General features: G+C 71.4%; 52 protein-coding genes and 1 pseudogene (2 of these 53 only partly in view). 32 read left to right on the top strand and 21 right to left on the bottom strand.

Annotated features, from left to right (window positions below; all coding sequences use genetic code 11):
• The 6 genes from ACIA47_RS06720 to ACIA47_RS06695 form a co-directional block, all read left to right on the top strand.
• A protein-coding gene (locus tag ACIA47_RS06720) for a ribose-phosphate diphosphokinase (RefSeq protein ID WP_091394633.1) crosses the window boundary here: on the top strand, nucleotides 1–521 show its 3' portion. The gene continues 460 nt to the left of window position 1, outside the view; the window shows 521 of its 981 coding nt (coding positions 461–981); the start codon falls outside the window, past its left edge; it ends in the stop codon at nucleotides 519–521.
• Nucleotides 522–854: 333 nt separating this feature from the next.
• Nucleotides 855–1550, top strand: a complete 696-nt coding sequence (locus ACIA47_RS06715; RefSeq protein ID WP_112581637.1) for a 50S ribosomal protein L25/general stress protein Ctc — start codon at nucleotides 855–857, stop codon at nucleotides 1548–1550.
• A 94-nt stretch (nucleotides 1551–1644) separates the two neighbouring features.
• Nucleotides 1645–2235 (top strand): aminoacyl-tRNA hydrolase, encoded by a 591-nt coding sequence (gene pth / locus ACIA47_RS06710; RefSeq protein ID WP_396706034.1) that lies wholly within the window; start codon nucleotides 1645–1647, stop codon nucleotides 2233–2235.
• A gap of 132 nt (nucleotides 2236–2367) precedes the next feature.
• The gene (locus ACIA47_RS06705) at nucleotides 2368–3198 is read left to right on the top strand and encodes a 3'(2'),5'-bisphosphate nucleotidase CysQ (protein ID WP_091394622.1); all 831 of its coding nucleotides are present in this window, start codon (nucleotides 2368–2370) and stop codon (nucleotides 3196–3198) included.
• Nucleotides 3199–3273: 75 nt separating this feature from the next.
• On the top strand, nucleotides 3274–4185 hold the full coding sequence (gene cysD / locus ACIA47_RS06700; RefSeq protein WP_091394617.1) for a sulfate adenylyltransferase subunit CysD: 912 nt from the start codon (nucleotides 3274–3276) through the stop codon (nucleotides 4183–4185).
• Nucleotides 4185–5480: a sulfate adenylyltransferase subunit 1 gene (locus ACIA47_RS06695; protein ID WP_396706031.1), complete on the top strand. Its 1296-nt coding sequence runs from the start codon at nucleotides 4185–4187 to the stop codon at nucleotides 5478–5480. The genes cysD and ACIA47_RS06695 overlap by 1 nt, the downstream gene beginning before the upstream one ends.
• A 157-nt stretch (nucleotides 5481–5637) precedes the next feature.
• Here ACIA47_RS06695 and galK read toward each other — a convergent pair whose 3' ends face one another.
• Nucleotides 5638–6807, bottom strand: a complete 1170-nt coding sequence (gene galK, locus ACIA47_RS06690; protein WP_396706029.1) for a galactokinase — start codon at nucleotides 6805–6807, stop codon at nucleotides 5638–5640.
• A complete protein-coding gene (gene galE, locus ACIA47_RS06685) occupies nucleotides 6804–7733 on the bottom strand; it encodes a UDP-glucose 4-epimerase GalE (protein WP_396706403.1) in 930 nt (309 codons plus the stop codon). Before galE ends, galK begins: the two co-directional genes overlap by 4 nt.
• A 249-nt stretch (nucleotides 7734–7982) precedes the next feature.
• On the opposite strand from galE, the pseudogene ACIA47_RS06680 reads away from it, so the two are divergent.
• From ACIA47_RS06680 to ACIA47_RS06655, 6 genes and pseudogenes are all read left to right on the top strand, one after another.
• A pseudogene (locus ACIA47_RS06680) lies at nucleotides 7983–8960 on the top strand (hemolysin family protein); the annotation flags it as partial.
• A gap of 249 nt (nucleotides 8961–9209) precedes the next feature.
• The gene (gene trpS, locus ACIA47_RS06675) at nucleotides 9210–10235 is read left to right on the top strand and encodes a tryptophan--tRNA ligase (protein ID WP_112581632.1); all 1026 of its coding nucleotides are present in this window, start codon (nucleotides 9210–9212) and stop codon (nucleotides 10233–10235) included.
• 67 nt (nucleotides 10236–10302) lie between these two features.
• Complete coding sequence (locus ACIA47_RS06670; RefSeq protein WP_203119480.1) at nucleotides 10303–10860, top strand: 2'-5' RNA ligase family protein; 558 nt, start codon at nucleotides 10303–10305, stop codon at nucleotides 10858–10860.
• A gap of 79 nt (nucleotides 10861–10939) precedes the next feature.
• A complete protein-coding gene (locus tag ACIA47_RS06665; protein WP_396706027.1) occupies nucleotides 10940–11866 on the top strand; it encodes a YihY/virulence factor BrkB family protein in 927 nt (308 codons plus the stop codon).
• Nucleotides 11866–12252 carry a GntR family transcriptional regulator gene (locus ACIA47_RS06660; RefSeq protein ID WP_203119411.1) on the top strand — a complete coding sequence of 129 codons (387 nt, stop codon included), beginning with the start codon at nucleotides 11866–11868 and terminating at the stop codon, nucleotides 12250–12252. The genes ACIA47_RS06665 and ACIA47_RS06660 overlap by 1 nt, the downstream gene beginning before the upstream one ends.
• 81 nt (nucleotides 12253–12333) lie before the next feature.
• Entirely contained in the window at nucleotides 12334–12771 is a 438-nt protein-coding gene (locus ACIA47_RS06655) for a hypothetical protein (protein WP_091394593.1), read from the top strand.
• 4 nt (nucleotides 12772–12775) lie between these two features.
• Here ACIA47_RS06655 and ACIA47_RS06650 read toward each other — a convergent pair whose 3' ends face one another.
• The 3 genes from ACIA47_RS06650 to ACIA47_RS06640 all read right to left on the bottom strand — a co-directional run bounded on the left by ACIA47_RS06650 (nucleotide 12776) and on the right by ACIA47_RS06640 (nucleotide 16065).
• A complete protein-coding gene (locus tag ACIA47_RS06650) occupies nucleotides 12776–13147 on the bottom strand; it encodes a VOC family protein (protein ID WP_203119409.1) in 372 nt (123 codons plus the stop codon).
• 204 nt (nucleotides 13148–13351) lie between these two features.
• Nucleotides 13352–14986, bottom strand: a complete 1635-nt coding sequence (locus tag ACIA47_RS06645) for a glycoside hydrolase family 13 protein (protein ID WP_396706025.1) — start codon at nucleotides 14984–14986, stop codon at nucleotides 13352–13354.
• 32 nt (nucleotides 14987–15018) lie between these two features.
• Nucleotides 15019–16065: a LacI family DNA-binding transcriptional regulator gene (locus ACIA47_RS06640; protein WP_112581627.1), complete on the bottom strand. Its 1047-nt coding sequence runs from the start codon at nucleotides 16063–16065 to the stop codon at nucleotides 15019–15021.
• A 199-nt stretch (nucleotides 16066–16264) separates the two neighbouring features.
• Between ACIA47_RS06640 and ACIA47_RS06635 the strand changes: the two genes are divergently transcribed.
• The 11 genes from ACIA47_RS06635 (at nucleotide 16265) to ACIA47_RS06585 (ending at nucleotide 29339) form a co-directional block, all read left to right on the top strand.
• Nucleotides 16265–17515 (top strand): maltose ABC transporter substrate-binding protein, encoded by a 1251-nt coding sequence (locus tag ACIA47_RS06635; protein ID WP_203119403.1) that lies wholly within the window; start codon nucleotides 16265–16267, stop codon nucleotides 17513–17515.
• Nucleotides 17515–19155, top strand: a complete 1641-nt coding sequence (locus tag ACIA47_RS06630) for an ABC transporter permease subunit (protein WP_396706021.1) — start codon at nucleotides 17515–17517, stop codon at nucleotides 19153–19155. Before ACIA47_RS06635 ends, ACIA47_RS06630 begins: the two co-directional genes overlap by 1 nt.
• Nucleotides 19152–20081: a sugar ABC transporter permease gene (locus tag ACIA47_RS06625; RefSeq protein WP_396706019.1), complete on the top strand. Its 930-nt coding sequence runs from the start codon at nucleotides 19152–19154 to the stop codon at nucleotides 20079–20081. Before ACIA47_RS06630 ends, ACIA47_RS06625 begins: the two co-directional genes overlap by 4 nt.
• An 87-nt stretch (nucleotides 20082–20168) precedes the next feature.
• Complete coding sequence (locus ACIA47_RS06620; RefSeq protein WP_091397247.1) at nucleotides 20169–20510, top strand: hypothetical protein; 342 nt, start codon at nucleotides 20169–20171, stop codon at nucleotides 20508–20510.
• Nucleotides 20511–20787: 277 nt separating this feature from the next.
• Entirely contained in the window at nucleotides 20788–21855 is a 1068-nt protein-coding gene (locus tag ACIA47_RS06615) for a BMP family ABC transporter substrate-binding protein (protein WP_203119478.1), read from the top strand.
• A gap of 189 nt (nucleotides 21856–22044) precedes the next feature.
• A complete protein-coding gene (locus ACIA47_RS06610) occupies nucleotides 22045–23679 on the top strand; it encodes an ABC transporter ATP-binding protein (protein ID WP_396706400.1) in 1635 nt (544 codons plus the stop codon).
• Nucleotides 23676–25049, top strand: coding sequence for an ABC transporter permease (locus ACIA47_RS06605; protein ID WP_203119399.1), 1374 nt, complete (start codon nucleotides 23676–23678; stop codon nucleotides 25047–25049). Before ACIA47_RS06610 ends, ACIA47_RS06605 begins: the two co-directional genes overlap by 4 nt.
• A 3-nt stretch (nucleotides 25050–25052) precedes the next feature.
• Nucleotides 25053–26333 carry an ABC transporter permease gene (locus ACIA47_RS06600; protein WP_091394568.1) on the top strand — a complete coding sequence of 427 codons (1281 nt, stop codon included), beginning with the start codon at nucleotides 25053–25055 and terminating at the stop codon, nucleotides 26331–26333.
• An 86-nt stretch (nucleotides 26334–26419) separates the two neighbouring features.
• Nucleotides 26420–27124, top strand: a complete 705-nt coding sequence (locus ACIA47_RS06595) for a cytidine deaminase (protein WP_145787426.1) — start codon at nucleotides 26420–26422, stop codon at nucleotides 27122–27124.
• Between the two features lie 143 nt (nucleotides 27125–27267).
• Nucleotides 27268–28548 (top strand): thymidine phosphorylase, encoded by a 1281-nt coding sequence (locus ACIA47_RS06590; RefSeq protein WP_396706398.1) that lies wholly within the window; start codon nucleotides 27268–27270, stop codon nucleotides 28546–28548.
• 110 nt (nucleotides 28549–28658) lie between these two features.
• Nucleotides 28659–29339, top strand: a complete 681-nt coding sequence (locus ACIA47_RS06585) for a DUF4272 domain-containing protein (RefSeq protein WP_203119397.1) — start codon at nucleotides 28659–28661, stop codon at nucleotides 29337–29339.
• Between the two features lie 2 nt (nucleotides 29340–29341).
• On the opposite strand, the gene ACIA47_RS06580 is transcribed toward ACIA47_RS06585, so the two are convergent.
• Entirely contained in the window at nucleotides 29342–30214 is an 873-nt protein-coding gene (locus ACIA47_RS06580; protein WP_396706015.1) for a putative RNA methyltransferase, read from the bottom strand.
• A gap of 1 nt (nucleotide 30215) precedes the next feature.
• On the bottom strand, nucleotides 30216–30704 hold the full coding sequence (locus ACIA47_RS06575; RefSeq protein WP_396706013.1) for a MarR family winged helix-turn-helix transcriptional regulator: 489 nt from the start codon (nucleotides 30702–30704) through the stop codon (nucleotides 30216–30218).
• Between the two features lie 152 nt (nucleotides 30705–30856).
• On the opposite strand from ACIA47_RS06575, the gene ACIA47_RS06570 reads away from it, so the two are divergent.
• Nucleotides 30857–31270, top strand: coding sequence for a PPOX class F420-dependent oxidoreductase (locus ACIA47_RS06570; protein ID WP_203120429.1), 414 nt, complete (start codon nucleotides 30857–30859; stop codon nucleotides 31268–31270).
• A 52-nt stretch (nucleotides 31271–31322) separates the two neighbouring features.
• On the top strand, nucleotides 31323–32396 hold the full coding sequence (locus ACIA47_RS06565) for an adenosine deaminase (protein WP_396706011.1): 1074 nt from the start codon (nucleotides 31323–31325) through the stop codon (nucleotides 32394–32396).
• A gap of 2 nt (nucleotides 32397–32398) precedes the next feature.
• Here ACIA47_RS06565 and ACIA47_RS06560 read toward each other — a convergent pair whose 3' ends face one another.
• Entirely contained in the window at nucleotides 32399–32917 is a 519-nt protein-coding gene (locus tag ACIA47_RS06560; protein WP_396706396.1) for an ATP-binding protein, read from the bottom strand.
• A 277-nt stretch (nucleotides 32918–33194) separates the two neighbouring features.
• Between ACIA47_RS06560 and ACIA47_RS06555 the strand changes: the two genes are divergently transcribed.
• The 4 genes from ACIA47_RS06555 to ACIA47_RS06540 all read left to right on the top strand — a co-directional run bounded on the left by ACIA47_RS06555 (nucleotide 33195) and on the right by ACIA47_RS06540 (nucleotide 38302).
• Nucleotides 33195–36830 (top strand): nitrate- and nitrite sensing domain-containing protein, encoded by a 3636-nt coding sequence (locus ACIA47_RS06555; protein ID WP_396706009.1) that lies wholly within the window; start codon nucleotides 33195–33197, stop codon nucleotides 36828–36830.
• On the top strand, nucleotides 36827–37231 hold the full coding sequence (locus tag ACIA47_RS06550) for a roadblock/LC7 domain-containing protein (protein ID WP_030329023.1): 405 nt from the start codon (nucleotides 36827–36829) through the stop codon (nucleotides 37229–37231). Before ACIA47_RS06555 ends, ACIA47_RS06550 begins: the two co-directional genes overlap by 4 nt.
• Before the next feature lie 98 nt (nucleotides 37232–37329).
• Nucleotides 37330–37707, top strand: coding sequence for a DUF742 domain-containing protein (locus ACIA47_RS06545; RefSeq protein ID WP_203120437.1), 378 nt, complete (start codon nucleotides 37330–37332; stop codon nucleotides 37705–37707).
• A 1-nt stretch (nucleotide 37708) separates the two neighbouring features.
• Nucleotides 37709–38302: an ATP/GTP-binding protein gene (locus ACIA47_RS06540; RefSeq protein ID WP_238680483.1), complete on the top strand. Its 594-nt coding sequence runs from the start codon at nucleotides 37709–37711 to the stop codon at nucleotides 38300–38302.
• A 268-nt stretch (nucleotides 38303–38570) separates the two neighbouring features.
• Here the strand turns inward: ACIA47_RS06540 and ACIA47_RS06535 are convergent, their stop codons facing one another.
• Nucleotides 38571–41015, bottom strand: coding sequence for a transposase (locus tag ACIA47_RS06535; protein ID WP_396706394.1), 2445 nt, complete (start codon nucleotides 41013–41015; stop codon nucleotides 38571–38573).
• Nucleotides 41016–41053: 38 nt separating this feature from the next.
• Nucleotides 41054–42004, bottom strand: a complete 951-nt coding sequence (locus tag ACIA47_RS06530; RefSeq protein WP_396706007.1) for a DNA primase — start codon at nucleotides 42002–42004, stop codon at nucleotides 41054–41056.
• Between the two features lie 160 nt (nucleotides 42005–42164).
• Between ACIA47_RS06530 and ACIA47_RS06525 the strand changes: the two genes are divergently transcribed.
• Nucleotides 42165–42503 carry a helix-turn-helix transcriptional regulator gene (locus tag ACIA47_RS06525; protein ID WP_203120427.1) on the top strand — a complete coding sequence of 113 codons (339 nt, stop codon included), beginning with the start codon at nucleotides 42165–42167 and terminating at the stop codon, nucleotides 42501–42503.
• 21 nt (nucleotides 42504–42524) lie between these two features.
• Here the strand turns inward: ACIA47_RS06525 and ACIA47_RS06520 are convergent, their stop codons facing one another.
• From ACIA47_RS06520 to deoC, 10 genes are all read right to left on the bottom strand, one after another.
• Nucleotides 42525–43199 carry a permease prefix domain 1-containing protein gene (locus ACIA47_RS06520; protein ID WP_396706004.1) on the bottom strand — a complete coding sequence of 225 codons (675 nt, stop codon included), beginning with the start codon at nucleotides 43197–43199 and terminating at the stop codon, nucleotides 42525–42527.
• Nucleotides 43200–43267: 68 nt separating this feature from the next.
• Nucleotides 43268–45058: a thiol reductant ABC exporter subunit CydC gene (cydC, locus tag ACIA47_RS06515; protein ID WP_396706002.1), complete on the bottom strand. Its 1791-nt coding sequence runs from the start codon at nucleotides 45056–45058 to the stop codon at nucleotides 43268–43270.
• Nucleotides 45055–46731: a thiol reductant ABC exporter subunit CydD gene (cydD, locus tag ACIA47_RS06510; RefSeq protein WP_396706000.1), complete on the bottom strand. Its 1677-nt coding sequence runs from the start codon at nucleotides 46729–46731 to the stop codon at nucleotides 45055–45057. Before cydD ends, cydC begins: the two co-directional genes overlap by 4 nt.
• Entirely contained in the window at nucleotides 46728–47735 is a 1008-nt protein-coding gene (locus tag ACIA47_RS06505; protein ID WP_396705998.1) for a cytochrome d ubiquinol oxidase subunit II, read from the bottom strand. Before ACIA47_RS06505 ends, cydD begins: the two co-directional genes overlap by 4 nt.
• Nucleotides 47736–47745: 10 nt before the next feature.
• Entirely contained in the window at nucleotides 47746–48999 is a 1254-nt protein-coding gene (locus tag ACIA47_RS06500) for a cytochrome ubiquinol oxidase subunit I (RefSeq protein ID WP_203120423.1), read from the bottom strand.
• Between the two features lie 168 nt (nucleotides 49000–49167).
• Nucleotides 49168–50073: a M56 family metallopeptidase gene (locus tag ACIA47_RS06495; RefSeq protein WP_112588227.1), complete on the bottom strand. Its 906-nt coding sequence runs from the start codon at nucleotides 50071–50073 to the stop codon at nucleotides 49168–49170.
• Between the two features lie 10 nt (nucleotides 50074–50083).
• Complete coding sequence (locus ACIA47_RS06490) at nucleotides 50084–50557, bottom strand: BlaI/MecI/CopY family transcriptional regulator (RefSeq protein ID WP_112601951.1); 474 nt, start codon at nucleotides 50555–50557, stop codon at nucleotides 50084–50086.
• Nucleotides 50558–50773: 216 nt separating this feature from the next.
• Nucleotides 50774–51598 (bottom strand): aldehyde dehydrogenase family protein, encoded by an 825-nt coding sequence (locus ACIA47_RS06485; protein WP_396705994.1) that lies wholly within the window; start codon nucleotides 51596–51598, stop codon nucleotides 50774–50776.
• Nucleotides 51591–53021 (bottom strand): aldehyde dehydrogenase family protein, encoded by a 1431-nt coding sequence (locus ACIA47_RS06480; RefSeq protein ID WP_396705992.1) that lies wholly within the window; start codon nucleotides 53019–53021, stop codon nucleotides 51591–51593. The genes ACIA47_RS06485 and ACIA47_RS06480 overlap by 8 nt, the downstream gene beginning before the upstream one ends.
• A gap of 6 nt (nucleotides 53022–53027) precedes the next feature.
• Nucleotides 53028–53987, bottom strand: a complete 960-nt coding sequence (deoC, locus tag ACIA47_RS06475; protein WP_396705990.1) for a deoxyribose-phosphate aldolase — start codon at nucleotides 53985–53987, stop codon at nucleotides 53028–53030.
• Between the two features lie 133 nt (nucleotides 53988–54120).
• Here deoC and upp point away from each other — a divergent pair, with 133 nt between their 5' ends.
• Together upp and ACIA47_RS06465 are read left to right on the top strand one after the other, a co-directional pair.
• On the top strand, nucleotides 54121–54753 hold the full coding sequence (gene upp / locus ACIA47_RS06470; RefSeq protein ID WP_124862038.1) for a uracil phosphoribosyltransferase: 633 nt from the start codon (nucleotides 54121–54123) through the stop codon (nucleotides 54751–54753).
• 72 nt (nucleotides 54754–54825) lie between these two features.
• Nucleotides 54826–55503 (top strand): GPP34 family phosphoprotein, encoded by a 678-nt coding sequence (locus tag ACIA47_RS06465; RefSeq protein ID WP_203122331.1) that lies wholly within the window; start codon nucleotides 54826–54828, stop codon nucleotides 55501–55503.
• Between the two features lie 140 nt (nucleotides 55504–55643).
• Here the strand turns inward: ACIA47_RS06465 and ACIA47_RS06460 are convergent, their stop codons facing one another.
• Nucleotides 55644–56927: the 3' portion of a phospho-sugar mutase gene (locus ACIA47_RS06460; protein ID WP_396705987.1), read on the bottom strand. Its footprint extends 381 nt past the window's final position; the window shows 1284 of its 1665 coding nt (coding positions 382–1665); its start codon lies beyond the right edge, outside the window; the stop codon is at nucleotides 55644–55646.

Below are 56927 nucleotides of genomic sequence, written 5' to 3'. Positions count from 1 at the left end.
TCGCGATGGACATCCTGGCCGAGTACGTCGAGCACAAGTACGCCGGCCGGCCGATGACCGTGGTGGCACCGGATTCGGGCCGGGTGCGGGTGGCCGAGCGGTGGACCGACCGGCTGGGCGGCTGCCCGCTGGCGTTCATCCACAAGACCCGTGACCCGATGAAGCCGAACCAGGTCGTGGCGAACCGGGTGGTCGGTGAGGTGGAGGGCCGGGTCTGCCTGATCGTCGACGACATGATCGACACCGGGGGCACCATCGCCAAGGCCGCGGACATCCTCAAGGAGTCGGGCGCGGCGGAGATCGTGGTCGCGTCCACCCACGCGCTGCTGTCCGACCCGGCCACCGAGCGGCTGAAGAACAGCTCGATCAGCGAGATCGTGGTGACGAACACGCTGCCGCTCCCGCCGGAGAAGCAGCTGGACAAGCTCACCGTGCTGTCGATCGCGCCGCTGTTGGCGCGGGCGATCCGGGAGGTCTTCGACGACGGCTCGGTGACCACCCTCTTCGGTGGCCTGAGCTGAGGCTGAGCCCCGTTTCCGCCACTCGACAGGCTGGCGGGGGCGGGGCTGGCAAACTGGTGGCAACGGGGCCGGCACGCTGGTGGGACCACCACCGACGCGCCGGTCTTGAGCCGTGATCGGGGACTGCCGGAAACCCTGGAAACAGCTCGGGTAGACTGGTGCGGTTGCCACGGCGAGGGTGCCCGGCGGGCCGCTGAAAAGCGCCGCACGGAGGCACCGTCATCGACGCGGTGCTCCGGGCAGTCGTTCATGACGCATGAGCCCCAGCGAGCCCCTCGCCCCAGCACCGTTAGACGACAAGCCGCCGCAGCGAAAAGCATCAGGAGTTTCCCCGTGTCCGAGGTAAAGATCAGCGCCGAGCCCCGTACCGAGTTCGGCAAGGGTGGTGCCCGCCGTACCCGCCGGGCCGGCAAGGTGCCCGCCGTGCTGTACGGCCACGGCGAGAAGCCCAAGCACATCGCGCTGCCGTCGCGGGAGTTCGCCGCCGCGATCCGCAAGGGCGGTGCCAACCAGCTTTTCGCGATCGACATCGCCGACGGCACCCAGGTGCTGGCGCTGCCGAAGGCGATCCAGCGTGACCCGATCCGCGACACCTTCGAGCACGTCGACCTGATCCTGGTCCGCCGGGGCGAGAAGGTCACCGTCGAGGTCCCGGTCCAGCTGACCGGCGAGGCTGCCCGGGACACCCTGATCGTGCACGACCACGACACCCTCTCGGTGACCGCGGACGCCACCAAGGTTCCGGACCACCTCGAGGCGTCGATCGAGGGCCTGGAGGCGGGCACCCTGGTGACCGCCGGCGATGTCGAGCTGCCGACCGGCGTCGAGCTGGCCGTCGACTCGGAGCTGACCGTCGCGTCGGTGACCGCCGCCCCGACCGCCGAGCAGCTCGAGGCGACGCTGCCGGAGGTCGAGGCTGCCACCGACGAGGCCGAGGCCGAGGTCGGCGAGACCACCGAGGGCTCCGAGGGCGCGGACGCCGCCCCGGCCGAGGGCGCCGAGACGACCGAGGCGCGCACCGAGGCCTGATCGGTTCGTACTGTGCGACAGGCGTCCCCGGATGATCGGGGGCGCCTGTCGGCATATCGGGAGTCGCTGCGTTGGGCGTCGGAAGGGACGGGTCGTGACGGACGAGGCGGGGCCGTGGCTGGTGGTCGGCCTGGGAAACCCGGGTCGGGAGTACGCCGGCAACCGGCACAACGTCGGGTTCATGGTGGCCGAGCTGCTGGCCGGGCGGGTGGGTGCGCGTTTCGGCCGGCACAAGCGGGCGGTGGCCGAGGTGGCCGAGGCGCGGCTGGGGTTCGGTGGGCCGAAGCTGGTGCTGGTCAAGCCACTGACGTACATGAACCTCTCCGGCGGGCCGGTCGCGGCGTTGGCACAGTTCTACAAGGTGCCGACCGCGCAGGTGATCGCGGTGCATGACGAGTTGGACATCGGCTTCGGCCAGGTGCGGGTCAAGTTCGGCGGCGGCGAGGGCGGGCACAACGGCCTGCGCTCGATGTCGAAGTCGTTGGGGACCAAGGACTACGCCCGGGTGCGGTTCGGCGTTGGCCGACCGCCGGGGCGGCAGGATCCGGCGGATTATGTGCTGTCGGATTTTGGCGCCGCCGAGCGCAAGGAGCTGGATTTCCTGGTGGACCGGGCCGCCGACATGGTGGAGTCGGTGATCACCAAGGGCGTGGAGCCGACCCAGAACCTCTACCACGGCGGCTGAGCCGGGCGGGGCGTACCCGAATCGGAAACGGCGGGCCGGTAGTCTGCGCCTTTCGGCGTGCCGCGACCGGCGACGCGAGTCGCGGCGGATCGGCCCGTGCGGGCAGCGCGGCGAGGCGACGGGAGCGGACAGATGAGCAGTCCTCCGATGATCGATGGCGCGTTCGCCCGATGGTTGGCGTCCCGAGCCGGGCAGGCGCTGCTCGACCTGCGCACAGAGATGGGTTTCGCCGACGCCGGCGCGCTGAAGTCGGCCGGGGACAAGGTGTCGCACGACCTGATCCGCACGGAGTTGGCGAAGTGGCGCCCTGGTGACGCGGTGCTCTCCGAGGAGGACGAGGGGTCGCGGTTGGCCTGGGCCGCGGAGGTGAACACCGGAGCGGTGTCGCGGCTGAACGCGGACCGGGTGTGGATCGTCGACCCGTTGGACGGCACCCGCGAGTTCTCCGAGGAGGGCCGCTCGGACTGGGCGGTGCACGTCGCGCTCTGGGCGCGCAACGCGCCGAGCCCGCACGGGCTGGTCGCCGGGGCGGTGGGTTTGCCGGCGCAGCACCGGGTGCTGGGCACCGACTACCCGCCGGCGTACCCGCCGATGACCGTGGAGGCGGCGACGGCCGGCGAGCGGAAGATCCGCCTGGCCGCGAGCCGGAGCCGGCCGCCGGTCTTCCTGACCGATCTGGCCGAGGACGTCGGGGCGCACCTGGTGCCGATGGGCTCGGCCGGAGCGAAAATCGCCGCGGTGGTCACCGGCGAGGTGGACGCGTACATCCACGCAGGTGGGCAGTACGAGTGGGACTCGGCGGCCCCGATCGCTGTGGCGACGGCCACCGGACTGCACGCTTCCCGGATCGACGGTTCTGCGCTGAAATACAACGAGGCGGATCCGCGGCTGCCCGACCTCCTGGTCTGCCGCAAGGATCTCGCCACCCGGTTGCTTGCAGCGCTGCAGAAACATTCCGGGTAGCCTGAGCGAACTTTCTTGACATGCCCGACCGGAAAGGTCTGGAAATCGGATGAGCGAGCGAATCGAGCCGGTGTCATGACCACCCCCGCGGCGTACCAGGTCTCCCACCTGGACGCCTTGGAAGCGGAGAGCATCTTCGTGATGCGCGAGGTGGTCGCCGAGATGGAACGCCCGGTGATGCTCTTCTCCGGTGGCAAGGACTCGATCGTCATGCTGCGGCTCGCGCAGAAGGCGTTCGCCCCGGCCAACGTCCCCTTCCCGGTCATGCACGTCGACACCGGGCACAACTTCCCCGAGGTCCTGGAATACCGCGACCAACGGGTCGCCGAGCTGGGGTTGCAACTCGTGGTGGCGAGCGTGCCGGAGGCCCTGGCCAGCGGCATGGTCCGGGAGTCCGGTGACGGCATGCGCAACCGGATCCAGACACCGGTGCTGCTGGACGCGGTGGAGAAGCACCGCTTCGACGCGCTGTTCGGTGGCGCCCGCCGGGACGAGGAGAAGGCGCGGGCGAAGGAGCGGGTGTTCAGCTTCCGCGACGAGTTCGGTCAGTGGGACCCGAAGAACCAGCGGCCGGAGCTGTGGTCGCTGTACAACGGCCGGCACCACCCGGGTGAGTCGATCCGGGTCTTCCCGCTGTCCAACTGGACCGAGCTGGACGTCTGGCACTACATCGCCCGGGAGCGCATCCCGCTGCCGTCGATCTACTACGCGCACGAGCGCGAGGTGATCGAGCGGGACGGCATGTTCTACGCCGTCAACGAGTTCTTCCGCCCCCGCGCGGGTGAGGAGCGGTTCAAGGCGCAGGTGCGCTACCGCACCGTCGGCGACGCCTCCTGCACCGCCGCGGTCCGTTCCGACGCGGACACGGTGGAGAAGGTCATCGAGGAGGTGGCGGCCACCCGGATCACCGAGCGCGGCGCCACCCGTGGTGACGACCGGGTCAGTGAGGCCGCCATGGAGGACCGCAAGCGGGAGGGCTACTTCTGATGAGCACCGAGATGGTGGCCCCGGCCCCCGAGGCGCGGGCGATGGACCTGCTGCGGTTCGCCACCGCCGGCAGTGTGGACGACGGGAAGTCGACCCTGATCGGCCGGCTGCTCTACGACACCAAGTCGCTCTTCACCGACCAGTTGGCCGCCGTGGAGGCGGTCAGCGCGGCCCGCGGTGACGAATACACCAACCTGGCCCTGCTCACCGACGGTCTGCGTGCCGAGCGGGAGCAGGGCATCACCATCGACGTGGCGTACCGGTACTTCGCCACCCCCCGGCGCAAGTTCATCATCGCCGACACGCCAGGCCACATCCAGTACACCCGCAACATGGTCACCGGGGCATCGACCGCCGACCTGGCGTTGATCCTGGTCGACGCGCGCAAGGGCCTCGTCGAGCAGTCCCGCCGGCACGCGTTCCTCTGCTCCCTGCTGCGGGTGCCGCACCTGGTCCTCTGTGTCAACAAGATGGACCTGGTCGACTGGTCGCAGGAGGTCTACGAGCGGATCGCCGACGAGTTCACCGCGTTCGCGGCGAAGCTCGACGTACCGGACCTGACAGTGGTGCCGGTCTCCGCTTTGCGCGGCGACAACATCGTCACCCGGTCGGACAACATGCCCTGGTACGAGGGCCCGTCGCTGCTGCACCACCTGGAGCGGGTGCACATCGCCAGCGACCGCAACCTGGTCGACGTCCGGTTCCCGGTCCAGTACGTGATCCGTCCGCAGTCCACCACTGTCACCGACTACCGCGGCTACGCCGGCCAGGTCGCCTCCGGCGTGCTGAAGCCGGGTGACGAGGTGATGGTGCTGCCCTCCGGCTTCACCAGCCGGATCGCCGCCGTGGAGACCGCCGACGGGCCGGTTCCGGAGGCGTTCCCGCCGATGTCGGTGACGGTACGACTGGCCGACGAGATCGACATCTCCCGCGGTGACCTGATCTGCCGGCCGAACAACGCGCCGGCGGTGGCCCAGGACATCGAGGCGATGGTCTGCTGGATGGACGAGACTGCTCCGCTACGGGTCGGCGGCCGGTACGCGATCAAGCACACCACCCGGTCGGCTCGGGCCATCGTGCGCGGGCTGCACTACCGGCTGGACATCAACTCGCTGCACCGCGACGAGTCCGCCGACGAACTGCGGCTCAACGAGATCGGCCGGGTGCGACTGCGCACCACTGTGCCGCTGCTGGCCGACGAGTACCGCCGTAATCGCACCACCGGCGGCTTCGTCATCATCGACGAGGCGACCAACCGAACGGTAGGCGCCGCCATGATCGTCGAAGCTAGCTAGCCCCAACCCATCGGCTCGCCCGCCGTCCCCCGACCGCCCGCCGTCCCCGGCCCTGCCTGCGGCGGGTGATCAAGAGGTTTGCGTCAGGATTCGGGGGCGAATTGACGCAAACCTCTTGATCACCGGCTGGAGCGGAGGTGGGCGGTCGGGGGTGGGGTCAGGGCAGGCGGGTGGCGCCGGGGGAGGGGAGGACCGTCACGGTGCCGGGGGCGGTGAAACCGCGTTGCGCGTACGCGTCGGTCACGGCGGCGGCTACCGCGTCGGCACGGTCGGCCTCGATCAGCGCGAGCACGCAGCCGCCGAAGCCGCCGCCGGTCATCCGGGCGCCCAGCGCGCCGGCCGCCAACGCTGCCTCGACCGCGGTGTCGATCTCCGGCACGGTGATCTCGAAGTCGTCCCGCATCGAGACGTGGGAGGCGGTCAGCAGCGGGCCGATGTCGCGGACCCGGGCGGCGCGGAGCAGCGCCACCGTGTCCAGTACTCGTTGGTCCTCGGTCACCACGTGCCGGACCCGTCGCCGGGTCTCCTCGTCGTCGAGCCGCGCCAATGCGGCGTCGAGCTGGTCGACGTCCACGTCGCGCAGCGCGGTGACACCGAGCGAACTGGCCCCGGCCTCGCAGGAGCGCCGGCGGGCCGCGTACTCCCCGTCGGCGTGGCGGTGCGGTGCCCGGCTGTCGATGACCAGCACAGCCAGCCCGTCGGCGTCCAGGTCGAACGGGATGTGCTCGACCGACTCGTCGCGGCAGTCGAGGAAGAGGGCGTGCCCAGCGCGGCAACGGATGGCCGCGGACTGGTCCATGATGCCGGTCGGTGCGCCCACGTAGACGTTCTCCGCCCGTTGCGCCAGCCGGGGTTGCAGTTCCGGGGCGAGCTCCAATTCGCCGAGGTCGAGCAGGGCAGCCAGCACGGCCGACTCCAGCGCGGCCGAGGAGGAGAGCCCGGCGCCCAGCGGCACGTCGGATGCGATCGCCAGCCGGGCACCCGGCACCGGGTGACCGGCCTCGCGCAGCGCCCAGACCACACCCGCTACGTACGCGCCCCAGCCGGTGACCCGACCCGGTTCGGCGACGTCGTCCGCGCCGAAGGTGATCGCCTCTCCGGAGAGCTCGGACCAGGCCGTCCAGTGCTCCCCGTCCTGCCGGTCGGCCGCGACGACGGTACGCATCGGCAGCGCGAACGGCAGCACGAAGCCTTCGTTGTAGTCGGTGTGCTCACCGATCAGGTTGACCCGCCCAGGTGCCGCCCAGCGGCCGGAAGCCTCGGCACCGAACTGCGCGGAGAAGCCGGCCGCAGCCCGCTCGGCGACGTCACTGCTCGGGTGGCTCATGACTGCCCCAGGATGTGCGTGCGGTAGAACGCCCAGGCATCCCCAACCATGTCGTGCAGGGTCGGCTTCTGCGGCACCCAGCCCAGCTCGTCGCGGGCCAGTGCGGACGATGCCACCAACTCGGCCGGGTCGCCCTCGCGGCGCGGCGCGACCTCGACGGGCAGTTGGTGCCCGGTGACCTCGCGGACCACGTCGACGACCTGCCGGTTGGTGAAGCCGTTGCCGTTGCCCAGGTTGTAGACCCGGTGCTGGCCCCCGGTGGCCGCGCCCAGCGCCAGCAGATGCGCGCGGGCCAGGTCGGCGACGTGGATGTAGTCGCGGACGCAGGTGCCGTCCACTGTGGGGTAGTCGTCACCGAAGAGCTGGAGCTTCTCCCGCCGGCCGGCGGCGACATCCAGCGCGATCGGGATCAGGTGCGTCTCCGGGTCGTGCCGCTCGCCGAGCGTGATGTCGCCGTCGAGGTGCGCGCCGGCCACGTTGAAGTAGCGCAGCGACACGGCGGCCAGCCCGTGCGCGATCGCCTCGGAGGTGAGTGCCATGTCGACGGCGAGTTTGGTGGCGCCGTACGTGTTGGTGGGTGCCTTGACCGCGTTTTCGGTGATGGGCAGCTCGGTGGGGTTGCCGTAGACGGCGGCGGTGGAGGAGAAGACCATCCGGGGTACCCCGGCGGCCCGGACCGCGTCGATCAGGGCGAGCGTGCCGATGGTGTTGTTGTGCCAGTACAGCTCCGGCTTGACCATCGACTCGCCGGCGGCGATCAGGGCGGCGAAGTGCAACACCCCGTCGAACCCGGCGTCCGCGGTGATGACCTGGGCGGCGTCGTGGATGGACGCCTCCACGTGGGTGGCGTCCGGGGCGAGGGCCTCGCGGTGGCCGGTGCGCAGGTCGTCCAGGATGACCACCTGGTGACCCGCGTCGAGCAGCATCCGGGTCACCACGCTCCCGATGAAGCCGGCGCCCCCGGTGACGAGCAGTTTCACGTCGTTGCCTCCTGCCTGGCCCGCCCGGGACGTGGCCCTTCGGTGATCACACTAGGGCGGTGGCCGGCGCTCTCGCCGTCGCCACCGTCAACCCCATTCCATCATAATCTCTCATGATTAAACAGAGCCGAACATCTGCCCGCCGCTCCGCGTGATCCCGGGTGCGTTGGGCCCACGGTGTCTACCATCTCTGTCATGCGGGAAGCGGCCCGTACCGGGCTCCGGCGACACGCGCGGGCACACCCCCGCCGCGACCCTGGCCCGCTCGCCCGGGCCGTCGCCCGGGTGCTGGTGCGCGCCGCGGATGGCGCCACCCGGCTCGTCACCGATCTGCTCGGGACCGGTCCGACGGCCGGCCGGGAGCACATCTCCGAGGCCGATCTGCGGGACCTGGTCGCGGCGAACACGGTGCTCGACCCGGACGAGCGTCGGATCATCGACGAGGTCCTGGTGGCCGGTGCCAGTCTGATCCGCGAGGTGATGATGCCGCGCACCGAGGTGGTCTTCCTCCCGGCGCGGCTGACCCTCGTCGAAGCCGCCCGACTGGTCCGCGCCGAAACGCACACCCGTTACCCGGTCACCGACGGCACGCACGACGACGTGGTCGGCTTCGTGCACCTCCGTGACGTACTGCTGCGCCCGGACGCCGACCCGTGCGTCACCGTCGGCGAGTTGGCCCGGGAGGTGAAGCGGCTCCCGGGCAGCAAACGGGTGCTCGCCGCGCTGACCGAGATGCGCCGGGAGGGCCAGCACCTCGCGGTGGTGGTCGACGAGTACGGCGGCACGGCTGGAATCGTCACCCTGGAGGACCTCATCGAGGAGTTGATCGGCGAGATCCACGACGAGTACGACGCCACCCCGGACCCGGTGTACGCAGGCCTGCCCGCCGTGGTGGACGGCCGCCTCAACCTCGCTGACTTCGCCGAGCGGACCGGGGTGGCACTACCCGCCGGACCTTACGAGACGGTGGGCGGGTTCGTCATGGCCGCGCTGGGCCGGCTCCCGGTGACCGGCGACGAGGTGCCGGTGCCGGGTGAGCCCGCCGAGGTCGGCGCGCCCGATCCGCCCGAGCTGCCTTCCGGCTGGCTGCTGCGGGTGCTCACGTTGGACGGCCGCCGGGTGGCCCGAATCGCCGTCTCCGCCGTCCGCACCGAGCAGCGCCGAGAGCAGGGCACCGAGCCGGACCGCGAGCAGAGCACCGGGCGGCGCCGCGAGCACGACTCCGCGTCGGCCTCGGCGGGCGGCGGCCCCGAGCCTGCCCGGGAGGCGATGGCGGGGCAGCACCGCCGGGTCGCCGTCGGGCCGACGCGCCGGGTCGGCGCGGGCGAAGCACGCGAGGTCAGCACCCCGGCACCGGCGGGCCGGAGCCGACCCGCCGGCCCGTCATGACGGACCGGGTTGCTTGCTGACAGAATTATCGCCATGTCCGACGTTCCCGCCCGGCCCCGCGTCTTCTCCGGCATCCAGCCGACAGCCGACTCGTTCCACCTCGGCAACTATCTCGGCGCGGTGCGGCACTGGGTGGCGCTACAGGACACCCACGACGCGTTCTACTGCGTGGTGGACCTGCACGCCATCACCGCGGGGCACGATCCGGCGCTGCTGCGCCAGCGGACCCGGGTGGCCGCGGCCCAGCTCTTCGCCGTCGGGCTCGACCCGGAACGCAGCACCCTGTTCGTCCAGTCGCAGGTGCCCGAGCACCCGCAGCTGGCCTGGGTGCTCGGCTGCATCACCGGCTTCGGCGAGGCCAGCCGGATGACCCAGTTCAAGGACAAGTCGCAGAAGCAGGGTAACGAGCGGGCCAGCGTCGGGCTGTTCACCTATCCGGTCCTCCAGGCCGCCGACATCCTGCTCTACCAGGCCAACGCGGTCCCGGTCGGCGAGGACCAGCGCCAGCACCTGGAGCTCTCCCGGGATCTGGCCCAGCGCTTCAACTCGCTGTTCGGCGCGACCTTCACGGTGCCCGCGCCGCACATCGTCAAGGACACTGCCAAGATCACCGACCTGCAGGACCCGACCGCGAAGATGTCGAAGTCGTCGTCCTCGCCGGCCGGCATCATCGACCTGCTCGACGATCCGGCCCGGTCCGCGAAGAAGATCCGTTCGGCGGTGACCGACACCGGTCGGGAGATCGTCTTCGACGCCGAGACCAAGCCGGGTGTGTCCAACCTGTTGACCATCTACTCGGCGCTGAGCGGCCGCAGCATCGACGAGCTGGTGGCCGCGTACGCGGGCCGTGGCTACGGCGATCTGAAGAAGGAGCTGGCCGAGGTGGTGACGGACTTCGTCCGGCCGATCCAGGAACGCACCCGCGGTTACCTCGACGATCCGGCGCAGTTGGACAAGCTGCTCGCGGCCGGCGCGGAGAAGGCCCGTGCCGTGGCCGCGACGACCCTGCGGTCCGCGTACGAGCGGGTCGGATTCTTCCCGCCCGTGCGCGGCGAGTAGCTCCGCGGTACAGGTGGACGGCTCGGTGGTCGGAGGGGCGGCGCGAAGCGTGGATCGCAGTGGCGGGATGCCGCCGACCGGCGACACCATCCAGATCGGCATCGCGGTGGACATCCCCGAGCCGTGGGGTGCCCTGCTCACCCGGCGGCGGGTCGAGGCCGGTGATCCGCTGGCGGTGCCCGCGCACGTGACCTTGCTCGGGCCCACCGAGATCCGGACGGCCAACCTGCCGGCGGTCGAGCGGCACCTGGCCGCCGTCGCCGCCGCGCACCTGCCGTTCACGCTGCACCTGCGGGGCACCGGCACGTTCCGTCCGGTCACCCAGGTGGTGTTCGTCGCGGTGGCCGCCGGGATCAGTGAGTGCGAGCTGCTGGCCGCGGCCATCGCCGCGGCGCCGGGCCTGCACCGCGAGCTTCGGTTCCCGTACCATCCGCACGTCACAGTGGCTCAGGACGTGGCACCGGAGGCCCTGGACAAGGTGTACGAGGATCTGGCCGACTTCTCCGCGATGTTCGAGGTCGACGGGTTCACCCTCTTCTCGCACAGCGGGCAGGCCAGGTGGCAGCCGCGTCGGGACTTCTGCCTCGGCAACCGAAGCGCCAGCAACCGAGGCGCCAGCACCTGAAGCACCGGCGACGCGCCGGCCGGCGAGCATCGGGAGCCGGTTGCCACTACAGCGGTGGGAGATCGGCGAGGATGATCGCGTGAACGTGATCGGCCGGATCGAGGCGGGCATCGACCGCTGGGTGAGCGCCGCGCGCCACCGGTCGGGGCTCTTCGATCATGTGTGGCGGGCCGGGGTGCTGTACGGCGAGGTGCTGGCCGGCCGATTGGCCGCCGCCATCGCCTACTACGGCTTCTTCGCCGTGTTCGCCCTCGCCCTGGTCGCGTTCTCCGTCTTCGGGGCGATCCTGGAGGACAACGACGAGGTCAGCGCGGCGGCGGCCGACTTCCTCAAGGAGAATCTGCCGTTCCTGGACGCCGAGCAGATCGCCAACTCCAGCGGCACGGTCGGGGTGGTCGGCCTGGTCATCCTGGTCTTCACCGGGATCGGTTGGGTCGAGGCCATCAGGTCCTCGCAGCGGTTGATGTACCAGCTCAACCAGCAGCCGGGCAATCTGGTGGTGCGGCGGCTCGTCGACCTGGGCGTGATGATCGGCGTCTTCGTGCTGCTCGGCGTCTCGGTCGCGGCGGTGGACGCGTTGGAGTCGCTGCTGCGTTTCCTGCTGCGCAGCACCGGGTCGGTGGGTCTGACCACCATCAGCGCGGTGCTCAGCGTGCTGGTCAACACCGTGCTCGCCACCGCGTTGCTGCTGGCCGTGCCCCGGCTGCGGATGAGCCGGTCCCGGCTGCGCCCGGTGGTGGTGCTGGTGGCGGTCGGCATCACGCTACTGAACACCGTCGGGCGGTACTACGTGGTGCGGACCGAGCGGAACCCGGCGTACACCGTGGTGGCCGGCGCCGTCGGTCTGCTGCTCTACCTCTACCTGCTCAACCAGTTGGTGCTGTTCGGCGCGGCGCTCCTGGCGACCAGCACCAACGGCCGAGTGGTGGACCTGGCGGAGACCCCCGCCGCACCGAAGGATGTCGACGAGGGCATCGACCCCGGTACGCCGGGCGGTGCGGGCTGATGACGGAAGGCGCCCAGGTGCTGATCTCGGTCGACCAGGACTCGTCGGTACCCCCGTACGAGCAGGTGCGCGTACAGCTTGCCGAGCTGATCGGCGACGGCCGGTTGCCGGTGGGCAGCCGACTGCCCACCGTGCGGCAGCTCGCCGCCGACCTGCGGTTGGCCGCGAACACTGTCGCCCGTGCCTACCGGGAGCTGGAGGCGGCCGGGCTGCTGGAGACCCGGGGTCGCAACGGCACCTTCGTGGCACCTGGGCGGGACGACGCCGTCGACCGGTTGCAGCGGGCGGCGGCCGGCTACGCGGAGGAGGCGGCCCGGCTCGGCGTACCGCCGGCCACCGCGCTCGCCTTGGTCCGCGCCGCCCTGGACGCGGTCCGCCCCGGCTGACCGGCCGCCGATCGAGCGCCGGACGGGCGATAACTGAGCAGAACGGCGTCGGCGCTCGCGTTCGCGGACCATGATGAGCCGGTGGGCGCACTCATGACACTGGACCTGCCGGCGGACTCACCGCTCCTCGGCCTGCCATGGATCATCACTTTCGGTCCGCTCGGTGATCTCGACGAGTGGGAGCCGGTGGTCTGCGGGCCGTACGAGCGACCGCACGCGTTGGCCCTGGCCGAGGCGGTGGTGGCCGAGGAGCAGTTGATGGCCGTGGTGGAGCCGTTGCTGCCGGCACTGTCCGCCGACGAGATCCGGAGCGAGATCGCCGCCGCGCAGGTCGCCGCCGAGGACGAGGCCCGTCAGGTGGAGGGGGCCGACCTGTACGGGGACTTCGAGGACGTGATCGACGAGGAGTTGGACGCGGCGGCCGACGAGGCCGGCCACGGTGAGCCGGCCGAACCGCCGGACGAGGCCGAGGTACGCGCCGGCTTCACCCGGATCGCGGCGTTGCTCACCGCCAAGTGAGACGTCAGCGGGTCGGCGCGCGGTCCAGCACGCAGAACTCGTTGCCCTCGGGATCGGCGAGCACTGTGAACTGCTCGGCCCCGGTCTGCCCGACGTCGACCTGCCGCGCACCGAGGCTCAGCAGCCGCCGTACCTCGGCCTGTGGGTCCGCGTCGGCGACCAGGTCGAGGTGCAGCCGGTTCTTGCCCCGCTTGGCGGTGCCCGAGCCCTGTAACCACACGGTGGGCGCGGCGGCGGACGGCTGCCCCGGCGGCCAGAGCTTGGCGCTGCCGTCGTCGCCCTGCTCGACCTCGTAGCCGAGTGCCGCCGACCAGAACGAGACCATCAGGTCCAGGTCCTCGACGTCGAGCGTGCACTGGGCGATCCGTACCACCATGGGGTCACCTCCGTAGCGATGGTGCCCGATGCGGTACCCACGACGCCTGGGTCCAACCATCGGCGTATACGGACACCGGCGCCACACGGAGCGGACTCCGCGCGGCGCCGGTGGCACCTCACCCCCCACCACAAGGGGCTGGTAGCCCAGTCGCCCGTCGGCGCGGGGCACGACGAACGACCAGGTCGAGAACGAGTTACCCGTTCAGCGCTGTTCCAACCAGACTGCCGCGTCAATTGGCAGCAGCTGGCCGGAGCCCTGTTCGGTGAGCTCGTCGCTGGCGACGAGCGGCTGACCGTACCCGTCGATCAGGACCGGCGCGCCGCTGAAGTTGACCACGCAGGTCAGCACGGTCGAGCCTGCGGAGCGGGAGAAGGCCAGCACGCCCGGCTCGCTCTCCCGCCAGGTGACCCCGTCGGCGTCGAGGGCGAGCGCGGGATGAACGTGGCGGATCCGCAGCGCGGTGCGGTACAGCTCCAGGGTCGAGCCGGGTACGCCGGTCTGCGCCGTGACGGACAGCGCCTGCCAGAGCGCCGGGGCGGGTAGCCAGCTCAGCTCACTGCCGGCCGGCCCGAAACCGTACGGGGCCAGCTCGCCGCTCCACGGGATGGGCACCCGGCAGCCGTCGCGGCTCTCGCCGGTGCGCAGGAACGCCGGATCCTGACGCAGCTCGTCGGGGAGGTCGAGAACCTCCGGCAGGCCCAGTTCCTCGCCCTGGTAGAGGTAGGCGCAGCCGGGCAGGGCGAGCATCAGCAGGCTGGCGGCCCGGGCTCGGCGCAGCCCTTCGACGCCGTCGCCGTACCGGGTGACGTGCCGCTGCTTGTCGTGGTTGGACAGCACCCAGGTGGTCGGCGCTCCGACGACTGTCGCCTCGGCCAGCGCGGTGTCGATCACCTTGCGGAACGAGTCGGCCGACCAGGTGGCGTCGAGGAAGTCGAAGCTGAACGCCTGGTGCAACTCGTCCGGGCCGATGTAGCGGGCCAGGCGCTGTGGCGTCTCGGCCCACGCCTCGGCGACCGCCATCCGACCGCCCGGGTAGCTGTCCAGGATGGGCCGCCAGGCCTGGTAGATCTCGTGCACCTCGTCCTGGTCGAAGTACGGCAGCCGGCCCTTGCCGAGCAGTTCGACCTGGCGCTGGCCGGTGGTCATCGAGCTGAAGCCGACGTCCGGCAGCCCTTCCGCCTTGATCATGCCGTGCGCCACGTCGACGCGGAATCCGTCGACGCCCCGGTCCAGCCAGAACCGCAGCACATCCTCGAACTCGGCGCGGACCTCCGGGTGACGCCAGTTCAGGTCCGGCTGCGACGGGTCGAACAGGTGCAGATACCACTGACCGTCAGCGATCCGGGTCCAGGCGGGGCCGCCGAAGATGCTCTCCCAGTCGTTCGGGGGCAACTCGCCGTGCGCGCCCCGACCGTCGGCGAAGAGGTAGCGGGCCCGCTCCGGTGAGCCGGGGCCGGCGGCGAGCGCCGCGGTGAACCAGTGGTGCGCGCTGGAGGTGTGGTTGGGCACCAGGTCGACGATGATCCGCAGGCCGTGGGCGTGCGCGTCGGTGATCATCGCGTCGAAGTCGGCGAGGGTGCCGAACATCGGGTCGACGTCCCGGTAGTCGGCCACGTCGTACCCGCCGTCGATCATCGGCGAGGTGTAGAAGGGGGTCAGCCAGAGCGCGTCCACCCCGAGGTCGCGCAGGTACGGCAGGCGCTGCCGGATGCCCTGGAGGTCGCCGGTGCCGTCGCCGTCGCTGTCGGCGAAGCTGCGGACGTACACCTGATAGACGACCGCGGAGCGCCACCAGTCGTCGTCGGTGGCATGTGGCGGGGTGGTGGTGCTGATCATTCGAGCAATATGCCGGCCCGCCGCTGCAAGAGTCAAGCAGATCTTGCGTAAGACAGGCGTGCGGAACTCGGCGCGACAGCGGTGGAGCCCCGCACCACCAGCTCCGGGCGGAACAGGTACTCCGAGTGCGGGGCGCCGTGCCCGTTGATCTCGTCCACCAGGGCGCGGACGGCGGCCACCGCCATCGCGGTGACCGGCTGCCGCATGGTGGTCAGCGGCGGGTCGGTGAAGGCCATCAGTGGGGAGTCGTCGTAGCCGACCACGGAGAGGCCGTCGGGGACGTCGAGGCCGCGTTGGCGGGCGGCCCGGATGGCGCCGAGCGCCATCAGGTCGGAGCCGCAGACCACGCCGGTGACGCCGCGGTCCAACAGGCGGCCGGCCGCCGCCTCGCCACCCTCCACTCCGAACAGTGAGAGCTCGGCCAGCGGACCCAGGTCGGCCTCGGCGACGCCGGCCAGCCGGGTCATCGCGGAGCGCCAGGCAGCCACCTTGCGCTGCACCGGGACGAACCGGTCCGGGCCGGTGATCAGGCCGATCCGCCGGTGCCCGAGCGCGACCAGGTGGGCGACGGCCAGTTCGGCCGCCTCCCGGTCGTCGCAGGAGACGAAGGGCGCGCCGATGCCGGGCACGTACCCGTTGATCATCACGACCGGCAACGGCCGGGCGAGCAGCGCCCGGTAGCGGTCGTGGTTGGCGGCCGTGTCGGCGTGCAGACCGGAGACGAAGACGATCCCGGAGACCTGCCGGTCCAGCAGCATCTCCACGTACTCGTCCTCGGTCACGCCGCCGGCGGTCTGGGTGCAGAGCACCGGGGTGAAACCGCTCTGTGCCAGTGTGGACTCGATGACCTGCGCGAAGGCGGGGAAGATCGGGTTGTCCAGCTCCGGCACCACCAGGCCGACCAGACCGGCGCTGCGCTTGCGCAGCCGGGCTGGGCGCTCGTACCCGAGCACGTCGAGGGCGGTGAGGACGGCCTGCCGGGTCTCGGGGGCCACGCCGGGGCGGTCGTTGAGCACCCGCGACACCGTGGCCTCGCTGACTTCGGCCTGCTGGGCGATGTCGGACAGTCGAGCGCGCATGGCGGCACTTTAGCCCACCGGCAAGTTCTTGCGGGGTGCTCTGCAAGCCCTTCCATTACTTGCAACGTCTTGCTAACGTCCCCGCAACATGCGAGAGCAGCGGCGCAGCATCAATGCGCCGGTTGGCAAGAACTTCCAGAGGTTCCCACTGGTGAGCCGCCCTTCCCCCGGCGGACCCGCCATGACGACAGGAGTACCGATGCGCATCCGTACCGCGGGTGTGGTCGCCCTCTTCGCCCTGGCGCTCGCCGCCTCAGGCTGCGGTGGCGACAGCGACGAGCCGGCCGCGAAGGACACCCCCAAGGCCGCCGGCGGCAAACTGGTGATCTGGGCGGACGACAAGCGGACCGCCGCCCTCAAGCCGTTCGTCGAGAAGTTCGGCCAGGAGAACGGCGTCACCGTCGAGGTCCAGGCCGTCCCGAACGAGGACCTCCAGAACAACTTCGTGACCGTGTCGAGCCAGGGCGGCGGCCCGGACGTGGTGATCGGCGCGCACGACTGGATCGGCAACCTGGTCCAGAACGGTGCCATCGACCCGGTGCAGCTGTCCGACGAGCAGAAGGGCGCCTTCAACGAGACCGCTGTCAAGGCCGTCACCTTCAACGGTCAGCTCTACGGCGTGCCCTATGCCCAGGAGAACCTGGCGCTGATCCGCAACACCGAACTGGCCCCCGAGGCACCGAAGACGATCGAGGACCTGGTCGCCACCGGCAAGCAGCTCAAGGCGCAGAAGAAGGTCACCGAGACGCTCTGCCTCCAGGTCGGCCAGAAGGGCGACGCGTACCACATCTACCCGCTGTACACCTCGGCCGGCGGTTACCTCTTCGGCACCACCGCGAACGGCGACTACGACCCGAAGGACCTGGGCGTGGGCAAGCCGGAGTCGATCGCCGCGTTCAAGAAGATCGCCGCGCTCGGCGAGAAGGGCGAGGGCGTGCTGAAGCGTTCGATCGCCGACACCAACTCGACCGCCACCTTCACCGGCAGGAAGTGCGCCTTCCTGGTTTCCGGGCCGTGGGCCACCGCCGACGTGAAGAAGGCCGGCATCAAGTACGACGTCTCCGCCGTTCCCGGCTTCGCCGGCGGCAAGGCGGCCGCGCCGTTCGTGGGCGTCCAGTCCTTCTACGTGGCGGCCAAGGGCAAGAACAAGGCTCTCGCCCAGGAGTTCGTCGCCAACTACGTCACCACGCCGGACCTGGCCGTGGCGCTCTACCAGGCCGACCCGCGCCCGCCGGCGCTGACCGCCGCGCTGGACCAGGTCAAGAGCAGCGACCCGGACCTGGCCAAGTTCATCGAGGCCGGCAAGGACGGCCAGGTGCTCCCGGCCATCCCGGCCATGGCCGCGATCTGGGACCCGTTCGGCAAGGCCGAGGCCGCCGTCATCGGCGGCGCCGACCCCACCAGCACGGTTACCGCGGCCGGCAGGACGATCGCCGGTTCGATCAAGTAATGAGCACACCGCTGTCCGGCCCGGAGTCTGCCCAGCAGGCCCCGGGCCGGGGGCCCGTCCGCACCGGGTCCCCACGCACCTCCCGTACCGCGCGGAACCACGCGCCGATCACCGCGGCCGGCCTCGCCGCGAAGGTGATCCTGCTCGGCCTGGTGGCCGGGATCGCGATCTGGGCGGCCTTCCCGCTCGTGGCGGCCGAGAAGTGGGTCGGGCTGGCGGTGCTGGTGCTTACCACCGCCGCACTGTTCTATCTGTACCTGGGCCGCCGGCACGTCCCGGCGAAGTACCTCGTCCCCGGCACGCTCTTCCTGATCGCCTTCCAGGTCGTGCCGGTGCTCTACACCGCGAGCACGGCCTTCACCAACTTCGGCGACGGCCACCGCGGCAGCAAGGACGACGCGATCGTCGCGATCCAGAGCTCCTCGGTCAAGCAGGTCCCGGGGTCCACCCAGTACCCGTTGTCGGTCGCCACCAAGGGCGACCCGGCCACCGGCGCCCTGGTCTTCCTGATCACCAAGCCAGGAACCGACACGGTCTCCGTCGGCGACGCCGGGGGCCTGCGCCCGCTCGATCCCGGCGCGGCCACCGTCGGCCCCGGCGGGAAGGTCACCGCGGCCGACGGCTACACCGTGCTGAACTTCGGCCAGGCCAGCGCCCGCAGCAAGGACATCACGGACCTGGTGGTGCCGACCGCCGGAGGCGCGCTGCGCTCGTCCGGCCTGTCCCGGGCGTACGAGGGCAAGGCCGTCCGGGCGTACGACGCCGGCTGCGACTGCGTCAAGGACAGCGACAGCGGCAAGACCTGGACCGCGGACGGCGAGGTCGGCGCGTTCGTCGCCGCCGACGGCGAGCGGCTGGCCCAGGGTTGGAAGGTGAACGTCGGGCTGTCGAACTTCACCCGGGTGCTCACCGACGAGCGGATCTCCGGGCCGTTCCTCGGCACGCTGGTCTGGAACTTCGCCTTCGCCATCGGCTCCACCGGCGGCACGTTCATCCTCGGCATGTTGATAGCCCTGGCGCTGCACTCGCCCCGGATGCGGGGCACCAACCTCTACCGGATGTTGCTGATCCTGCCGTACGCCATGCCGTCCTTCGCGATGCTGCTGGTCTGGCGGGACATGTTCAACACCGACTTCGGGCTGATCAACAATCTGTTCGGGCTCGGCGTCGACTGGTTCGGGCAGGACTGGTCGGCCCGCGCCGCAGTGATCCTGGTGCAGCTCTGGCTCGGCTACCCGTACATGTTCCTGGTGGCCACCGGCGCGCTACAGGCCATCCCACGGGAGTTGACAGAGGCCACCTCGGTCGACGGGGCGTCGCGCTGGCAGTCGTTCCGGGCGGTCACCCTGCCGCTGCTGCTGGTAGCGCTCTCGCCGCTGCTGATCTCGTCGTTCGCGTTCAACTTCAACAACTTCAACGCGATCTACCTGACCACCGAGGGCGCGCCGTTCCCGGCGGACAACCCCAGCAACGGCGCCACCGATCTGCTGATCACCTACACCTACCGGCTGGCGTTCGGCGGGCAGGCCGCACAGTTCGGCTTCGCCGCGGCCATCTCGCTGTTCATCTTCGCCATCGTCGCTGTGGTGTCGACGGTCAGCTTCCGGCGGACCCGCCGACAGGAGGAGGTGTACGCATGACCATGCTCACCGGCGCCGCCGTCACGGGCGGCGCGAACGGCCCGGCGGCGGTCAACCGCAACGCGGGGAAGCGTAGGAAGCGATGGTTCGCCGAGGTCGGCTGGCGTCACCTGGTCGGCCTGCTCGGCGTGCTGTTCAGTCTCTTTCCGCTCGTGTTCGTCGTCTCGGCGGCGCTCAATCCGCTCGGCACCCTGTCGTCCACCGAGTTGGTGCCGACCGGCGGGGTGTCGTTGGAGAACTTCGGGAATCTGTTCGCGCGCACCGAGTTCGCTGACTGGTTCCTGAACTCGCTGCTCATCGCCGGCGGGGCCGCGTTCGCCTCGGTCTTCCTCTCCGCCCTCGCGGCGTACGCCTTCTCCCGGATGCGGTTCCAGGGCCGACGGGTGGGGTTGCTGTCACTGTTGTTGATCCAGATGTTCCCGCAGTTCCTGGCGATCGTTGCGATCTTCCTGATCTTCGGCACGATCACCGACCTGTGGCCGGCGATCGGCTTCAACACCCCGTGGGGTCTGTTGCTGCTCTACCTGGGTGGCGCGCTGGGCGTGAACACCTGGCTGATGAAGGGCTTCTTCGACACCCTGCCCCGGGAGCTGGACGAGTCGGCCACAGTGGACGGCGCCTCACACGCCCAGGTCTTCTTCCGGATCATGCTGCCGTTGGTGGCGCCGATCCTCGCGGTGACCGGGCTGCTCGCCTTCATCAACACCATCAACGAGTTCCTGATGGCGAGCGTCTTCCTCACCGACACGGACGCCAAGACCCTCGCGGTCGGAATGCGGGGCATGTTGCAGGGCGGCGAGCGGAACACCAACTTCGGGATCTTCGCGGCCGGCACCCTGCTGACCGCGATCCCGACGGTGCTGGTCTTCCAGTTCCTCCAGCGGTACATCGTCTCCGGCCTCACCTCCGGCGCCGTGAAGGGATAGGTCGTCGAGCGTGGTCGGGCGGCCTGGACGCGCCGACCGGCCCACCCCACTACTACAAAGTGTCGTTGATGGGGGAGGATGGGCGGCGTGGAAGCACTCCGACTCATCCTTCTCTACGTCCATCTGATCGGGTTCGCCCTGCTGCTCGGTGGCTCGATCGCCCAGTACGCCAGCGGTCGGCTGCGGATCAACCCGGCCATGCTGTGGGGCGCGGTGATCCAGTTGCTGACCGGGCTCGGCCTCTCCGCACCGCTGCGCGACGGCGACGAGCCGGCACCGGCAAAACTTGTGACGAAGTTGGTGATCGCGCTGCTGATCTTCGTCATGGTCTTCTTCTCCCGGAAGCGGGACGTGGTCAACCGCGGTCATTTCCTCGCGATCGTCGGCCTGACCCTGGTCAACGCGGCGGTCGCGGTCTTTTGGAGGTAACGTCCGAGGAGGGAAACGCCTCCAGAAAACGGACGTTGCGGACGCCGTGGCGCTCGGTTACCAGCACGAAGAGTGACTTGCCCCACGCAAGGGTTACACCCGGGTAACAGGCGCTCAACAGTCGTGCACGATTGTCGGCCGGTGGGTGGACGCGGGCGTACGCTCCCGTCCGTAACGTGGGACAGCCGGCGGCACACCCGCAGGTCGGCTGATGGGCTGCCACCGCACAAGGCGCGGTGTGCAATGGGAAGGAGACGTCTTGCGCTCGGTGCGTGGGATGCGGATCGCCTCGATCTTCGCGGTGGGTGGGCTCGCGCTCACCGCCGCCGCTTGTGGCGAGGCGCCCAAGGATGACAACAACGCCGGCAGTGGCGCCAAGAAGTTCAGCGCCTGCATGGTGACCGACGTCGGCGGCATCGACGACAAGTCGTTCAACGCTTCGGCCTGGAAGGGCCTGCAGGAGGCCAAGGCCGCCAACGACAACATCGACATCAAGTACGTCGCGTCGAAGGCCGAGGCCGACTACGAGCCGAACCTGACGCAGTTCGTCAACCAGAAGTGCGACTTCATCCTGGCGGTCGGTGGCCTGATGGGCGACGCCACCTCGAAGATCGCGAAGGCGAACCCGAACCAGCAGTTCGGCATCGTCGACGCGAACCCGGGTGACGCCAACGTCTACCCGATGCAGTTCGACACCGCCCAGGCCGCGTTCCAGGCCGGCTACCTGGCCGCCGGGATGAGCAAGAGCGGCAAGGTCGGCACCTACGGTGCCGTGCCGATCCCGCCGGTGACCATCTTCATGGACGGCTTCGTCGACGGTGTGAAGTACTTCAACACCACCAAGGGCAAGAACGTCCAGGCCCTGGGCTGGAACAAGGAGACCCAGAAGGGCTCCTTCTCCAACGCCTTCGACAAGCAGGACGAGGGCAAGAAGGTCTCCGACGCGCTGGTCGCCCAGGGCGCGGACATCATCATGCCGGTCGCCGGCGGCTCCGGCCTCGGCACCACCGCCGCGGCCAAGGCGTCGGGTGGCAAGTACAGCACCATCTGGGTGGACGTCGACGGCTGCGAGAGCACCCCGGACTGCTCCGCGATCCTCACCACCGTGGTCAAGAACATCCCGGAGGCCGTCAAGGAGGCCGTGGTCAAGGCCGCCGGTGGCGAGAAGCTGGAGGCCAAGCCGGGCTTCGTCGGCACCCTGGCCAACACCGGTGTCTCGATCGCCCCGTACCACGACTTCGACAGCAAGGTTCCGGCCGAGCTGAAGGCCGAGGTCGACAAGATCAAGGCGGACATCGCCGCTGGCACCATCACCGTCACCTCGAAGGCCCAGCCGACCAAGTGACAACCGGCCGGCCGCTCCGGTGAGATCATCGGGGGGCCGGCGGGGGACAGGTACGACCCGATCGGCCGCTCCGGCTCTGCGGATACCCCGCGGGGTCGGAGCGGCCGATCGCGCACCACGGCGGCCGGTCCGGTCCGGCCGGTACGACGCAGCTAGGCTGCACCATCGCTCGCACTCCAGGAGGTTGCGCTGAGACTCGAACTGCGCGGCATCACCAAGCGGTTCGGTGATCTGGTCGCCAACGATCACATCGACCTGACGGTGGAGCCTGGAGAGATTCACGCCCTCCTCGGCGAGAACGGCGCGGGCAAGTCGACCCTGATGAACGTGCTCTACGGGCTCTACCAGCCCGACGAGGGCGAGATCCTGGTCGACGGCGAGCCGCTGAAGCTGAAGGGCCCGTCCGACGCGATCGGCGCCGGGATCGGCATGGTGCACCAGCACTTCATGCTGGTGCCGGTCTTCACCGTCGCCGAAAACATCATGCTCGGCGCCGAGCAGGTCCGGGGCGGCATCGCCGGCTTCCTGGACCGGCGGCGGGCCCGGCGCGAGGTCACCGAGGTGTCCGAGCGCTACAACCTGCGGGTCGACCCGGACGCGGTGATCGAGGACCTGCCGGTCGGCATCCAGCAACGCGTCGAGATCGTCAAGGCGCTCACCCGCGACGTCGACCTGCTCATCCTGGACGAGCCGACCGCGGTGCTCACCCCCCAGGAGACCGAGGAGTTGCTGACGGTCATGCGGTCGCTCAAGGCGGCCGGCAAGTCGATCGTCTTCATCACCCACAAGCTCGGCGAGGTCAAGGCCATCGCCGACCGGATCACCGTGATCCGACGCGGAAAGACCGTCGGCACCGCCTTGCCGGAGGCCAGCCGGGATGAGCTGGCCGCGTTGATGGTCGGGCGCAACGTCCGGCTCACCGTGGACAAGACCCCGGCCACGCCGGGCGAGCCGGTGCTGGAGGTGGCCGGGCTGGTCGTCGACGACGACCGGCAGATCCGCGCGGTCGACGGCGTCGACCTGACCGTGCGCGCGGGCGAGGTGCTCGGCGTGGCCGGGGTGCAGGGCAACGGTCAGACCGAGCTGATCGAGGCGATCATGGGCCTGCGTCCAGCGCTCGCCGGCACGATCAGCCTGGCCGGCGACCGGATCAACGGCTGGAAGCCCAAGAAGGTGCTCCGGGCGGGCGTCGGTTACGTGCCCGAGGACCGCAGCGTGGACGGCCTGATCAAGGAGTTCAGCGTCGCGGAGAACCTGGTGCTGGACATCTACGACCGGCCGCCGTTCGGTGCCGGGCTCGCGCTGAAGCCGGACGCGATCGCGGCCTCCGCGAAGGAGCGGATCGAGCAGTTCGACGTTCGGACCTCATCGGCCGACGCGGCGGTGGGCACCCTCTCCGGCGGCAATCAGCAGAAGGTGATCGTGGCCCGGGAGTTGTCCCGACCGCTGAAGCTCTTCATCGCCGCCCAGCCGACCCGTGGCGTCGACGTCGGGTCGATCGAGTTCATCCACAGCCAGGTCATCCGCGAACGAGACATCGGCACCGCCGTTCTGGTGGTCTCCAGCGAACTCGACGAGGTGATCGCGTTGGCCGACCGGATCGCGGTGATGTACCGCGGCCGGATCATCGGCATCGTCGGCCCGGACACCCCGCGTGAGGAGATCGGTCTGCTGATGGCCGGCATCAGCCCGGACGCGGCCCACGACGCCATCGCAGCACCCGCCGCCGACAAGCCCGGAGCGACGACCGCCGCCGACAGTCCCGGCGTGGCAGATGGGAGCCCGGCGAGCGACGCAGGCTCCGCGAGCGAGGACGAGGCATGACCAACCCCAACCCGCAGTCGGGCTCCCCGGACAAGGAGCCGGCGAGCGAGGCGCAGGCCGCGCAGAACGCGCTCGGCAACACCGAACGCGCCGAGGTGGCGACCGAGCCGGACCGCTCGGTGGCGAAGCCGGGCCCGGAGCCGGAGCCGAAGCCGAGCCTGGGCCGGTTGTTCCTGGACAACCTCTGGGCGGCCAACACCTTCACTGTGACCCTGCTGTCGTTGGTGCTGGCGATCGTGGTCGGCGCGGTGCTGATGATCATCTCTGATCCCGACGTGCTCTCCACCTACTCGTACATCACCTCCCGCCCGTCCGACGCGATCAACTCCAGCTGGACGCTCGTCAGCGAGGCGTACGCGAACCTGTTCAAGGGCTCGATCTTCGACCCCGAGGCGTTCTCCGGCTGGTTGAACGGCGCCAACGGCTGGCAGGCGGTGCTCGCGCCGATCTCGGAGACGCTGACCTACGCGGCGCCGCTGGTCTTCACCGGCCTGTCGGTGGCACTGGCCTTCCGGGGCGGCCTGTTCAACATCGGCGCCCAGGGCCAGGCCACCATCGGCGTGATCATGGCGGCGCTGGCCGGCTTCCTGCTGCCGCTGCCGCCCGGCCTGCACCTGCTGGTGGCGGTGCTGGCCGGCGCGCTCGGCGGAGCGATCTGGGGTTTCATCCCCGGCATCCTCAAGGCCCGTGCCGGAGCACACGAGGTGATCAACACGATCATGCTCAACTACGTCGCCACGTACTTCCTCACCTGGTTGATCGTGCAGAACGGCGTGCAGGACCCGAACCGTACCGACGCGATCAGCAGGGCGGTGGACAGCTCCGCCCAGCTGCCCCGACTGCTCGGCGACAATCTGCGGGTGCACGCCGGCATCCTGCTCGCCGTGCTGGCCACCTGGGCGGTCGCCTGGCTGCTCAACCGCTCGACGCTCGGCTTCGAGCTGCGCGCGGTCGGCGCCAACCCGGACGCCGCCCGGACCGCCGGCATCAGCGTCACCCGGACGTACATCCTGATCATGGTCTTCGCCGGAATCCTGGCCGGCCTCGGCGGCTCGAACATGGTGCTCGGCTCCACCGCCAGCGCGTTGACCCCGCTGGTGGTCGCGCAGATCGGCTTCGACGGCATCCTGGTGGCGCTGCTCGGGCGGGTGAAGCCCTGGGGGGTGCTGCTGGCCGCGCTGTTGTTCGGTGCGCTGCAGGCCGGTGGTAACCGGATGCAGTCGTACTCCGGGATCTCGCTGGAGCTGGTGACCGTGCTCCAGGCGCTGATCGTCATCTTCATCGCCGCACCGGCCCTGGTGAAGGCGATCTTCCAGCTCCGGGCCGCACGCGCCGCCCGGTTGCAGACGAGCCTGGCGAAGGGCTGGTAACTCATGTCCACCATGGCTGTCCCCGACATCGCGGTCGCCCCGGTCGACGAGGGCTTCTGGACCCGCAGCCGGAAGGTCGGTCTCACGCTGCTGGCGCTCGGCCTGCTGTCGGCGGTGCTCTTCGGTGCGCTCGCCACCGACCAGCAGGCCCGGTTCACGCTCAGCGACGACGCGGCCGGTGCCGCGTTGGAGATCAACGGCACGATCGGGGCGATCCTGTTCGGGATCATCACGATCGCCGCCGGCGCGGCGCTGCTCGCCGGGGTGCCGAAGCGGTGGTTCCTTCCCGTGCTCGGCGTCGGGCTGGTCGCCTTCGTGCTGTCGTTCCTCTGCTGGCAGGTCTCCGCCGCGCCGACCGGGCAGAACTTCATGCCGCTGGTCAACGTCATCCGGGGCACGTTCATCCTGGCCCTGCCGCTGATCTTCGGCGCGCTCGCCGGAGTGCTCTGTGAGCGGTCCGGCGTGGTCAACGTGGCCATCGAGGGCCAGCTGCTGATGGGCGCGTTCAGCGGGGCCCTGTTCGGCAGCATCTCCGGCAGCGTGTGGGTGGGCCTGGTCGCCGCCGCCATCGGCGGCGCGTTCATCTCGCTGCTGCTGGCCGTCTTCGCCATCCGCTACCTGGTCGACCAGGTCGTCATGGGCATCGTGCTGAACCTGCTGGCCGTCGGCGTCACCGGCTTCCTCTACGAGCGGCTGATGCAGACCGACGCCGCGAAGTACAACAGTGCGCCCCGCTTCAGCAACTGGGAGATCCCGCTGCTGAAGGACATCCCGGTACTCGGGCCGGCGTTGTTCCGCGGCAACATCTTCCTCTACCTCGGGCTGCTCCTGGTCCTGGTGATCCACATCGGGCTGTTCCGCACCCGCTGGGGGCTGCGGACCCGCTCGGTCGGCGAGCACCCGATCGCCGCAGACACGCTCGGCGTCAAGGTGTTGCGGGTCCGCTACCGCAACGTGCTGCTGGCCGGCGTGGTCGCCGGCATCGGCGGGGCGTCCTACACGCTGGCGCTCTACTCGTTCACCAAGAACATGATCGGCGGTAAGGGCTTCATCGCCCTGGCCGCGCTGATCTTCGGCCGGTGGAACCCGACCGGCGCGCTGCTCGCCGCGCTCTTCTTCGGCTTCGCCGACCAGCTCGCCACCTACCTGGGGGCGATCAACAGCGTCATCCCCAGCCAGTTCCTGGCCATGCTGCCGTACCTGGCGACCATCCTGGCGGTCGCCGGGCTGGTCGGCCGGGTCCGGGCACCGGCCGCCGACGGCAAGCCGTACATCAAGGGCTGACCGCCATCACCACAGACCGCTGCGGGCAGGGCCGGGGACCCGGCCCTGCCCGCTTCTGACCTGGGCTACTTCGGCAGAATGATGACATGACCGACATTGACTGGGCGCAGTTGCGCGCCGCCGCCACCGAAGCGATGCGGCACGCGTACGCGCCGTACTCGACGTTCCCGGTCGGCGCGGCCGCGCTGGTCGACGACGGCCGTGTGGTGGTCGGCTGCAACGTGGAGAACGCCGCGTACGGGGTGACGCTCTGCGCCGAGTGCGGGGTCGTGTCCAGCCTGCACGCCACCGGTGGCGGCCGGCTCGTCGCGCTCTCCTGCGTCGACGCGACCGGCGAGCCGTTGATGCCGTGTGGCCGCTGCCGGCAGCTGCTCTGGGAGCACGGCGGGCCGGAGTGCCTGATCGAGAGCAAGACCCGGCCACTGCGGATGGCCGAGCTGCTGCCGCACGCCTTCGGCGTGGAGGACCTGGAGGCCGTCACCGGGGAGACACCGGTGCCGGTGGTCCCGGAGCGGCTCGCCGCCTGGCGCGGGCGCGGCACCGTCTTCGTGCACCCGGACATGTCCGCCGGTCAGCAGGTCTGGACGGCGTACTGGGAGCGGTCGGCCGGAGACGACGCCGGCGCCGAGACCGGGGTGCTGGAGGAGGCGCCGAGCTGGGACGACCCGGCCGAGGCGATCACCTGGGGCCTGGCCCGGACGCCCCGGGTGGTCGTGGTGGACGCCACCGGCACCATCTTCTGGGCCGGCGAGGGTGAGCCGCCTGCGGAGATCCCGGTGCGCTGGTCTTGATTGTGGTTGCTGTCTGGGGACGGGGCCGACCGTGCCCGGCTCCGGGCGGTCAGGCTTGATCCCTCCGCCGGGCACGGTCGGCCCCGTCCCCGTCGTGGTAACCGGCCGTGGGTCGGGATCTGCACTTCGACTAGGAAGATCTTCTGATGAGTTTTGCTGCTGTTGACGTTATTCGGGTGAAGCGGGACGGGGGGGTTCTGTCGGACGCGCAGATCGACTGGGTGGTCGACGCGTACACCCGGGGGGTCGTCGCCGACGAGCAGATGTCCGCGCTGGCCATGGCGATCCTGCTCAACGGCATGACCGGCCCGGAGATCGCCCGGTGGACCGCCGCGATGATCGCCAGCGGTGAGCGGTTGGACCTGTCGGCGGTACGCCGGCCGACTGTCGACAAGCACTCCACCGGCGGCGTCGGCGACAAGATCACTTTGCCGCTCACCCCGCTGGTGGCGGCGTGTGGCGCGGCCGTGCCGCAGCTGAGCGGCCGGGGCCTCGGGCACACCGGCGGCACGCTGGACAAGTTGGAGTCCATCCCGGGTTGGCGGGCCACTGTGAGCAACGAAGAGTTCATCGCTCAGCTGGACGAGGTCGGTGCGGTGATCTGTGCGGCCGGTGCCGGGCTCGCCCCCGCCGACCGCAAGCTGTACGCGTTGCGCGACGTGACCGGCACCGTGGAGGCGATCCCGCTGATCGCCAGCTCGATCATGAGTAAGAAGATCGCCGAGGGCACCGGGGCGCTGGTCCTCGACGTCAAGGTCGGCTCGGGCGCCTTCATGAAGTCCGTCGACCAGGCCCGCGAGTTGGCGCGCACCATGGTCGAGCTGGGCGGTGCGCACGGAGTGCGGACGGTCGCCCTGCTCACCGACATGTCCACCCCGCTCGGCCTGGCGATCGGCAACGCGGTCGAGGTGACCGAGTCGGTCGAGGTGCTGGCCGGTGGTGGACCGGCCGACGTGGTGGAGCTGACCCTCGCCCTGGCCCGGGAGATGCTCGACGCGGCCGGTCTGCCGGACGCCGATCCGGCGGCGGCGCTGCGCGACGGCCGGGCCATGGACTCCTGGCGGGCGATGATCCGGGCGCAGGGCGGCGACCCGGACGCGCCGATGCCGACGGCAGCCGAGGTGGAGGTGGTCCGCGCCGAGCGGGACGGGTACGTCGCGGCCGTCGACGCGTACGCCATGGGGGTTGCGGCGTGGCGGCTCGGCGCGGGTCGGGCGCGCAAGGAGGACCCGGTCAGCGTGCCGGCCGGTGTGGTGTTGCACAAGCGGCCGGGTGACGAGGTGCGGGCCGGTGACCCGCTCTACGAACTGCGTGCCGACGACGCGACGCGGATTCCGGCAGCGCTGACCGAGGCCGCCAACGCGGTGCGGATCGCGCCGACGGCTCCGGCGGCGACGTCGTTGGTCATCGAACGCATCGGCTGATCGATTCGACGTCGCCCTGGCGTGGTGCCGGTCACCTGGGAGCGCTATTGTCGCAGGCCAAGGGGGGACAACCGGCCTTGCGCCGGCGCGAGCAGACAGGAAGATCCGCCGTGACCGTTGCTGCCCCCGACCCACGTGAGGTGCGCGAGGCGAGCCTGGACGAGCTGTCCCGGCTCGGCCTGCCGTTGCCGCCGGCCCAGTTTCCCCTCGTCTGGGAGCCGGGTGACCAGATCGACCTGCGCCCGACCGCGGAGATCGAGGCGCGGATCGCGGTGCTGCACCTGATCCTGGCCCGCTGTTTCGGGATGCCCCCACAGGCGGCGATGAGCTGGCTGCTCGGCTCGCACCTGGTCGACATGGTCACCCCGCCGGAGTGGCAGTTCGTGATGGGCGGCAAGGGCGACCACCGGTCGTTCGTGCTGCACCACGACGCGCTCTTCGCGCTGGCCTGGGTGCTCGGGCTGAGCAAGCAGCTCGACCCGACGCTGGCCGTCGACGAACGGCTGATCGAGCGGCTGCCGCACATCGCCGAGGGGGAGACCTTCCCGCACTGGCGCTCCCGGATCCTCACCGCGCCGCAACACCCGGCCGACGCGGCCGCCCTGCTCGACCTGCACTACTGCCTGGACTGGGCGTACCTGGAGACCGAGCGCGGCGGCCGGCGGGCACCGGGCCTGGTCGACGCGAACGCGATCGGGCAGCGGCGGTGGGCGCTGGAGTGGGCGGTGATCCTGCGCGGGCCGTACCACGACGAGCCGCCCGGCTGGGAAGAGGTCGACCTCTCCACCTGAGGTCAGCGAGGTCGCAGGACGTCGAGCCGGACCGCCACGGTGACCCGGACCGGTTCGGGCAGCGCGGCCAGCCGGGTGGCGAGCGCGTCCGGGTCGGTGTGCCAGGCGCTGGGGCCCATCCCGACCACTGTGGCGACCTCCGGGCGGGTCAGCGCCAGTTTCGCCCGGTGCACGGCCGCGCTGACCGGCGTGAAGTGCCCGCCCAGGCTGGCGGTCACCCGGTCGGCCTTGTCCGGGTCGACCCGGAGCAGGTCGAGGGCGTCCACCAGTTCGGCGAGGTGATCGGCGGTGGGGGTGACCACCAGCAACGTTCCGGCCGGGTCGAGCACCCTGTGGAACTCCGGGCCGTTGCGCGGGGCGAAGACGTTCAGCAGCACGGCGGTCGAGGCGTCGGCGAGCGGCAGTCGCTGCCAGGTGTCGGCGAGCGCGGCGGCGGCCCGGGGATGCGCGCGGGCCGCGCGGCGCAGCGCCGGCTTGGACACGTCCAGGGCCAGGCCCACGGCGTCCGGCAGCGCCGCCAGCACCGCGCCGAGGTACCGGCCGGTCCCGGCGCCGGCATCCACCACCAGGGGGTACGCCCCGAAGTCGAGCGTCGGCATCGCCCGGAGCCGACCGGCGGCTTCCGCCGCGGCAGCTGCGAGGGCGGCCGAGATGACGTCGTAGTGCCCGGCGGCCTGGAAGTCCGCGCGGGCCGCGACCATTTCGGGGGTGTCGCCGACGTGCGGGGCCCGACCGGTGAGCAGGTTGACGTAGCCCTGCCGCGCGATGTCGAAGCTGTGCCGGCGTGGGCACCGCAGCGCCTTCGTGTCACTGGCCTGCTCCAGTGGCTCGGCGCAGACCGGGCAGCGCAGTCGGTGGAGGATGCGGGGGTCCACGTCAGACCTCCGAATCGTGCCGTGGCTGGGGCGCCCGCCCGCCGAGGTGGTCGACCACCCGGTGGGTGAGCGCGCTGAGCGCGTCGATCTCGGCCGGCGTGAGCAGGTCGATCAGGTGCCGGCGGACGGCGGCCACGTGGCCGGGGGCGGCGGACTCGATGGCCTGGCGCCCGGCGGGGGTGAGGACGACGACCGAGCCGCGGGCGTCGTCGGCGCACTCCTCGCGGGTGACCAGGCCACGCTGCTGCATTCGGGTCAGGTGGTGGGAGAGCCGGCTGCGCGACCAGAGCATGCGGTCTGCCAGCTCCCGCAGGCGCAGCCGCCCATGCGGTGTCTCGGAGAGGTCGGAGAGCACGTCGTAGTCGGCCTCGGAGAGGCCGGCGTCCTGGGTCAGCTCCCGGGCCAGCTCCAGGTCGAGCAGCCGACGCATGCGGCGGTAGCCGCGCCACGCGCGGTCCTCCCGTTCGTCCAGCCACCGGGTCGCGTCCATCCGGCAAGTCTAGCGGTTGGTTGACACGTCATCGATTCCGCACGTAAGTTCGATGACATGTCAACGAAATTCTCGCACCGCGGCCCCGTCGCGCTCCGCCGCCACCGGTTCGGCCGGCGGACCACAGCGCTCGCGGCGCTACGGGTGATGACGTGAGCGACCGCCTGTGGGAGCTGTTCGGTCAGCGCGGGCGCGGAGTGCTGGTCACCCTGCGCCGGGACGGGCGGCCCCAGCTGTCCAACCTCGACTACCTGGCCGAGCCGGGGCTGATCCGCTGCTCCACCACCGGGGGCCGGGCGAAGGTGCGCAACCTGCGCCGCGATCCCCGGGCCAGCTTCCACGTGACCACACCGGACGGCGGCGCGTACGCGGTGGCGGAGGGGGTCGTGGCGCTCAGCGAGCCGGCCGTGGCCACCACCGACGAGACGGTCGACGAGCTGGTCGAGGTCTACCGCCGGATTCGCGGCGATCACCCGGACTGGGCGGACTACCGCGCCGCCATGGTCGCCGACGGACGGCTCGTGATCCGCCTCGACGTGCACCGGGTGTACGGCTGGCGGCCGTAACGCCCGGCCGGTCACGTACCGGTCCGCCCAGGCCGCTGACTAGGGTCTGAGCATGGTCGCAACTATCCGGTACGAGGACATCGTCAAGGTCCCGAAGGCGCTGCTGCACGACCACCTCGACGGTGGGCTGAGGCCGGCGACGATCGTCGACCTGGCCGCCGAGGTGGGCCACGAACTGCCCATTACCGACCCGGAGGCGCTCGGACGCTGGTTTGCGGACGCGGCGGACTCCGGTTCCCTGGAGCGCTACCTCGAGACGTTCGCGCACACAGTGGCCGTCATGCAGACCGCGCCCGCGCTGCGTCGGGTGGCCCGCGAGTGCGCCCTGGACCTGGCCGCCGACGGCGTGGTCTACGCCGAGGTACGTTTCGCCCCGGAGCAGCACCTGGAACGGGACCTCAGCCTGGACGAGGTGGTCGAGGCGGTGCTGGCCGGGTTCGCCGAGGGCACCGCCCAGGCGGTCGAGGCGGGCCTGACCATCCGGGTGGGCACCCTGCTCACCGCGATGCGGCACGCCGCCCGTTCCCAGGAGATCGCCGAGTTGGCCGTGCGGCACCGGGATGCCGGGGTGGTCGGCTTCGACATCGCCGGCGCCGAGGCGGGCTTTCCACCCACCCGGCACCTGGACGCCTTCGAGTACCTCCAGCGGGAGAACTTCCACTTCACCATCCACGCCGGCGAGGCGTTCGGTCTGCCGTCGATCTGGCAGGCGATCCAGTGGTGCGGGGCGGACCGGCTCGGCCACGGGGTGCGGATCGTCGACGACATCGCCCCCGACGGCTCGCTCGGCCGGCTGGCCGCGTACGTCCGGGACAAGCGGATCCCCCTGGAGCTGTGCCCCTCGTCGAACGTGCAGACCGGTGCGGTGGGCTCGATCGCGGACCACCCGATCGGCCTGCTGCGGGACCTGCGTTTCCGGGTGACGGTCAATACCGACAACCGGTTGATGAGCGGCACCTCGATGTCGCGGGAGATGTCGCTGCTGGTGGAGACATTCGGCTATGGCTGGAAAGAGTTGCAGTGGTTCACCATCAATGCGATGAAGAGCGCCTTCATCCCGTTCGACGAGCGGCTGCGGATCATCGATGACGTGATCAAGCCGGCGTACGCGAAGTTGATGGCCTGAGCTCAGCCATGTGGGTGGCCGGCGAGCAGCCCGGCCACCCGGCGCAGCACCTCCCGGGCCCGGGCCGCCTCCGCGCCGAGGCCCATCTGCCGGCGCAGCACCGCCGGCTCGGCCCGCAGCAGCGCCACCCCGCGCCGAATCAGCACCCGAGGCGCCTTGCGCTGCTCGGACAGGTCGCGGGCGAGTCGGCGCAGGAAGGTGGCGCCGCGCGGGCGGCGCAGCGCATAGGCCCCGGCGAGCAGCCCGCGGCGACGGCACTCCTCGACGATCTCGGCGGCGAAGATCCCTTCGGCCACGAAAAGTGGCGATCCGGCGACATCAAATGTCCGGGTGGCCACCCGTCGATCGGCGCCGATCGCATAAACCGGCACATCGGCTCGGCCATCGCGGGCAAGTTGGGCAATGATTTCCACCGCACTGGGGGCGTCCCAGGAGTGCGGCGATTCCCAATCCACCTGGCCGTTTCGTCTCGGCAACGTAGGGTCATCGCCGTCTTTGTAGAAGTCGTCCAAGCACAGCACCGGCAAGCCGGTTTGCTGCGCTATGTACGACTTTCCGGACCCGGATGGGCCGGCCAGTAGGACAACTCGGTGCGGATGTTCCATTACCTTCAGTTACTCCGGCCAGACAGACTGCTATCAAATCGCATCAACATCTCATCACACCTTCGGTCTGGGACAACCTGGGCTTTCTTCTTGTCGACCGGCGTGATGGAATCTCGGGGGTCCGACCCGCCGGGTCGGTCGCTGGGCGTTGCCCGGGGCAACGCGTTCAAGCTGTAATCGCGAGGGCGGTGACGTGAGCAAACGGCCAAAGACGGCGGGCTCCTTCCTGTCGCGGCTGCGCCGGCCGGCCAGCCGGCTCCGGGACATGCCGATCTGGTCCAAGCTCGGTCTCATCATGATCGTGCCGACCATCGCCACGGTTGTGGTGGGCACCAGTGGTCTTATCGACCACGTGGAGACGCTCAACAATGCCAACCGAGCTGGCGACCTGGCGAATCTGTCGAGCTATTCAGGTGACCTGGTCGACAGCCTGCAGGACGAGCGGACCGCCGCCGTGCTGCTGCTGGGCGCCGACGGGACGCAGCCGACGGCCCAGTACCAGGAGGCCTACAACCGGGTGAACTCCCGGGTGGATCAGGATGCGATCCCCTACCGGCAGCAGCGGACCGAGATCGAGGACCTGCCGGGCAGCCTGGAGAGTCTGCTCGACAGCATCGACCAGAACCTGCAGGACCTGTCGGGCGTCCGCAGCCAGGTGTTCAACGGAAAGCTCGCGCTGACCGAGACCGTGCAGGCGTACGAGGGTCTGATCAGTGACCTGCTCGCCATCCGCGACTCGTCCACGCAGCTCGCCGGTGACAACCAACTCAGCGACCGGATGCGCGCCGCCGCGGCGGTCGCCCGGGAGAAGGAGTTCCTCGCCGTACGCCGGGTCGTGGTGCACCGCGCGCTGGGTGTCAAGGGCGGACAGCGCCTGACCCCGGCACTGCGCAGGGACTACGTCGCCAGTGACACCGGCCAGCAGCAGGCCCTGCAAAGCTTCAAGGCCGTCGCCACCCCGGACGACGCGAAGTTCCACGACCAGACGGTCGCGGGCGGCGACCGCCGGCAGGCACAGAACTACACAGGCTGGATCGACGGCAACACCACCGGCAACATGCGCGGTGCGCCGTTCGGCCCGGACCAGTGGGAAGCCGCCATGACGGCCAACGCCAAGCTGATCCGCACCGTCGAGCGGAAGCTCGACAGTGAAGTGGTCAACCAGGCCGACACCCTCCGCTCGGACGTGCAGCGCCAGGTCTTCCTGGAGACCGGCCTGCTGCTCAGCATGCTGCTGCTGGCGATTCTCTTCGCCTACCTGGTGGCCCGCTCCATGGCCCGCTCGCTCCGTGAGCTGCGGCAGGGCGCGCTCTCCGTGGCCCAGTACGGCCTGCCACAGGCGGTGGCCCGTCTGCGCGACCCGCAGGTCGTCGGGCAGCTCTCCCCGGTGCAGCTGGCCAACCAGATCGCCGAACCGCTGCCGGTGCGTAGCAAGGACGAATTCGGCCAGGTGACCGAGGCGTTCAACGCCGTCCACCTGGAAGCCGTCCGCACGGCCGCCGAGCAGGCAGCACTGCGCGCCTCCGTCGCGACAATGTTCGTCAACCTCGCCCGTCGTTCCCAGATCCTGGTCGACCGCCTCATCGGGCACCTCGACCGGCTGGAGCGCGGCGAAGAGGACCCGGACCGGCTGGCCGAGCTGTTCCAGCTCGACCACCTGGCCACCCGGATGCGCCGTAACGACGAGAACCTGCTGGTGCTCGCCGGTGCCGACTCCACCCGCGTGCAGCGTGAGCCGGCCGCCCTCATCGACGTGCTGCGCGCCGCGCAGTCCGAGGTCGAGCACTACACCCGGATCGAGTTCGGTGTCATCGACCGCGACATCGAGGTCGCCGCGCACGCGGTCAACGACCTGGTGCACCTCGTCGCGGAGCTGTTCGACAACGCCACCGCGTTCTCCCCGCCCGACTCGCAGGTCATGGTCGAGGCCCGGCGTGTCGGCGACCGCTCCTCGCTGTACGTCGAGGACCGCGGTATCGGCATCAGCGCCGAGCAGTTGCACGACCTCAACGAGCGGCTCGCCACTCCGCCGCAGGTCGACGTGGCCGTGTCCCGGATGATGGGCCTGGTCGTGGTGGCCCGGCTGGCGTCCCGGCACGGTGTCCGGGTCGAGCTGCGCCCCGGCAACGATCGCGGCACGGTCGCCGACGTGACCCTGCCCACCTCGGTGCTGGTGCCCCGGGCGCTCTCCGGTCGGGTGCAGCAGCCTCCGGCGCTGCCTGCGGCCGGTGCTCCCCAGTTCGGTGGTCCACAGTCCGGTGGGCCCGCGCCGGTCTTCGGCGCGCTGCCCGCGCTGGGCAACGGCCCTCGTCCGAGCGAGTCCGGCAACCAGGTCACTCTGGGCGGTCGCCCGTTCGACCCCGCGACGCGCAACGGTGCCGGCACCCCCGCCAACGGTGGCGCGTACCGGTCGATGCCGGCCTGGTCCGATCTGACCGGCGCGGCCGGGACGAACGGCGTCAACGGCGGCGACGGGTTCACCCCCCGGTCGGCCAACGGCCAGGGCACCGACCCGCTGCCGCAGCGCCGGGCCGGGGACGAAACCCCGACCACCGGCCAGCAGCCGTCCATTCCGCGCCAGCTGCCGAGCAGCCCCGAGGCGCACCCGTACTCGGCGCCGCCGGTCTCCGCGCAGCCCTACTCCGGTGCGCCGGTGTCCGCCTCGCCGGCCTCCGGTCAGCCGTACTCCGGGCAGCCCTACTCGGGTGCGCCGTACGGCGGCGCGCCGGTGTCCGCCGCTCCGGCCTCCGGTCAGCCGTACGCCGGTCCGCCGGTGTCCGCGTCGCCGGTCTCGGCCTCGCCGGCGTCCGGTCAGCCGTACTCGAACCAGCCGTACTCGGCACCGCCCGCGTCCAGCCAGTCGTTCAGCGGGTTCGCGCCCCGATCAGCCCCGCCCGCACAGGCAGCCAGCGCCCCGGCACCGCCGGCCTGGCCGCCAGTGCCGGGCAGCGACCGGGACACGGCCACCCCGCCGGTGCCCGAGCGGCTCGCCGCCGCGCTGGACATGACGACTGAGCTGCCGCGGGTGCCGCGACCCGGCGAGCAGCCGGCCGCGGCCCAGCCGCAGGCGCCGACCCCGACAGCAGCGCCGACCCCGGCAGCAGCGCCCGCTCCGGCTCCGGCTCCGCAGACTCGGCCGGCACCGCAGCAGCCGCAGGCGCAGAACCGTCAGCGGTACGCGGATGAGACGATGGAGCTGCCGATCTTCCGGGAGCTCGAGTCAGCCTGGTTCCGTACCCGTCGCCCGGGCTCCGAGGAGACCGCGGCCGGCGCTCAGCCAGCGACGAACGGCGACTCCGCTACCCAGCAGTTCGCCACGGTCGAGGCCACCGGTCGGGCAGTCCACAAGACACCACCCGGGACGACAGGTAACACACCGATGGCAGAGACTCCGACGGTCGGAGGAACGCCGCGGGACAACGGCTCCACAGCGAAGGAGGGCACCCGCCCCAGCCTCGCCGAGAGCCTGCCGAACCGCCGGCCCCAACCGCAGAGCAACGGCTGGCAGACCGCCGCCGACGACGGCTGGCGTGCTGCCTCCGCGGCGGCCGGCGCGGCGCCGGTGAGCGAGACCACCACCACCGGTCTGCCGAAGCGCAAGCCGATGGCGCAGCTGGTACCCGGTGCGGTAGAGAAGCCCACCACCTCGGTCCAGCGGCGCTCCCCGGAGGCGGTTCGTGGCCTGCTCTCCGCCTACCACCGGGGCGTGCAGCGAGGGCGTAGCACCTCGGACAACCCGACCAGCCCGGAGGCGACTCCGGGAGGGCAATCCTCGCAGTCTGGCTCAGGCCCGGTGGCCGGGAGCGGGCAGAAGGAGCAAGAAGGATGACAACTACGCAGGATCTTGGTTGGCTGCTGGCCAACTTCGCCGACCGGGTGCCCGGCGTCGCGCATGCGGTCGCCGTATCGGCGGACGGCCTACTCCTCGCGTCGTCACGGGATCTGCCGCGCGACCGGGCAGACCAGCTCGCCGCGATCTCATCGGGTCTGGTCAGCCTGACCCAGGGGGCAGCGCGCTGCTTCGAGGGAGGCGCGGTGTTGCAGACCGTCGTGGAGATGGACAATGGCTTCCTGTTCCTGATGTCCATCTCGGACGGCTCGTCCTTCGCCGTGCTGGCAGCCCGCAGCTCCGACGTGGGCCAGGTTGGCTACGAGATGGCGCTGCTGGTCGACCGGGTGGGCGACGCACTGACCCCGCAGCCGCGTGCGGCTGCGGGCATGCTGGGCTGACGTCTCGCCGATCGTGAGGTCGGCACGACTGCAACAACGACAACGACGGGTTTCACCGGTGGGAGCCGGTAACGGGTGCGAAGGAGGTGAGCGGCGAGATGGCCGATCGTGACGAACCAACCGGAGCGTTGGTCCGTCCATACGCCGTGACCCGTGGTCGCACCCGTCCCCGGCTCGACATCGCGCTGGAGGCGCTCGTCGAGACGACGGTGCGCGGCCGGTCCCTTGCCAATGGCAACGGCGGCCAGGGCCGCGAACACCAGTACATCGCCGCGCTGTGTGACGGACGCGTGCAATCGCTCGCGGAGATCGCGGCGCGGATGCAGCTCCCGCTCGGTGTGGCCCGGGTGCTCATCGCCGACATGGCGACGGACGGCCTGGTCGCGGTCCACGAGCCGACCATTTTGGACGACTCCGACGACGCGGTGGGCACTGAACTGCTGGAGAGGGTGCTGAGTGGACTTCGCAGGCTCTGACATGTCGCACCGCCCGCCGAACCCGAGCGGCCGCGTGACGTCGGCGAAGATCGTTATCGCCGGTGGATTCGGCGTCGGTAAGACGACGCTGGTCGGCTCGGTCTCGGAGATCACGCCGCTGACCACCGAGGCCATCATGACCTCCGCTGGCGTGGGCGTCGGCGACACCCGGCAGGTGCCGGGCAAGACGACGACCACGGTGGCCATGGACTTCGGCCGGATCTCGATCGACCGTGACCTGATTCTGTACCTGTTCGGTACGCCGGGTCAGACCCGTTTCTGGTTCATGTGGGACGAACTGGTGCGGGGTGCGATCGGTGCGGTCGTGCTGGTGGACACCCGCCGGCTGGCCGACTGCTTCGCGGCGATCGACTTCTTCGAGCACCGACGCCTGCCGTACCTGGTGGCGATCAACTGCTTCGACGGGATGCAGTACCACGACCCGCAGGACGTCCGGGACGCCTTGGCGATCTCGAGCGACGTGCCGGTGGTGGCCTGCGACGCCCGTAACCGGGAGTCGACGAAGCACGTGCTGATCTCGCTGGTCGAGTACGTGCTGACCATGCGCCGCACGCGCGCCGTCGCCCCGGCCTGATCCGGGACGCTGCACGCCCCGGTGGTGGCTCCTGCCGCCACCGGGCGCTGCCAGCCGCCCCGGTGACTCCGCGCTGGCTCGTCGCTCAGACGGGCCAGCGCGCCGCCAAGCCGCCTCCTGACGACCTGGAAGCTGCCAGCCCCTTCCCGGGGCACAGGCCACCCACGGTCCTCGCGAGGCGGCTTCTGCGTGCCCGGGGGATCGCCCTGCTGACGCGGAAGCGCCCCCAGCCAGCCGGCTGGGGGCGCTTCCGCGTGTGAGAAGGGGATCAGGACTGGTAGCCCGCCGAGCGGTACTCGTACTCCCGGTCGTCGTCGCGGTCCCCGTGGTCGCGGCTGAAGTCCCAACCGCCGGCCGCCTCGCGACCGGGCCGACCACCCACCGCGAAACCGCCGATCTCCTGGCCGCGACGCCAGCCACGGAAGTAGCCGGTCGTGTTCTCCGCGAGGCTTGCCGCATCACGCACTATGCGCAATGGGCGCTCCTCGCGCAGCGGCGAACCCGGCACCAGGTTGGCCTGCGGCACGCGCTTCGGCAGCCCGGCGTTGGTCTCGGCGCCCACTGCCGGGCGGGCGGCCTGCTCAGCGGCCTGCCAGCCGGTGTCGGCAGTGGTCGACCAGTCCAGGTCGGACTCCTCGGGCTGCCCGACGAACCAGGCCGACTTGGCCTGCGCGAAGATCAGCAGATCGCCGTCGCCCTCGTCGGCGACCGGCGGCGCCCGGTGCTCCATCGGCGGTGGACGGTGCTCGACCGGGGGCGACGGCCGGTGCTCGGCGGCACGCTCGGTGCGGGCGGCCGCCCGACCGTTGCGAGCGGCCTGCTCGCGGTCGACAAGGCGCAGCGGCGGCGTCTCCAGGTGCTGGTCCGCGGGAGGGCTCAGCCCCTCGCGCAGTGCCCGGTCGGCCAGCGGCGGCGGCTCCACCAGCCGCAGCATCGGTGGCTCCGGCGGCAGGTCGTCCGCCAACCAGGGCGGGGTGACCCGACCGTCGGCCCGACCCGGGTCGGTCGGGGCGTCGACACCACGGCTGCCGCCGTACGAGTAGGCCACCGGGTTGTTCGGTGAGCTGTCGGACGGGTCCTCCGGGTTGTTGACCAGCGGCCAGTTGGCCCGGGAGCCGGGCGGTGCGGCCTCCTGCCCGGGTCGGGGGGTCGGCACCGGAATGCTGAGATCGGTGGCGCTGAACCCGCCGGTGGGTGGCTCGTCGACCGGGCGTTGCTGGTGGCTCGGCCGGGGCTCGCCGTTGGTCTTGGGGCGGGGCGGAATGACCGTACGCTGCCGCTCGGCCCGCGCGTTGTTGATCGCGGCAGTGGTCAGCGTCGGCCGGAACGGCTCACCGGCCTCGGCCGGCGGCACCATGCCGCGCTGCGCCGGCGCGATCGGGGTGATCCCGGGCGGCGGGGGCGGCGGCGAGGAGACGGGCCGGTTGGTCGGGCCGTCGATCCGGCTGGGAAGCGGCTCGCTGCGACTGGGCAGCGTGGACGTCGGCGGCCCAGCCATCGCCGCCGGAGTCATCGGCGCGGGTGCGACCGGTGGCGGCGTGACCGGTGCGGGGGCGACCGGCGGTGGCCCGAGCGGGCGTGGCGACGCCAACGGCGCGTTACCGGGGACCGGCTCGGGACGGCTGCGCCGCCCGACAGCGGGTGCCGGGTCGGCGGCTGACGGGGTGGGTCGGACCGACCGCAACCCGGCGTTGGTGCCGGCGAGGCCGGTCAACCCGGCGTTGGTGCCGGCCAGGCCGGTCAACTCGCCGACGGACTCGCCACGGCGGGCCGCGGCCCGGCGGCCGGGTGCCTGGACAGGCGTGCTGACCCGTGAGCTGAGCGCGCTGACCAGCGCCTCACACCCGGCGTCGCAGGCTCGTACGGAGGCGACGGCCTGGCGGACCGTCTCGGCCACCGCGGACGTGAGCGCCCGGTTGACCGCGGCACGTCGAGGTGTCTCGGAGATGGCGACCCGCAGGGCGGTGACCGCCTCGTTGATCTCGTCGGCATCGGCTACCCCGTCCGCGGCAAGGTGCGCGGCGATGGCATCCGCCGCGACCGACACCTCGCGGCCCCGGGCCACTGTGCCGCCGAGCATGCCCGGCTCGGGTAGCGCGTCCAGCACGGCCAGAGAGACCGGCTCGGCCGGGTCCGGGTATGCGCGCAGGGCCGCCGGGTAGAGCTCACGCAGAACCTCGCGCAGCGCCACGGCGGCGGAGTGTCGGCCACTTGCCAGCGCGGCGTGCGCGGAGAGCACCTGCTTGTAACCGGCGAGGTCCCGGGGCGCCGGCAGGGTGACGGCGGAGAGCGCCCCCGCCTGCAGCGCGCGGGCGAGGCCGACCGCCCGTCGTTCGGCCGGAGGCGACTGCATCTCCTCAAGGGAGTCGTCGTCGGCGAACCGCTCGGCGAAGTCGTCCACCGAGTCGTCGTCGGCGATCGCCAGGGGTCGCCCCGCCGCGCTCAGCAGCGAGGTGACCGTGTGGTCGTCGCTGTCGGCGGCGATGGCCGCACCGCTCGGCCCGCCCGACCGCTCCACGAGCAGCGCGACGAGCTGGGCGTAGCCAGCGGCGTCATCGCTGATCTCGCAGACATGCAGCAGACGGCCTGCGTCGTCGACCACAGCGGACGTCAGCGTCGAACCGGCGGAGGCCGGTCGGTCAGCTGGATCCGCCGAGGCCAGACCGCAGTAAACGCGCACGAGCGCCACGGCGTCGTCCTCCTCCCGGGACAGGTCTTCCTCTGCCAGCAACTGATGCTCCCCGGTACGGGTCAGTCGCGCCAGTCCACCACCGCAGAGATCTTGCCGACAATGGTGCGCCAACCCAAACTTGCGGTCTGCGCCCCGATCTTCTTCAGCCGTCGCCGAGCCATGAACGCGCCGATCCCACCGTTGGCGGTGCCACGCAGCGCCTCGTCCAGGTCGTCGAGGCTGGAGCCGGCGGAGAGCATGTCGAGTACCGCAGGCAGCCGCAATGCGTACGAGAGGTCACGCGCGGCCTCGCCCGCCTCGATCAGCAGGGTCGAATCCCACGTGTCGTGCCCGCCGCGCAGGTTCTCCACGACCAGGTCGAGCTCGTAGGTGTCCTCGTCGAGCGGAGCGATATCTGCCGGCTCCACCCGTTCGGACAATTCATTCCAGCTGTCCAGTTGGGACAGATCGTTGGGCGCGCCGGATCGGATGAAACTGACAAGCGACTCGGGGGTCTTGAACAGCAGCAGCTTGCCTCGGTGGCTGAGGAAGACCGGCACCTCCTCGTCGTCCGCCTCGTCCGCCTCGTCCGTGACGGCCTCGTCCGACTCGTCGTCGGTCTCGGTGGCGGCGCTGTCCCGGCGGCGCGTCGACTCGTCGTCCTCGTCGGCGAACTCCTGGGCCAGCTCCTCGTCGAGGATGACGACGGTCTCGTCGTCCTCCTCCTCCTCGATCGCCTGGCGGCGGGCGAGGAACGGGTCGTCCTGGTCGCGTTCGGTCACGTCGGTGGGAGTCAGCGAGCTGGCCGGTCGGTACGCCCGGAGCGTGAAGCCGGTGCCGGCGGGCAGGGCGATCTCCACTGGGTCGATGCGCAGCTCGTCCCAGAGTGAGCGGTCGGTCGACGCCGACGGGCGCTCGGTCTCGTCTGGCTCGGCCGCGCCGGTGGTGTCGTCGAGCTCGGGCTCGTCGGCGTCGGGCCGTTGGGGCGACTGGCGGGCCACGCTGACCTCCGTGTGCTTCGGGTTGCCCACCCACCGGGGTCTCTGACCGGCGAGTGACTCTGGGCACATACCCTAGTCGGCAGCCCTGGGTGACCGATGCCCGCACCCCGGTGGCCGGTTGACGCACGGGTCCGACCTGCTGGTCGTCACCGCTGGCGAAGCGGCGGCTCGACAAGTAGCGTAGCTACGTATGAAGGCCCAGGCGCTGCACGGCCATCTCGACGCTCTGCTGCTCGCCGTGCTCGAACAGGGTGCGCTGCACGGCTACGCGATCATCGAGGCGCTACGCGCCCGCAGTGACGGCAGTCTGGATCTGCCCACGGGCACCATCTATCCGGCACTCCGGCGCCTGGAACGCGCCGGCCACGTGGCGAGCACCTGGAGCACGGTCAGCGGCCGGGAACGGCGGACGTACGAGCTCACCGACTCCGGCCGGCGGGCGCTGGCCGGGGAGCGGGCCGGTTGGCGCGAGTTCCAACTGACCGTCGGCCGGTTCCTCGATCCCGGCAGCCCGCCCACCCCGGCCTGACCCGCTCGGATCCGACGCCGGTCAGCGGGTTGTGGCCAGCAGCCAGCCGCGCGCCGCGCGGGTCAGCGAGAAGTAGGCGCCGCCCACCAACACCGCCCCGATGATCATCGGTGGCCAGTGCGCCGCCGCGTCCCAGAGGTTGAGTGACCAGGTGAAGAGGGCGCTGCCGGCCACTATGCCGAGTACCAGCACGCCGGTCAGGCCGGCACCCACCGCGCGCTGGGCCAGAGCCAGGCCCGGCCGGGGCGCCCGCGCGCTCGCCCGGACCACCAGCAGACCGGCCACCGCGAGTAGCAGCGCGCTCATCCAGATCCAGTCGACCGAGGCGGCGAGCAGCTGGTAGCCGGCCGGGGGAGGCGGGCCACCGCTCCAACTCGACCCCCGCCAGGTCAGATCACCGGCGACCACCCCCACCCCGGCGATCGCCAGCATCCGCAGGGAGAGCCCACGCAGGGCACCCACCGCCAGCTCGGCCTGCCAGGACGGGAGCAGCTGCGCCGGTGAGCCGAACTCCACCACCGCCCGGCGCTGCGCCTCGGTGGCCGGCACCCCGCTCTCGCGGTACGCCTCGACGGCGTCCAGCAACCCGTGCCGGGCCTCGGTCAGCAGGTCGGACTTGAGCCGCGCCGGCCCCTGCAGTCGAGCGGACAGCTCCCGCAGGTGCTCGTCGACCATCACGTCCTCACCGCGCCCCATGGCACCACAGTGCCACGGACTCCGGCCGGTCGACGTCCGGGAGAACCCTGGCGCGCCCCCGAGTCGGGTCAGGGGGCGAGCGCCAGGTAACCCCGTTCGGCCGCGGCCTGAAGCAGCCACTGGTCCCGGTACCAGCCCGGGGCGGCGACCAACTCGGCGTGCCGACCGCGCTGGATCACCCGGCCGCCGTCCAGGACCACGATCTCGTCCAGCTCGGCCAGCCCGCTGAGGCGGTGGCTGATCAGCAGCACCGAGTGCCCGGTGGGGGTGGCGGCGAGGGCGGACGCGAGCACCGCGTCCGCTGCGGTCGGGTCCAGTCCTTCGGTGGGCTCGTCGAGCACCAGCACCGGCGGCGCGGCGAGCAGGGCCCGGGCGAGCGCCAGCCGCTGCCGCTGCCCGCCGGAGAGTTGCCCGCCCTCCTCGCCGACCAGCGTGTCCCAGCCCGCCGGCTGGGCGCGGACCCAGTCCAGCAGGCCGGCGGCGGCGGTGGCCGCGGTCAGCTCCTCCTCACCCGCTCCGGCCCGCCCGAGCAGCAGGTTCTCCCGCACCGTGGCATGGAAGACGTACGCCTCGGCCAGCAGCCCGCCGACCGCGCGCGGCAGCGCCTCCTCGGCGTACGCCGAGAGGTCGTGACCGTCCAGGGTGACCCGGCCGGACGCGGGCCGGACGGTGCCGGTCAGCACGGCGGCCAGTGTGCTCTTGCCGGCGCCGCTCGGGCCGACGACCGCGATCCGGCGTCCCGGCGGCAGGTCCAGGCTGACCCCGTCCAGGGCGGGTGCCGCACCGGCCCGGTACCGCACTGTCACGTCGACGAAGCGCAGCTCGTGCGGGCCGGTCAGGTCCGTTGGACCGGTCGCCGGCGGCGCGGTCGGCGGGTCGACGTCGAGCAGGTCGGCCACCCGGGTCAGGCCCTGCCGCAGCTGCGTCCACTGCCGGGCCGCCGCGACCAACGCCAGCGTCACCTCGACGGCGGCCAGTGTGCCGACGGCCAGGACGCCCACCAGCACCCCCGGCACGTCGGCGGCGAGCGCGACCAGCACCACCGCTGCGGCGGTCACGCCGGCGGCCATCACGCCGGCCGCGTCCACCGCGAACCCGGTGGCGGCCAGCCGGCGTTCCAACCGGGCCAGCCGGTGGGCGCGCTGCTCGGCGGCGCGCAGCGTGACGTCGGTCGCCCCGAACGCGGCCAGGTCGGCCGCGCCGTGGGTGAGGTCGATCGCGTCGGTGGCCAGCGCACCTCGCAGGGGGGCCACCTCGGCCGCGCTGCGGCGGGTGACCGCGGTGGCCAACGCGGGCAGCGCCACCCCGGCGACCAGCAGCCCGACGGCGAGCGCGCCAGCGGCCGGTGGTGAGATCAGCGCCGCCACGGCGACCGCCAACACACCGACCAGGGCCGCCGCCGAAGCGGGCACCAGCACCCGCAGCAACAGGTCCTGGACGGCCTCCACGTCGGAGACCAGTCGGCTCAGCACGTCCCCTGAGCGGTGCGCTGTGCCACGGCGGGCCGCCAGGGTGGCGAAGACCCGGGCCCGGACGTCGGTGATCATGCGGAGCACCGCGTCGTGCCCGGCGAGCCGTTCGGTGTAGCGGAACACGCCCCGGCTGATCGCCAGCGCCCGGACCGCGACGATCGCCACGGTGAGGCGGTCCAGTGGAGGCTGACCGGCGGCGCGCATCAGCAGCCAGGTGGCGGTGGCCATCAGGGCCAGGCCGGCGAACTCGGTGGCGGCCGCCAGCAGCCCGGCTCCGACCAGGCGCCCCAGGTACGGCCGGGCCAGTCGCAGCACGGCCCGCTCGGCGGCGGCCCACCCGGCCGGTGCCGCGTCGGCCACCGCCGCCGGTCCGTGTTCGGCGGTCATCTGGCGGCCTTCCCGGTCGGTTCGGGCGTCAACTCGGTGACCCGACCGTCCTCGATGCGCAGGATCCGGTCGGCGTCGGCCAGCAACGCCGGTCGGTGCGCGACCAGCAGCGCCGTCCGCCCGGCGACCAGGCGACGGGTGGCGTCGAGCACCACCGCCTCGGCCGCCGTGTCGAGTCGGGCGGTGGGTTCGTCGAGCAGCACCACCGGGGCGGCGCGCAGGAACGCCCGGGCCAGTGCGACCCGCTGCCGCTGCCCACTGGACAGCCCGTGACCGCGCTCACCGAGCAGGGTGTCCAGGCCGTCGGGCAGGCCGGCCACCACGTCGTCCAGTGCGGCGTCGTGCACCGCGGCGGTGAGTATGTCGGCCGGGGTGTCCGGCGCGCCGAGGCGGATGTTGTCGGCCAGCGAGGCGGCGAAGAGGTGCGCCCGCTGCGGCACCCAGGCGAGTTGCTTGCGCCAGGCGTCCGGGTCGGCGGTGGCCAGGTCGACACCGCCCACTGTGATCCGGCCGCTGGTCGGCACCACGAAGCCGAGCAGCAGGCCGAGCAGCGTGCTCTTGCCGGCGCCGCTGGGCCCGATGATGGCGATCCGCTCGCCGGGCCGGATGGTCACTGTCACGTCGCGCAGGGCGGTGGTCCGCTCGTACGCCACTGTCACCCCCTCGAACCGGATCTCGGCCCGAGCGTCGGGGACGGAGGCGCCCTCGGCGGACCGGGGCGCGGTGGGTGCGGCGGAGACTGTCAACGCCTCGTCCAGTGCGGCCAGCCCCTCCATGCTGGCGTGGAAGCGGCTACCGGCAGCCCGTAGCGGCAGGTACGCCTCCGGGGTCAGCAGCAGCACTAGCAGCGCGGTCTGCAGGGCCAGCCCGCCGCCGAGCAGGCGGATGCCGACCGGCACCGCGACCAGCGCCACCGAGAGGGTGGCGACCAACTCGAGGACCAGCGCGGAGAGGAACGCGATCCGCAGCGTCTTCATGGTGGCGACGCGGTGACCGTCGGCCATCCGGCGCACCACGTCGGTCTGCGCCCGGGCCCGCCCGAACGCGCGCAGCGTGGGCAGCCCGGAGACCATGTCGAGGAAGTGCCCGCCGAGCAGCGCGAGCCGCCGCCACTGCCGCTCGGTGGCGGCCTGCGCCTGCCAGCCGAGCAGCGCACCGAAGACCGGGATCAGTGGCAGGGTCACCGCGATGATCACCGCCGAACTCCAGTCGGCGAAGACGACCCGGGCCAGAACCGCGAGGGGCACCGTCACGCTGAGCACCAGTTGCGGCAGGTACCCGGTGAAGTACGCGTCCAGCGCGTCCAACCCACGCCCGGCCAGGGTGGCGATCTCACCGGCCCGCTGCCCGGCCACCCACCCGGGCCCGTGCCGGCCCACCGCGCCGAGCAGCTCGGCCCGCAGCGTGGCCTTGACAGTGGCGGCGACCCGCGCCGAGACCGTGCCCTGCGCCCAGACCAGGGCAGAGCGGGCGGCGACCGCGACCACGAAGCCGGCCAGCGCCGGTCGATCCAGCCGACCGTCGATCGCGGTGGCCAGCAGTGACGCGAGCGCGGTGGCCTGCGCCACGATCAACCCGGCGGCCAGCACCCCCAGGAGCGCGAGCACGGCAAGGTCGCCCCGGGCCGCAGGGACCCGGCGCAGCAGACGCGGGTCGAACGGACGGCGGCTCACCAGTACACCGGTGCCCTACCGTCGGTCCGTCCTCGGAAAACCCACCAGCACATCGCCTGGAAGCCTAGTAGGGCCGGAAGTAGCGGCAGCGCCACCCAGCCCAGCAGCCGCAGTGTCGGCGCGCTGGCGGCGGCGTCCGCCACCCGCAGCGAGGCGTCCGGGTCGGTCGTGGACACCAGCACGTAGGGCCAGAGAGCGGCTCCGACCAGCAGCACCGGCAGCGCCAGCGCCGCGCCGGTGGCGACCAGGGCCCACCCTGGCCGGCGCCGCGCCAGCGCCGCGCGGGCCGCCAGCAGCGCCGCCACGAGCAGCACCGGCAGGAGTACGGCCACCGCCGGCCGCTGCACGGCGTCGCGTACCCGGGCGGAGAGCAGGCCCACGACGGTGGCCAGGGCGACTGCGGTGAGCGCGACCGGCACCAGCCGGCGGGCCGTACGACCGACCACGGCGGCGGCCTCGGCCGGCAGCCGCAGGGTGAGGAAGGTCGCCCCGTGCACCGCTACCACTGTGACCATGGCCAGCCCGGCGGCGGCCGCGAACGGGGTGGCCAGGTGTGTCACCCCGGCGACGTGCCCGTCGGCCTGGAGGGGTACGCCCTGCAGCAGCGCGGCGAGCAGCACACCCCAGCCCAGCGCGGCGAGGACGCTGCCGATCACCACGACGCGGTCCCAGCGGGCCCGGACCCGCTCGTCGTCGGGTCGGCTGCGCAGCTGTACGCCGACGGTGACCAGGATGACGCCGACCAGGGCACCGGCGACGGCCGGATAGCAGCCGGCGAGCAACTCGCCCTCCAGGAGGGGGAACGCGCCGAAGAGGATGCCCACGGCGGCCACCAGCCAGACCTCGTTGCCGAGGAAGAACGGGCCGAGCGCGGTGAGCGCCTCCCGCCGCCCGGCCGGACCGACGCCGCGGGCGAGCAGCAGCCCGACGCCGTAGTCGTAGCCGGCGAGCACCAGATAGCTGGCGAAGAAGAGGCCGAGCACTGCGTACCAGGCGAGGTCCACTGTCTACTCCTCAGAGGAGGGCGGGTTCGGGGTGGGCCGGTTCGCTGGGCGGTGCCGGCGGGCGGCCGAGCGCCGGGTCGGCCGCGCCGCGCCGGGCGTGCCGGGCGAGCAGCACCCAGTTGGTGACGGCGAGGGTGCCCAGCAGCAGGCTGAACCCGATCAGCGAGGCGAGCATCAGCGGTGCGCTGACCGGGGAGACGGCCTGCTCGGTGGGGAGCAACCCGTACGCCACCCAGGGTTGGCGGCCGACCTCCCGGGAGATCCAGCCGAGGATCACCGCGATGAACGGCAGCGGCAGGGCGAGCAGGATCAGCCAGAGCGGGAAGCGCAGTCGGATGACCCAGTCCCGGAAGAGCAGCGGCAGCAGCAACCAGACGCAGCCGAGGGTGAAACCGACCAGGATCATGAAGCCCAGCCCGACGCTGGCCAGCACCGGCGGGGTGTAGTCGCCGGGGCCGAACCGCGTGGTCCACTCGGCAATCAGCGCCTGGCTCTCCGGGCCGTCGCCGCCGAACTTGGTCGGCTGCACCGCGCCCACCGGGCCGAACTGGGCGAAACCGAAGCCCTGCACCATCGTGATGGCCAGTGCCGCGGTGACCAGGCCGATTCGCAGCGAGGTGCGGAAGAGCGCGAAATCCGGGGTACGCCGGATCAGGTGCCCGGCGCTGACCGCCGCCATCAGCATCCCGCCGACCAGCAGCGCCGCCGAGACCACGTGCCCGAAGGCCATGCCGAGGCTGGGGTTGGTGAGTAGCGCGCCGAAATCGGTGAGGTGGGCGATCCCGTCGCGGACCTCGTAGCCGACCGGATTCTGGAGCCAGGAGTTGGCCACCATGATCCAGAACGCCGAGGCGTACGCGGTGATCGCCACGCCCCAGAGCAGCGCGAGGTGGACGCCCTTGCCGAGCCGGTGCCAGCCGAAGATCCACATCCCGAGGAACGTGGACTCCAGGAAGAACGCCACAAGCGTCTCGATGGCCAGGGGCGCGCCGAAGACGTTGCCGACGTAGCGCGACAGGCCACTCCAGTTCAGCCCGAACTGGAACTCCATCACGATCCCGGTGGCGATGCCGAGCACATAGTTGATCACGTAGAGCTGACCCCAGTAGCGGGTCAGCCGCTCCCACTTCGGGTTGCCGGTGAGCACCCAGGCGGTCTGCATGCCGACCAGCAGGGTGACCAGCCCGAGCGTGACGACCACGAACAGGAAGTGGATCGACGTGGTGGTGGCGAACTGCAGGCGGGCGAGGAGCAGAGTGTCCATGACCAGCCCTCCATGGCGTTGGCTCTCTTGTCGTAGCCACCCTACACGTAGCATCGCTACACGTCCGTCTACTACGTCCTGTCGTAATAGAGTCTACGACAAGGCGTAGTAGTTGGGTGTGTGTGGGGGGCTGAGAAGATCGCCGGGCCGGCGCGGCTGCCGGGCGGGTCAGCTCAGGAAGAGGGTGACCGGAAGGGCGACCAGGGTGGTGGCGACCGCGAGGGCGGTGGCACCGAGAACGCGGGGCGGCCGGTCGCTGACCAGCAGACGCTGCACCCGTACGTCGAGATCCCGGTCGCCCATGCCGAGCGCGCCGGCCGGGGTGATCCGGTGCCCGGCGGCGGCGAACCGGCGCAGCGCACCCGCCAGCGGGGCCTCGGCGTGCAACTCACGGGCCTTGTCGTCGGCGCGCATCTCGACCAGCAGGGCGACCCGCTCGTGCGCGTCGCGCACCCAGCCGAACCACGGCAGCGCCCGGCACAGCGCGGTGAACGGCAGCAGCACGAGGTCGTGCCGCTCGTGGGCGTGCGCACGCTCGTGGCTGAGAACCGCGGCCAGTTCGGCCCGGTCCAGCAGGCTCAGGGTGCCGGCGCTGACCACCACCTGCGGCTTCACGCCCGGCAGGCAGTACGCGGCGGCGCTCGGATGATCCAGCACCAGCGCTCCCGGCGCGGCCGGGTCGTTCCGGGCGACCAGGGAGAGCAGGTCCCGGTGGCGACGCTGGGCGCGTACGGTGCCGTGGATGCTGCGCACGGTCGTCGTGACCAGCACCGCCCCGATGCCGAAGCCCACGCCGACGCCGGCCAGGTGGAACGTGCCCACCCCGATCGGCAGGGCGCCGTGGGCGAGGTCGTTGGCCAGGGCGAGCAGTGCGCTACCGGTCGGCCGGCCGTACGCGCTCAACCCGAGCGCCATCGGCAGGCCCATCGCCGAGAGGCCCAGTGCCAGCCCGACGGCCTGCCAGCAGATGATCGCCACCCGGGGGCTGCGCCACGTCCAGGTGGAGCGGGCCAACACCTGGGCGGTCAGATAGCAGGCCAGCATGGTGGCGGCGAAGTGCACGGCGTAGGCCATGACGCGCGCCCTACCGCTCCGCTGCCTCGCCGGCGGGTCGTCGGCCCGCCGGTCCGTCAACCCGGTCGGTCAGGGTGTCGGCCCCGCCCGCGTCGCCGCCGGTGGAGCCCGGCCCGGTCAGGCCGGCCTCGCTGCCCAGGGCCGCTCGCAGCACCTCGGCCTCGGTGCCGGTCACCGAGCGGGCGAAGCGCACCAGCGCGGCGTCCCGGCTGCCACCCAGGTCGAGGGCGTCGAGCATGAGTTGAGCGATGTGCGCCTCGCGGCTGGCCGCCGGACGGTACCGCCAGGCCCGCCCCTCCCGCTCCCGTTGCACCATGCCCTTGCCGGCGAGCCGGTCCAGCACGGTCATCACCGTGGTGTACGCCAGCTCACGCCCATCGAGCGCGTCGGCCACCTCGCGCACGGTCACCCCGTCCGACGTGCCGGGAACCACGTCCCACAGCACGTCCATCACCGCACGCTCAAGATCGCCCAACCGAGTCACAAACCAATCCTACCCCCGGTAGTAGACCCCCACCCATTCGCGTCGACGCCCGTCAACCGGAAACCCAACCCAAGGCAGAACTCGTGAGCTCACTCACCCGACGAACCCGGCCCAGGTCAGGGTTTTCCGGGGGAGCCCGACCACGCAGGGATCAAGCCTGACCGCCCGGAGTGGGCGGGCTCCCCCGGAAAACCCCAAAGGCCGAGCAGAAGACGATCACACCCCCTTGGGGTGCCACACCGTCTTCGTCTCCAACAGCGCCGTCATCCGATCCAGGCCCGGGTCGACGAACCAGTCGTGGTCGGCCGGGGCCGGTCGCAGCACCCGCTTGAGGTTCTCCGCCGACTTGGCCTCCAGGTCGGTGGCGAGCGCGGCGTCGGTGACTCCGGTCAGGTCGATCGCGTTGACGTCCATGTGCGCCGCCAGGGTCGGCGCGGTCTCGGTGATCGCGCCGGTGAGGATGTTGACCACACCGCCGGGCAGGTCGGAGGTGGCCAGCACCTCGGCCAGCGTCACCGCCGCCAGCGGCTCGCTCGGGGATGCCGCCACCACCACCGTGTTGCCGGTGACGATCGCCGGGGCGATCACGCTGACCAGGCCGAGCAGCGCCGGGCTTTCCGGGGCGACCACCGCGATCACGCCTGTCGGTTCGGGCGCGGAGATGTTGAAGTACGGGCCCGCGACCGGGTTGGCGCCGCCGTACACCTGGGCCAGCTTGTCGGCCCAGCCGGCGTACCAGACCCAGCGGTCGACAGCGGCGTCCACCTCGTCGCCGGGGATGCCCAGGGCGACGAACTGTTCGCGGCGGCCCTCCAGCATCTCGGCGGCCCGGTAGAGGATCTGACCCCGGTTGTACGCGGTCGCGCCGGCCCAGCCCTTGACGGCGGCGCGGGCGGCGACCACCGCGTCTCGGGCGTCCTTGCGGGAGGCCAGTGACACATTCGAGGACTGCACGAGATACGACCGTCCCGACTCGCTGCGCGGGAACTTCCCGCCGATGAAGAGCTTGTACGTCTTGCGTACCGCGACCCGCTCAGACATTGAGGTAGCCCTCCAGCCCGTGCCGGCCGCCCTCGCGACCGTAGCCCGACTCCTTGTACCCACCGAACGGCGAGGTGGGGTCGAACTTGTTGAAGGTGTTGGCCCAGACGACGCCGGCGCGCAGCCGGTCGGCCATCCACAGGATCCGGGAGCCCTTGTCGGTCCAGATCCCGGCCGACAGCCCGTACGGCGTGTTGTTGGCCTTCTCCACGGCCTCGGCCGGGGTGCGGAAGGTGAGCACCGACAGCACCGGGCCGAAGATCTCCTCGCGGGCGATCCGGTGTGCCTGGGTGACGCCGGTGAAGATGGTCGGCGCGAACCAGAAGCCCCGGTCGGGCAGGTCGCACGGCGGTGACCAGCGCTCGGCGCCCTCGGCCGAGCCGGCGTCGGACAGCTCGCGGATCCGCTCCAGCTGGGCTGCCGAGTTGATCGCGCCGACGTCGGTGTTCTTGTCCAGCGGGTCGCCGACCCGGAGCTGAGCCATCCGTCGCTTCAGCGACTCCAGCACCCGGTCGGCCACGTTCTCCTGGACCAGCAGTCGGGAGCCGGCGCAGCAGACGTGCCCCTGGTTGAAGAAGATGCCGTTGACGATGCCCTCGACGGCCTGGTCGATGGGTGCGTCGTCGAAGACGATGTTGGCGGCCTTGCCGCCCAGTTCCAGGGTGAGCTTCTTGCGGGTGCCGGCGACCGACCGGGCGATGGCCCGGCCCACGTCGGTGGAGCCGGTGAAGGCGACCTTGTCCACGCCGGGGTGCTCGACCAGCGCGCGGCCGGTGTCGCCGGCGCCGGTGAGGATGTTGACCACACCGGCCGGCAGGTCGGCCTGCTGGCAGATCTCGGCGAAGAGCAGCGCGGTCAGCGGGGTGGTCTCGGCCGGCTTCAGCACCACAGTGTTGCCCGCGGCGAGCGCCGGGGCGATCTTCCAGGCCAGCATGAGCAGCGGGAAGTTCCATGGGATGACCTGCGCGGCCACGCCGATGGGGCGCGGATTCGCGCCGAAGCCGGCGTGCTCCAGCTTGTCGGCCCAGCCCGCGTAGTAGAAGAAGTGCGCGGCGACCAGCGGCAGGTCGACGTCCCGGGACTCGCGGATCGGCTTGCCGTTGTCCAGCGATTCCAGGACGGCCAGCTCGCGGGAGCGCTCCTGGATGAGCCGGGCGATCCGGTACAGGTACTTCGCCCGGTCCCGGCCCGGCATCGGGCCCCAGACCTTGTCGTACGTCTTGCGGGCGGCGCGCACCGCGCGTTCCACGTCCTGGGCGCCGGCCTCGGAGACCTCGGCCAGCACCTCCTCGGAGGCAGGGTTGATCGACTTGAAGCTGCCACCGTCGGTCGGGTCGACGAACGTGCCGTCGATGAACAGCCCGTACGAGGGTTTGAGGTCCACCACCGAGCGGGACTCGGGGGCGGGGGCGTATTCGAACATCGGCTATCAGTCCAGGGTGAAGTAGTCGGGACCGGAGTAGGTGCCGGTCGTCAGCTTGGTGCGCTGCATCAGCAGGTCGTTGAGCAGGCTGGACGCGCCGAAGCGGAACCAGTCCGGGTCGAGCCAGTCCGGGCCGACGGTCTCGTTGACCATCACCAGGTACTTGATCGCGTCCTTGGTGGTCTTGATGCCGCCGGCGGGCTTCACGCCCACCTGCCGCCCGGTCGCTTCGCGGAAGTCGCGCACCGCTTCCAGCATCACCAGGCTCACCGGCATCGTCGCCGCGATCGGGACCTTGCCGGTGGAGGTCTTGATGAAGTCGCCGCCGGCCAGCATGGCCAGCCAGGAGGACCGCCGGACGTTGTCGTAGGTGGCCAGCTCGCCGGTCTCCAGGATCACCTTGAGGTGGGCGTCCCCGGAGGCCTCCTTGGTGGCCACGATCTCGTCGTAGACCTCCTTGTACCGCCCGGCCAGGAACGCGCCCCGGTTGATCACCATGTCGATCTCGTCGGCGCCGGCCGCGACGGCGGCCCGGGTGTCGGCCAGCTTGATCTCCAACGGCGCCTGCCCGGACGGGAACGCGGTCGCCACGCTGGCCAGGTGCACCGCACTTCCGCGCAGCACCTCCGCCACGTAGGGGACCATCGCCGGGTAGACGCAGACCGCGCCGACGTGCGGGCAGGACGGGTCGGCCGGGTCCGGACGCAGGGCCTTCGCGGCGAGCGCACGCACCTTGCCCGGGGTGTCCGCCCCCTCCAGGGTGGTCAGGTCGACCATCCGGATCGCCAGGTCGATCGCCTGGGCCTTGGCGGTGGTCTTGATGGAGCGGGTGCCGAGCTGTGCCGCCCGCTGCTCCGCGCCGACCTGGTCCACGCCGGGCAGGCCGTGCAGGAAGGTCCGCAGAGCGGTCTCGGATCGTCCCAGCTCGGAGAGCTCCGACCGGGCCGACGTCGTTGTCGCCGTCATGCCGAGAAGTCTACGCACCAGACCGTCGAGTGATCTTGCTCACGACCGCTCGATGACGTGCCGACGTGAGCGGCGTCCCTGGTCCGACCGCACTCGCACCGCCGCGCGGTACGGACCGGTAGGTTGAGCGATCGTGGACGTACACGTCATTGACCACCCGCTGGCCCAGTCCAGGTTGACTGCCATGCGGGACGCGCGCACCGATTCCTCGACGTTCCGGGCGGCGCTACACGAACTGACCACCATGCTGGTGTACGAGGCGGCGCGCACGTTCCCCGTCGAGCGGTACCCGGTGCAGACTCCGGTCACCGGCACCGAGGGCACCCGGCTGGCCAACCCGCCGCTGCTGGTCCCGGTGCTGCGCGCCGGCCTGGGCATGGCGGACGCCGCGTTGGGCCTTCTCCCCGAGTCGTCGATGGGTTTCGTGGGCCTGGCCCGCGACGAGGTGACCTACGAGCCCCGCGCGTACATGGAGTCGTTGCCGCGCGACCTGGCTGGGCTGCCGGTGCTGGTGCTCGACCCGATGCTGGCCACCGGTGGTTCGCTGGAGCACTCCTGTCGGCTGCTGGCCGATCGGGGCTGCACCGACATCACAGTGCTCTGTGTGCTCGCCGCCCCGGTCGGCATCGAGCGGCTGGAGCGCTCCGGCCTGCCGTTGCGCCTGGTCACGGCCTCGATCGACGAGGGGCTCAACGACCGCATGTTCATCGTCCCCGGCCTCGGCGACGCCGGCGACCGCCAGTTCGGTGGCATGCCCCGCTTCTGAGGGGACACCCGGTCGGTGCCGGGTCCGGCGGGTCCGTGCGCGGGGTGCCCGGACCCGCTACCGTCTCCGGCCATGACTGGTGTTGCGCTCGCCGAGGAGTTGCTGCTCCTCGCCTACGACGACACGACCGGCAAGGCGACCATGCCACGGATCAGCCTGGACCTGGGCATGGCCGCCGCGGTGCTCGTCGAGCTGGCTCTGGCCGGCCGGATCGCGTACGCCGACGGGTCTCTGGCGGTGATCGACCCGACGCCGACCGGCGAGTCGTTCAGCGACGATGTCCTCAGCCGGATCGCCGCCGACACTCCGCACACTCCGGCGTCCTGGGTGCAGCGTCTGCGGCACGGCCTGCGCGACCGGATCCTCGCCGACCTGTGTCGGCAGGGCGTCGTCCGGGACGTCGACGAGACCGAGCTGGGCTTCATCCACGTGCACCGATACCCGGTCGTGGACACCTCCGTAGAGGCGGAGACCCGGCAGCGGCTGGCCGAGGCGCTGACCGGCGCGGCAGCCCCGGACGAGCGGACCGCCGCGCTGGCCACCCTGGTCGTGGTGCTCCGGATGGAGTCCGCGCTCGGGGTGAGCGGCGAGGCCGCCGCCGACGCCCGCCGCCGGCTGACGGAGATCGCCACCGGGGCCGGGTTCTCCGGCGAGGTGAGCACCGACGACTCGGTGGTCCGCCCGTCGGTCGGCCTGGTCGTCGCCGCCCTGGCCAGGGCCGTCGACCAGGCCCTCGGCCCGCGCCGCTGACCGTCGGGTCGACCCCGCTCGTCGTGCCCTTTGCGTGCCCTTTGCTCTGCACCCGCCGAGGCGCCATCGGCCTAGAATCGGTGGCGCTTCCGCGGGTGCAGAGCAAAGGGCGGACTTGTTGCGGGTGGGTCCTGCGGGGTTCAGATGCCAAGGGCTGCGCCGACCTCGGCGCGGAGCGCGGCGACGGCCGACGCCGCCCTGCTGCGGGCCGCCTGGACGTCACCGTCCACGACCGGTTCCACCACCTCGAGGTAAGCCTTGAGCTTCGGCTCGGTGCCGGACGGGCGGATCACCACCCGGGCCGTCGCGGTCCGCAGGATCACCACGTCCGACTCGGGCAGCAGGTCCCGGGCGCTGTCCACCGACTGCCCGAGCAGGGTGGCAGGGGTGTGCGCCCGGATCCGGGCCATCGCGTCGGCGATGACCCGCAGGTCGTCCACCCGGGCGGAGAGCTGGTCGGTGTGGTGCACGCCGAACTCGGCGGCCAGCTCGTCCAGCCGGTCGGTCAGCGTGCGCCCCTGTGCCTTCAGGCCGGCGGCCAGCTCGGCCACCGTCAGCGCGGCGGTGATGCCGTCCTTGTCCCGGACGTGTTCCGGGGCGACGCAGTAGCCGAGCGCCTCCTCGTAGCCGAAGACCAGCGGCGCGCTCCCGCCGCCGGCCCGCACGATCCACTTGAAGCCGGTCAGCGTCTCGTCGTAGGGCAGGCCCCGGGCCGCGCACATCGCCCGCAGCAGTGACGACGACACGATGGTGGTGGCGTAAAGCCCGGTCACCCCCCGGCGCATCAGGTGGTCGGCTAGTAGGACGCCCACCTCGTCGCCCCGCAGCATCCGCCAGCCGTCGCGGTCCCGGACGACCACCGCGCAACGGTCGGCGTCCGGGTCGTTGGCGATGGCGAGGTCCGCGCCGGTGGAGTCGGCCAGGGCGATCAGTCGGTCCACCGCACCCGGCTCCTCCGGGTTGGGGAACGACACGGTGGGGAACGCCGGGTCCGGTTCGGCCTGGTCGGGCACCACTCCGGGGGTCGGGAAGCCAGCGCTGGCGAAGGCGGCGGTGAGCACCGCCGCGCCCACCCCGTGCAGCGGCGTGTACGCCACCGTCAGATCCCGTGGCCCGTCCGGGTCGATCACCGCGGTGGCCCGTTCGACGTACGAGGCGACCAGGTCGTCGCCGAGCACCTGACCGGGCTCGCCCAGCGGCACCTGGGTCAGCGGCCCGACCGATCGGATGGCCGCCTCGATGCCGGCGTCGGCGGGTGGCACGATCTGCGCGCCGGCGCCCAACTCGCCGCCCAGCTCCGCGCCCAGGTAGACCTTGTAGCCGTTGTCCTGCGGCGGGTTGTGGCTGGCCGTGACCATCACCCCGGCGACACCGCCGAGGTGCCGCACGGCGTACGCCAGCACCGGGGTGGGCAGCGGGCGGGG

It is taken from the genome of Micromonospora sp. NPDC051227, from assembly GCF_044455385.1.
Taxonomy (GTDB): domain Bacteria; phylum Actinomycetota; class Actinomycetes; order Mycobacteriales; family Micromonosporaceae; genus Micromonospora.
This window is presented reverse-complemented; position numbering and strand designations above follow the sequence as displayed.

Coding starts and splice junctions, on each gene's coding strand:
- ACIA47_RS06705 (WP_091394622.1), top strand. CDS start 2,368: ATGAGCAGTCCTCCGATGATCGATGGCGCGTTCGCCCGATGGTTGGCG.
- cysD (WP_091394617.1), top strand. CDS start 3,274: ATGACCACCCCCGCGGCGTACCAGGTCTCCCACCTGGACGCCTTGGAA.
- ACIA47_RS06695 (WP_396706031.1), top strand. CDS start 4,185: ATGAGCACCGAGATGGTGGCCCCGGCCCCCGAGGCGCGGGCGATGGAC.
- galK (WP_396706029.1), bottom strand. CDS start 6,807: ATGAGCCACCCGAGCAGTGACGTCGCCGAGCGGGCTGCGGCCGGCTTC.
- galE (WP_396706403.1), bottom strand. CDS start 7,733: ATGCTGCTCGACGCGGGTCACCAGGTGGTCATCCTGGACGACCTGCGC.
- trpS (WP_112581632.1), top strand. CDS start 9,210: ATGTCCGACGTTCCCGCCCGGCCCCGCGTCTTCTCCGGCATCCAGCCG.
- ACIA47_RS06670 (WP_203119480.1), top strand. CDS start 10,303: ATGCCGCCGACCGGCGACACCATCCAGATCGGCATCGCGGTGGACATC.
- ACIA47_RS06660 (WP_203119411.1), top strand. CDS start 11,866: ATGACGGAAGGCGCCCAGGTGCTGATCTCGGTCGACCAGGACTCGTCG.
- ACIA47_RS06650 (WP_203119409.1), bottom strand. CDS start 13,147: ATGGTGGTACGGATCGCCCAGTGCACGCTCGACGTCGAGGACCTGGAC.
- ACIA47_RS06645 (WP_396706025.1), bottom strand. CDS start 14,986: ATGATCAGCACCACCACCCCGCCACATGCCACCGACGACGACTGGTGG.
- ACIA47_RS06640 (WP_112581627.1), bottom strand. CDS start 16,065: ATGCGCGCTCGACTGTCCGACATCGCCCAGCAGGCCGAAGTCAGCGAG.
- ACIA47_RS06635 (WP_203119403.1), top strand. CDS start 16,265: ATGCGCATCCGTACCGCGGGTGTGGTCGCCCTCTTCGCCCTGGCGCTC.
- ACIA47_RS06630 (WP_396706021.1), top strand. CDS start 17,515: ATGAGCACACCGCTGTCCGGCCCGGAGTCTGCCCAGCAGGCCCCGGGC.
- ACIA47_RS06625 (WP_396706019.1), top strand. CDS start 19,152: ATGACCATGCTCACCGGCGCCGCCGTCACGGGCGGCGCGAACGGCCCG.
- ACIA47_RS06615 (WP_203119478.1), top strand. CDS start 20,788: ATGCGGATCGCCTCGATCTTCGCGGTGGGTGGGCTCGCGCTCACCGCC.
- ACIA47_RS06605 (WP_203119399.1), top strand. CDS start 23,676: ATGACCAACCCCAACCCGCAGTCGGGCTCCCCGGACAAGGAGCCGGCG.
- ACIA47_RS06600 (WP_091394568.1), top strand. CDS start 25,053: ATGTCCACCATGGCTGTCCCCGACATCGCGGTCGCCCCGGTCGACGAG.
- ACIA47_RS06595 (WP_145787426.1), top strand. CDS start 26,420: ATGACCGACATTGACTGGGCGCAGTTGCGCGCCGCCGCCACCGAAGCG.
- ACIA47_RS06575 (WP_396706013.1), bottom strand. CDS start 30,704: ATGGACGCGACCCGGTGGCTGGACGAACGGGAGGACCGCGCGTGGCGC.
- ACIA47_RS06565 (WP_396706011.1), top strand. CDS start 31,323: ATGGTCGCAACTATCCGGTACGAGGACATCGTCAAGGTCCCGAAGGCG.
- ACIA47_RS06550 (WP_030329023.1), top strand. CDS start 36,827: ATGACAACTACGCAGGATCTTGGTTGGCTGCTGGCCAACTTCGCCGAC.
- ACIA47_RS06545 (WP_203120437.1), top strand. CDS start 37,330: ATGGCCGATCGTGACGAACCAACCGGAGCGTTGGTCCGTCCATACGCC.
- ACIA47_RS06540 (WP_238680483.1), top strand. CDS start 37,709: ATGTCGCACCGCCCGCCGAACCCGAGCGGCCGCGTGACGTCGGCGAAG.
- ACIA47_RS06525 (WP_203120427.1), top strand. CDS start 42,165: ATGAAGGCCCAGGCGCTGCACGGCCATCTCGACGCTCTGCTGCTCGCC.
- ACIA47_RS06520 (WP_396706004.1), bottom strand. CDS start 43,199: ATGGGGCGCGGTGAGGACGTGATGGTCGACGAGCACCTGCGGGAGCTG.
- cydC (WP_396706002.1), bottom strand. CDS start 45,058: ATGACCGCCGAACACGGACCGGCGGCGGTGGCCGACGCGGCACCGGCC.
- ACIA47_RS06500 (WP_203120423.1), bottom strand. CDS start 48,999: ATGGACACTCTGCTCCTCGCCCGCCTGCAGTTCGCCACCACCACGTCG.
- ACIA47_RS06495 (WP_112588227.1), bottom strand. CDS start 50,073: ATGGCCTACGCCGTGCACTTCGCCGCCACCATGCTGGCCTGCTATCTG.
- ACIA47_RS06485 (WP_396705994.1), bottom strand. CDS start 51,598: ATGTCTGAGCGGGTCGCGGTACGCAAGACGTACAAGCTCTTCATCGGC.
- ACIA47_RS06480 (WP_396705992.1), bottom strand. CDS start 53,021: ATGTTCGAATACGCCCCCGCCCCCGAGTCCCGCTCGGTGGTGGACCTC.
- deoC (WP_396705990.1), bottom strand. CDS start 53,987: ATGACGGCGACAACGACGTCGGCCCGGTCGGAGCTCTCCGAGCTGGGA.
- ACIA47_RS06465 (WP_203122331.1), top strand. CDS start 54,826: ATGACTGGTGTTGCGCTCGCCGAGGAGTTGCTGCTCCTCGCCTACGAC.